Consider the following 57671-nt stretch of genomic DNA (forward strand, 5'->3'; position numbering starts at 1 on the left):
GTACCTAAGTTTCCTTCTGAAGATGCTCTTGTGACGATAATACCAGCAGCCGTTGAAATCAGTAGTGCTGGAATTTGGGAGACGAGTCCATCTCCAATCGTTAGAATCGAAAAGGTTTGAAGGGCTTCGGAGAAATCCATGCCTTTCATCGTCATCCCAATGATAAAGCCACCAATCAAATTGATGACCAAAATAACAATACCAGCAATAGCATCCCCTTTTACGAATTTGCTGGCACCATCCATGGCCCCGTAGAAATCTGCTTCTCGCTCAATCTTCTGTCTTCGTTCGCGTGCTTGAACCTCATTTATCAATCCGGCATTCAGATCCGCATCGATACTCATTTGTTTACCCGGCATCGCATCGAGCGTAAATCTAGCTGCAACCTCGGCAACGCGCTCAGAACCTTTGGTAATTACGATGAATTGAACTAAGACAAGGATAAGGAATACGACAAATCCTACGACGATATTTCCTTGCGCTACGAAAGAACCAAAAGTTCTGACCACGTCGCCTGCTTCTGCATGAGACAAAATATTTCGTGTTGTCGACACGTTTAGCGCTAACCGAAACAACGTAGTGATCAAGAGTAGAGACGGGAAGATAGAAAATTGCAAGGCTTCTTGCGTGTTCATGGCAACCAAAATAATCATTAAAGCAATAGAGATATTAATTATTAGAAGAAAATCCAACAAAGGGATTGGAACTGGTACAATCATCATTAAAACAATACCGATAATGCCTATAAGAACGAACAAATCCTTGACTCTCATTAGATTGTACCCCCCTTCTTATTAATTCGTCTTGCCCTTCATTTTATATACATACGCCAACACTTCTGCGACAGCTTGGAACAGCTCAGCCGGAATTGAGTCTCCTATTTCCACCTGTGCAAAGATCGCACGAGCAAGCGGTTTGTTTTCCATTGTAATAATACCGTTGTTCTTGGCAACTTCTTTGATTTTCAAAGCAACGTAATCGGCGCCTTTTGCAATAACGGTAGGGGCTTGCATATTGGTGGAATCATATTTAAGAGCAACTGCAAAGTGAGTTGGATTCGTAATAATGACATCCGCTTTAGGAACTTCCTGCATCATTCGCTGCATCGCCATCTGGCGCTGCTTCGCACGAATCTTTCCTTTAATGAAGGGATCTCCCTCACTTTTCTTATACTCATCTTTGATGTCCTGCTTGGACATTCTAAGACTTTTCTCATGTTCATATTTTTGATAAATGTAGTCAAAAATGGCAAGTACGATGAGAATTGCGCCAATCTTTATACCTAATTTTAAGGTAATCGAAGCGATAAACGAGAATGTGCTTTCTAGTGGAGCATGTCCCAACCCCAACAATCTAGCCTTTTCTCCCATTAATGTCGTGTAAACAACATAACCGATAATTGTCAATTTCAATGTAGACTTCAAAAATTCCATCACTGTTCGTAAAGAAAAGATCCGTTTAAATCCTTCTAATGGATTAATCTTATTGAATTTCATCATCAAGGGGTCACCGATAAACATGAACCCGATTTGCGCATAATTCGCAATAAAAGCGATAATCACAGCCAGCAGAAAGATAGGACCTAAGATAAAAAATCCTTGCTTGACCAAATCGGCGAAAAGCGCTTGAACATTGCTAGCCGTAATATCCATCGTCAGTTCATTCTCATATACATTGCGAAAAATGTTAATTATCTTCTCTTTCATGTATCTACCAAACATTAGAAACGACAAGAAAGAAAAGAGCAAAATAAGTGCCGCGGGTAAGTCCATACTTTTCGCAACTTGCCCTTTCTTGCGTGCATCCTGCCTTTTCCTCGCCGTAGCTGGCTCCGTCTTTTCCCCAGCAAACCATTGTAAATCAAGCTGCAAACGACGTTGTTGGGACACGGCTTTCCTCCTGCCTAGGGAGATGGTTGCTGTGTTCCACTGATGAGCCCAAGCAGCTTCTCCATGATTTCGAAAATAGTTGAGAACAAAGATTGGAATTGTGAAATTAATTCCGGGAATAAAACAACAAGTAAGAAAAAGCCTAGAATCATTTTAAGCGGCGCACCGATAACAAAAATGTTAAATTGCGGAGCAACCCTCGTTAACAGCCCTAAACCTAAATCGGTTAGAAAAAGAGCGGCAATAATCGGTGCAGCAAGTTGAAACGAAAGATAAAACATTTTGGTCAAAGAATGAAACAAAAAGTCAGATATCTCACCGCTGTACATCCGAGCAAACAACTGGTTGTCCAACGGAACCCACTTATAACTATCCATAATCGCTCTAAGTAGGTAATGATGACCGTCAAATGAAAGGAATAACAGCACGGCAATCATATACTTGAGGTTACCTAACATTGGCGTTGAAGCCCCTGTTAGCGGGTCTATTACGCTTGCCATACTGAAACCAATTTGCATGTCCATCAGAGAACCGGCGGTTTGAATAACCGAAAAAAAGAGATAGGCAAGAAAACCAAGCAAAATGCCGATCAGCATTTCACGAATAATCAAAAGAACATATTCACCATCCATCGGAATGGGCTTATCCAACCCCATACTCGCAAAAATAAGAAATGAGATGAATACGGATAGACCGATCTTGAACATCATGGGCACGTTTCTAGAAGATAGAATCGGCACCACGACAAAGAATGATGTAATTCGACAAAAGATAAGCAAAAAAATAGGGATTGCCTGAAAAACTAATGTCATCGCGCTCACAACCTATCCAACGAATTTGTAAAGGTTGTTGAGTAAATTGAACGTAAAATCAACCAGTGTGTTCATGATCCACGGACCAAAGATGAGGATTGACAGCAGCACAGCGACGATTTTGGGAACAAAAGCTAGCGTTTGCTCTTGAATCTGTGTTGTCGCCTGAAAAATACTTATAATCAGACCTACGACAAGCCCAATGACAAGCATGGGAGCACTTGCTTTAAGCACCGTGTAAACAGCTTCACCAGCAATTCTTATTACAAATTCCGACCCCATTTAAGAAACCTCCGATATCTTGATCCTCAACTATAGCTTAGGAGTAATGATCTCACCACAAGATACCAGCCATCTACCAAGATAAAAAGTAGAATCTTAAACGGTAATGAAATCATAACAGGCGGCAGCATCATCATCCCCATTGCCATCAAGGTGCTGGAAACGACCATATCAATGACCAGGAACGGAATGAATATCATGAATCCCATTTGGAAAGCAGATTTCAACTCACTAATCGCATAAGCAGGAACTAATGAAGTTAGCGGAATATCTTCCACACCTGTAGGTGCCTTTGCCTTGGTGTAATCTAAAAATAACTTTAAATCCTTCTGACGCGTATGCTTGAACATAAACTTTTTCATAGGCAATGAAGCCTTCTCGAAAGCCTGGGTTTGATTGATTTCACCCTTCATATAAGGTTGAAGAGCTACTTGATTCACTTCTCCTAAAGTTGGAGACATGATAAAGAAGGTTAAAAACAGAGCGAGTCCGATTAGAACCTGGTTAGGTGGCATCTGCTGGGTCCCTAGTGAAGTACGGACGAAACCGAGCACAATGACTATTCTTGTAAAACTAGTCATTAGAATGAGAAAAGATGGTGCAAGACTCAAAACGGTTAACAGCAGCAATAGTGTTACTGTGTTAGATGACCCTCCGGCTGTCCCTCCAGTCCCAATGTTTACGTTTAAACCTGGAATCGGATTGTTAGGATCGGTCTCCGCAGCTGATGCTGTCAAAGAGAGTAGAAACACAGAAATCAACACAATGAGAAGTGTAAAAACAATTTTATTTCGTTTCATTCATCATTCAACCGATCTTTTTGTTTTTGATCAGAAAGCCATTCTTCTACATTTCGATTACGATTAGTTACACGCTGTAGCTTATCATGAAATACTTGCTGAAAGGCAGAGTTAATTTCTACTTCTTCTTCGATGTCTTTTTTTCTAATTGGCAGTTTACTGATCCACTTGCTAACAGATCCGAATCCCATTCGATCATCCTGAGAAGAAATCAGAAGTTCAGTGATGTATGCTACTTCATCGGCGTCATTGATTTTATCCAACAGCTGGATGTTATCTCCGACGCCAACTACGAAGAGCGAATGTCCAATTTCAACGATTTGAATGGATTTATTTTGGCCTAGGGGAACTCCACCTAAAGATCGAATTGAGTTCCCAAACATTGTTCCTTTATTTTTCTTCGCTACGTACCTAATTAGCACATAGAAAAGGAGAATAATTAAAATCAAGAAGAATATGACCTTAAAAATCATCCCAAACGTCCCCGTTGGATCGGTACTCGGATAATCCGTTGTTGGAAGTCCTTGCCCGGGTTCAGTTTCAGCAAAACCGACGGACCTTGTATACAACATTGCGGTTAAACCGAGTATGCCTGTTAGCAGTCTTTTCGAGCAGAGTCTTCTCATATCCACAATCCTTTCGGTGTATGTAAGACTCGACCGAACGAAGACGGCTTAACCTAGAGTCTTTTTAATAGCTTCAATAACACGGTCTGCTTGGAAAGGCTTCACGATAAAGTCCTTCGCACCAGCTTGAATGGCGTCAATTACCATTGCTTGTTGTCCCATCGCTGAGCACATGATTACTTTAGCGCTAGGTTCAATTTTCTTAATTTCCTTCAAAGCTTGAATACCATCCATCTCTGGCATTGTGATATCCATTGTAATCAGATCCGGTTTCAACTCTTTGTATTTTTCGATAGCTTGTGCACCATCATTCGCTTCTCCACAAACCTCGTAACCATTTTTTGTCAAAATATCACGAATCATCATTCTCATGAAAGCAGCATCATCTACAATTAGAATACGGTTAGCCATGAATAAAGTCCCCCTAAGATTAAATTATTGTAACTTTTGAATTCGTTCCCACTGGTTCACAATGTCGGTTACACGAACTCCGAAGTTTTCATCGATGACAACGACTTCGCCCTTGGCAATCAGCTTATTGTTAACTAAGATGTCTACCGGTTCACCTGCCAGTTTATCCAATTCGATAATCGATCCCTGGGAGAGTTCCAAGATGTCTTTAATCACCTTGTGTGTTCTGCCTAACTCTACTGTTACCTTAAGCGGTATATCCAGTAGTAAATTCAGGTTCGTATCATCCGTATGCCCTAATCCACCTGATTGTAAATTTCCAAACTGAACAGGTTGGACATTGACATTGCGATTTGGCATCCCTCCGTAAGAAGCAGGTGGCTGCTGGTACATAGGTTGCTGCGGCGGATACATCGGCTGCCCCATTGGCGGCTGCATTGGTGGTTGCATAGGCTGTTGGTACATAGGTTGTTCATACACTGGCTGCTGTTGTTGATACATAGGTTGCTCATACATAGGTTGAGCAGCTGCAGGGGGCGGTGTATGTACTTCCTGCATAGGCGAAGGCGCCGGCGCTTGTGCAGCAGGTGCAGCTTCCATTGAAGACTCAGAATCGCCACCCATGAGGATCGATACCATTTCTTTGGCAAAAGGAACAGGTAATAATTGCATGATATTAGAATCAATAAGGTCGCCAATGATAAGTCGGAACGATATCTTTATAAATACGTCCTCGTCGGGTAGTTTTCCTTCTCCTTTCGACAAATTTAATATGTCGATTCCTGGAGGTGAGATATTGACAAATCGATTAAATATGGTAGACATGGATGTTGCTGAAGATCCCATCATTTGATTCATCGCTTCTTGCACGGCACTAATATGAATTTCGCTTAGATGTTCATCTCCGCCAGTACCGTCTCCACCCATCATTAAGTCAGCAATGACTTGGGCATCGCGCGTTTTGATCACTAACAAGTTAATGCCATCGAAGCCATCCACATAGTTTACATGTACAGCCACATGTGGTTTCGGAAATTGCTCTTGCAATTCATCTTTACTGATAATCGATACCTTTGGCGTCGTGATGTCGACTTTTTTACCAAGCAAGGTAGAAAGAGCTGTAGCTGCACTGCCAAATGTGATGTTACCAATTTCACCTAGTGCGTCTTGCTCTAAGGAAGATAAAAAATCTTCAACTTGAGGAGACCCATGAAAAGAAGAGGCTGAACTATCGTCCGAAGACTGTCTCAACAAAGCATCGATCTCTTCCTGGGACAAATAATCTCTATTATTCGTCATAATCTTCTTCTCCTTCATTTACGATATCTGTAATTTGAACAGCCATCTTTCCTTTTAAGGTACCAGGGCTACCGAGATATTTCAGCTTCTCGCCCACTTTGACTTGAAGCGATTCTTCGACGGATTTTTGCAGCGGGATCACATCGCCGACCGTTAAGCCTAAGAAATCTCGAATTGAAATTTCGGACGAACCCAATTCTGCAATAAGGGGTAGCTTGGTTTTTTCCAAGCGGGATTGAAGTGCTTCCACTTCTTCAGGTGCTCTCGTCTTCTTCTGTGAAACAAACCAGTGATGCACAGAAAGTCGAGGCATGATCGGTTCGATGACCACATGCGGTATGCATAAATTAATCATCCCTGTCGTATCACCAATTTTGGTACTCAATGAGATCAATGCGATCGTTTCATTGGGAGAAACAATCTGCATAAACTGTGGATTTGTTTCAAGTGCCTCTAATCTAGGCTGAATATCAATAACAGTTTTCCATGCCTCTTGCAGGCTGTCGAAAGCCCGGCTAAAAATACGTTCCATTACAATGGTTTCAATCTCAGTTAAAGCATTAATCTTCGTAGGAGTTGTACCTGCACCACCTAGCAAACGATCTAACATCGCAAACGCAACATTGGGATGCACTTCAAGTACCATCCGACCCTCTAAAGGCTCCGCTTCAAAGATGTTCAAAATGGTCATTTTCGGGATCGAACGAATAAATTCATCGTAAGGCAATTGTTCAACCTGAACCACACTAATTTGTACAAATGTACGTAGCTGCGCTGAGAAATAAGTGGTTAGGAACCGCGCAAAGTTTTCGTGAATTCGAGTCAAACTTCGAATATGGTCCTTGGAGAAGCGCACAGCTCTTTTAAAATCATAAGCCCTTACTTTCTTCTGCGTCTCTTCTTTTTTGAGTTCATCCGCATCCATTTCGCCAGAGGACAATGCCGCCAACAAGGCATCGATCTCATTTTGCGACAAAACATCAACCATTAGAGTCACCTCCTTTTAGCAAAATCAATAGCAGATTTATTGAAGCACTTTATCAGTTATCCAAATTTGCTTTATTTTACCTTCGTGCAGCAGTGGGTTTAATTTGTTCATCAACGTAGCCGTTAAACTATCCGACCCTTTGCTTCCTTCGATTTGATCCTTTGTTAAATCTCCCAGGGTTTGAACGATCGTCCCTTTCACAGCAGAATCCAACAAACTGTCAAATTCCGTTTTGCCTTTAGAGTTTTCCAACTCGAACGCGAAACTAATTTTAATGAAATTTTGGCTGCCTGATAAATTGGTCAAAATATCTTTGATGATTGCCGTGTTCGCCTTAACCGCTTCAGCAGAAGGTGCTTTTGTCGGTTTCACACTTGCTACAGCATCTTGTGCTTGGACCGCAGGATCTTTGGATTGATTACTCTTTTCCATAAAATTCCACAAAACGAATGCAGCGGTCAAAATTAATGTGATAGCAATTAAAATCGATACGATCAGTATGAAAATTTTATTCTTAAACAATTACGAACCCTCCGCATCCCTTGACATAATCGTCGCTCGTACTGAGCCAATTTCCTGCATGTAGGTCCGCACTAAGCTTACCACGACCTCTGCCTTTTCAAGAACTGTGATCTTCTTCCCTGTCGTCAAAGTAATCATGGTGTCTGGCGTCTCTTCAATCAATTCAATCAAAATAGCATTAAGGATGATGGCTTTACCGTTTAAACGAGTGAGAGAAATCATGCTTCTCCTCCTGCATCAGGATAAGGGGAGACTAGCTCCCCTCTGTCATTTCAATGAAAATTAACGTTTAAGATTTACGACCTCTTGAAGCACTTCATCCGAAGTTGTGATAATACGGGAGTTTGCTTGGAATCCACGTTGAGCGATAATCATCTCAGTGAACTCCCCAGTCAAATCAACGTTGGACATTTCTAGTTGCCCAGAAATCAGTGTTCCTGTTCCCGTTTCTGTGTTACCAGGAGCCCCAACCTCAATCGCACCTTCTGGATTAGCATTCGCTGTCATACGATACAGATTGCCGCCAATTTTCTCAAGACCAGATGGGTTAACAACTTTGATGACGCCAATTTTTTGGCCAGTTGCAACCGTTGCACCTGTCGTGTCAACACCGATAATATCGCCGTTTTGAGAGATTGAGAACGATACGATATTATCCGGAATCACGATCGGACCAGCGCCATCAGCTCCCATGACATGAAGGCCCTCAGCATTCACCAAGTTTCTAGTTGGGTCTAATGTAAAGTTGCCGGATCTCGTCAAATATGGAGCATCTGTTTGATCTGTAGTCCCTACTGCAAAAAATCCATCGCCATTAATGCGTAAATCTGTAGGAACGTTCGTTGTCATGGCACTGCCAGGTGTATGTACGGTGTCTATTGAAGCCACGCTTACACCTAATCCAACTTGCTGAGCATTCACGCCGCCACGGTTCTCATCAGCAGCACTAACGCCAGAAATAGTTTGGCTAAGAATGTCTTTAAACATAACACGGCTTCCTTTAAATCCGATGGTGTTTACATTTGCGATATTATTACCGATAACATCTAATTTCGTTTGAAAACCACGCATACCTGAAACACCAGAGTATAAAGATCTTAACATCTTACTAGCCTCCTAATCGGATTAAAATAACGTGAATCATGAGCTGCTTCCTTCGCTCCACAGCTCCAGGCTTCCTGCGCGGTCGAGCCCGTTTATGTAGATATAATAATTGCACTGTCTATCTGTGTAAAAACATGTTCATTCATCGCGTTCCCGTCAAGCGCCGTAACAACAGTTCGGTTAGGAACATTGACAATCAATGCATTTCCGCCTAAAACCATCAGTGCATCCTTAGCGCCTTTTGCTGCTACCTTATCAATCGCTTTGCTAAGACTATCCAGTTGCTCCGGCTTCAGTTGAATGCCTCGCTCTTTCAGTCTAACTTCTGCATGATGACTGAAACGAACAAATTGCTCCTGAAGTAGTTTTTGAAATGTAGGATTCCCGGATGCAGATGTGGATACCGGTTGCTGTAAAGTTGTTCGTCTCGTAGACGCAGGAGAAACCGCATTAGGATAAAGCTGCCCTATGGATATTCTCTCTGTCATTTGGTTTCTCCGGTATCCTCAATTTTCTTGAGTTTATCCAGAGAAATTTCCACTCCCTTCACATTGGCAAATTGATTGCCGTCCTTGAACGTGATGGAATCAACAACGCCCGACTTTTCAACAGTCGCTCCGGTGGAGTCCGTATCATCCCAAGTGATCGATTTCCCAATCAACCCAGAAACAAAACCTAATGATTGACGCATCAGTTTCATCTCACCAGCCATATTGGTCAATTGCTCAACGGAAGTGAACTGTGCCATCTGGGCAATGAACTCTTTATCTTGTAATGGTTGTGTTGGGTCTTGATTCTGAAGTTGGGTAATTAAGATTTTAAGAAAATCGTCTTTACCTAACGTGTTGTTATCTTTTTCTTTCGTTTTCGCATTTTTCCCAGTATTGATTAAATCTGTAACGTTGCCTACGACGGGGTTTGTATCCATACTTTCACCTCCAACTGCATTAAATGGACTCACATTTAGGCAGTTACATCAAAGGAATTACCATGTATTGCCGGTTTAACTTGCACGTTAGCATCAATCTCTTGCTCAAAATCAAGGGATTCAACCTCAAAACCGCCAGAATTGTTCTTATTTTGACGTTGAGATTGGCCAAAAGCTTGCTGCTGACGATGTTCCTGGAACATGCTGGATTGCATATTTGGGCTTTGCGTAACTTCAAGCTTTTCTACTTGCAAACCTTGCGTTAGAAGAGCTTGTCTCAACTGCGGCAGCTGATTTTCCAGCATCTGCTTAGCTGCTGCGGATTCCGCAGCAAACTGTGCAATTAGCTGGCCATCATGCATCGATATTTTCACATCAATGTGCCCCAGATTTTTTGGAAACAACGATAACTTAGCTTCGGAGAAACCGTCTGCGAGTGTTATTTTCATGTTCTTAAGAACATGCTCCGTCATTTCTTCAGCGAAATTAGCCGCATTCATCGTTGGAACTACGGTCTTGTCAACAATGGTCTGTGACTGTTGCGTTCTCTGCAAATCACCGATCGTAACCACTGAGCTAGTAGTCGTTTCAGGTTCAGTTGGCAGATCTACGAGATTAGGCAGCGTATCTCCCGATGTAGAAGATGCATCCACCTGCGCGGTTAAGAAACCACTTTTCAGAGCAAGAAGCTCTAATTTTGACTTTGCTGGTTGTGCAATCGTCACCGAGTTTGTCATATCAACGTTCTGATCTGATGTTTTCTTGCTACTAAACTTGTGATGATTTGGCTTATCAGTAGAAGTGACTTCCTTCTTACCTGGATGCAACAAACCTTCCATTGCTTCAGCAGCGTTCTCTGTACTAGCAGCCTCTGAAGTTTGTCCCTTCAAGTTCGCCACCAATTCTGGTAATAGTGGTTGAATGACGTTTTGTAGATCTTGATTCAGAAACTTCACAACCGGATTGTCAGGCTGCTGCTTTGACAGGGAAGCTAATGCTAGCAGCGTATTTTGAGCTTGCAGGCTTGAAACTTCAGTTGCTTGAAGCTTTAGCGTACTTGGAAGAGTAACCAATGGAGTTGATTGAGCTCCACTTAGCGTTTGTAGAAGTTGCTCAGCTTCTTCAAACCATTGCTGAACCTTTGGATCCTGCAATAATTGCTCAGCAAGCGCTGGATTACTGTTCATAGCCTCCAAAACGACTTCAGAAAGTGGCTGATCTTCTGTTTTTGCATCCTGCACAGCAGTCCCTTGCAGAGGTGCTACCAGACTCTGAAGCATTTGCAACAGCATGTTCAGAGAAAGTGCTGTGTCAGTTGGGTTCGCCTCAGTCTTTGCCGTGCTATCTTGAGACAATTGACCGTCCAAAACTTGATTAAAACCGTCCTTAGAAGTAGTCCCTGTTGCTCCAGCCTTATTCGTCGAAGTTGAAGCAGAGTTTGCAGTAGGTGTTGTCTGTATTTGTACATCCATCTTATTTATTCACCTCCCTCCTAAGTTCAACGTCGGTTACTGAACAAGCTTAGCTGAAATTGCAGCAGCGATTTCTTTATTCGCATCGGACAACGCCGACATCACTTTGGAACGGGAAGCATTATCCATGCCACTCAGGATGGCCAATACTTTGTCGGGATTTGATTTATTCATTTCAATTAGCACGTTTGAAGCACTTTTGGGAGTCATGTTAGCAAATGTCTGACCTAAATCCGACTTGCTGACAGATGTCGTCGCTTTTGCTGTGCTTGCTCCATTCGTTGCTAATCTTTCTTGTAAAGCGGCAATCTCTTTATCCCTTACAGGTGTAACGTCTTTAAGTCCCATGGAAGCTTCTGCTGCTTTCGTTGCATCCATTTTCTCCAGGATCGCTCCGCGGCTGTCCGCTTTCATCATGGAGAAGATCAGCACCATTTCTTTAGGTGTAAGTGCTTCAATGATTGGAGCCGCCTTGCTCGGTGTCATTTTTGCATACATATTGGCAAGCTGTGTGATTTGATTCGTGTACTCTTCTTCTGTTTGCGTCTTGTCTTTCAGCTTTTCTTCCAGTTCCGTTATCTTTGCGCTTGCATCTTTGAGTGATTGATCCTTCGTCTCCGTTGTTGATTCAGCTTTCTGCAAAGCGGACTGAAGTTCCGCCAATTTGGCATTCAACTTCGTAATCTCATCATCCTTGGTTTTGATGCTTTGTTCAGGAGTTGTCTCTTTACCAGTTCCGCTTACAACACTTTTTTCTTTGGGCGCAGGAACAATTGCTCCAATCACCGGAGTGTTATGCAACGCTTTCTGAATACTGCTCTTGATATCATAATCAAAGATCGACAGTAATACGAAAAGCAAGACAGCCGTAAACACAAAGGGGATGACAAACCATATCAGAAACCGCTCCAGCGCACTATAAGATGCACCTTCCATGCTTGTATCGGCCATCTCCTTGTTCCTCCTTTACCTTCCTCAATACGAGAGTCGTTTGAACCGGTTTGTAGCCATTTCATCCAGAGCGTCCTGCTCTTTTTTGGCAACAAAGGATTGAAATTGGCCGAATGCCTTTTCCCTAGCTTTCGACCACACCTTCTCATCGATCATTCTTTCCGATAGATGTTCCTGCTTTTTGAGTACGACACGCTTAGCTTGTTGAACATCCTGATGTTTACGCGCAATTTGCTGATCAACATGGTTCATATAAGATTGGAGCATGAGCATCTTTGAAATAGATACTGAATTGCAAGAGGCTTTCACCATTTCCTGATGCAAGTTCTCTTTTTCTTCAAATAATCCATGTAAATTCGTTTCTTCGTTCCGTAATTGGCCCATTGCCTCAGATAAAATCCATTCCGCCTGTGTTCGTTCATTGTTTTTTAAATCGACAATTTGCTGGAAAGAATAACGAAATTGCATTTAGGACCCTCATCCCTTATAAAATTCGTGAATCAATCGTTCTTGAGCTTCTTCATAGGTCAGTTTTTCACTCGTTTTTTGCTTGATGAAATCCCATATGGCTTCAATATGATCCATGGCAACATCAATATTTAGATTAGAACCTTTTTGGTACGCCCCGATATTGATTAGGTCTTCCGAATCTTTATATATAGAGAGAAGTCGCTTTAAGTGATCAGCAGCTTCCATATGTTCAGAAGGCACGATTTCTTTCATTACACGGCTTACGCTGGACAGAACGTCAATAGCAGGGTAATGACCCTTATTGGCAATGCTGCGGTTTAGAACAATATGACCGTCGAGGATCCCTCGGACCGCATCAGCAATTGGCTCGTTCATATCATCACCGTCTACTAGCACTGTATAAAAGGCAGTAATGGATCCTTTCGGCCCGGTACCAGATCGCTCAAGTAACCGTGGCAGCATCGCAAAAACCGAAGGCGTATAGCCTCGCGTTGCCGGAGGTTCCCCTACAGCAAGGCCAACTTCACGCTGTGCCATTGCAAAGCGAGTGACGGAGTCCATCATCATCATGACATTTAGACCGCGATCACGAAAATACTCAGCGATGCTTGTTGCTATCATTGCTCCTTTGATACGTATAAGCGCAGGCTGATCAGATGTTGCAACGATAACGACTGATCTTGCTAGCCCTTCGGGACCTAGATCTCTTTCGATAAAATCCAAGACCTCTCTGCCCCGCTCACCGATAAGTGCAATGACGTTAACATCTGCAGCTGTATTACGGGCAATCATTCCCATCAGCGTACTTTTACCAACACCAGACCCTGCAAAAATACCAACGCGCTGACCTTTGCCAATAGTCAATAATCCATCAATGCATCGAACTCCTACAGATATTGGATTCAACACTCTCGGCCTCGTTAGCGGGTTGCCCGGCGCATTATTCGTAGAATATTGAGCCATTCTTGAAGGCAAGAACGAACCATCCAATGGTTGTCCTAATCCGTCCAGCACTTTACCAAGAAGTTCATGGCCTACTTGAACAGTAAGTGGTTTTCCTGTACCAACAACATCGCAACCAGGTCCAATAGAGTCCAAATCGCCTAGTGGCATCAACACGACTTTATTGCTGCGAAAACCAACGACTTCCGCCTTCAATGGCTTATTGGATTTATGCGGGTAAATATAGCAGAGGTCGCCAATGCTCACATCCGGACCTTCCGACTCAACCGTCAATCCAATCACTTGTGTTACTTTTCCATTAACACGAATAGGGTCGATGGCATGCAAATGTTCTTTGTATTTATCTACTTTTGGTAGCGCGCTGCTCATGATCCTGTACCCTCACTTTGAGTGGCCAACTGTTGCAGAGCTGATTTAATTTCTTTCAGCTGCGTATCGATGCGTGCATCAATACTTCCAAATGAAGAACGAATCACACATCCACGATCTTGCACCGTAGAGTCAGGTATAATTTGCAATTCAGCCTGTGAATCAATAGAAGTTAGCAACTCTTCACGCGCATCCTGAATGTAAGCGAATTGTGAAGGAGATACGCATAAAGCAATGATCCCTTTTTCGCGTCTGCGCGACAGAACGGTTTGAATTAACTCAACAACCCATTCCGGATTTAAGGTTAACTGTTTGCCAATGATTTTCTCTGCTATGGATGTGCTTAGTTCGATTAGGAATGGCTCAGATTCCTGAATGATCTGCTGTTTAAGTTTGTAGGATTGCTCCAGAATACTTTGTGCTTCCGTTAGCATTTCACTGTATTCCTGTCTAAGCGCTTCTTCAGCTTGAGCAATTCCTTGTTGGTAGCCTTCTTCAAAACCAGCCTGCCTGGATAAAGTGACATGCTCTTCATCTTCTGCACGACGTGTTTGCCACCAAGCATTAATTTCTTCTTGCGTTTGTTCACGGAGCGCTGTGCATTCCTGCATAGCCTGGTGAATCTGCTCATTGGCAAAAGCTTCAGCATCTTGAAGAATTTGATCTTTCAAATTCGTCGCTTCCGTTATTTCCTGCTGTTGTTCGGGAGTTAGCTGATTACCCGCATCAAGATCTCCATTCAAGTGAAATGGCGAGATCGTTTCAACCAATTTCTTATCATCTACAGCATAATAAGCAAATGATTTAATGATATTAGACAATAATATCGTCTCCTCCACCACGTGCAATGATGATTTCACCCGATTCCTCTAGGCGGCGGATTGTAGCAACAATTCTCGTTTGTGCTTCTTCAACGTCACGCAAACGAACAGGACCCATAAATTCCATTTCTTCTTTAAACGTCTCTGCCATCCGTTTGGACATGTTTTTGAATAGAACATCACGCACTTCTTCACTCGCAACTTTGAGCGCAAGTTGTAAATCAGCATTTTCAATATCACGAATAATTCGCTGTATAGAGCGATTATCAATATTAACGATATCTTCGAAGACAAACATCCGTTTCTTGATTTCTTCGGCCAGTTCAGGATCTTGAATTTCCAGAGAATCAAGGATGGTACGCTCCGTCCCCCTATCAACACCATTCAAAATCTGAACGATAGATGCAATGCCTCCAGCATTTGTGTAATCCTGTGTAACAGTAGACGAAAGTTTTTGTTCCAGTACACGCTCTACCTGACTGATCACTTCTGGAGAAGTGCTGTCCATCAAGGCAATACGTTTTGCAACATCGGCTTGTTTTTCTTGCGGCAACGAGGACAAGATGATAGACGCTTGATCCGCTTGCAAATAGGACAAAACTAGCGCAATGGTTTGTGAATTTTCATTTTGAATAAAGTTAAGAATTTGAGCAGGATCCGCTTTTCTGGCAAAGTCAAAAGGTCTCACCTGTAAGGTGGCTGTCAGACGGTTAATGATATCGAGTGCTTTCTGAGAACCAAGCGCTTTCTCCAAGATATCCTTAGCGTAAGCAATACCTCCTTGTGAAATGAATTCTTGGGCAAGACAGATCTGATGAAACTCAGAGAGAATCGCTTCTTTTTCAAAAGAATCTACTTTCCTTACATTTGCAATTTCCAGTGTTAGCTGCTCAATCTCTTCTTCTCGTAAATGTTTAAATATTTGAGCAGACACCTCAGGGCCTAAACTGATCAAAAGAATGGCTGCCTTTTGTCGTCCGGTTAACCCGTTTACAGCAGCTTTGGCCATACAAGTGCACCTCTATTCGTCTACTAACCAAGTCCGAAGCAGATTGACAAAGTCTTCTGGCCGCTTTTTCGCAAGAGTTTCTAACTGCTTACGCACTTGATTGTCATTAGTTACATTTTCAATATCAATCGTTGGAAGTTCCGCTTTATTCGCTGCAATGTTCAGATCTTGTTCCATTAATTGTTGTGCAGCTTTTCTACGTTTTCTAATTGCAAAACCAGCAATCGCACCAATCGCTAGCGCCGCTAGAGCCAATCCAGCATAAGTTAAGTACGTTGTTGTTTTCGAAGCAAATGTATCTGCTGGCCGTGCAAAAGTATGAGCAAGAACTGTAACTTTTTTCTGCAATTCATCGTCAGTATATGTAACCTTATTATCTGCCAGTGCAGTCCTCACAATATTTACCAAAGCGGTTTGCACAGCAGTTTTAGTCTCTGCAGTCAAAGAAGTCGGATCATCTTTAACCGGCGGTTCAATTCCGACATTAATGCTCAAATCTTTCACTACATACGGTGTAGCCACGATGTCATTCGTAATCCGATTCACTTCGTAATTTACAGTCTTCGAGTTTTTCTCGCTGTTCGATTTACCGGAATTTGATGCCCCTGGGTAACCGGGCACATCCGTCGTACCAGTACCAGGAACACCGCCTGTATCTGCACCGTTATTTTGATAAGACTCGGTTGCTTCTTGCAGGGAAATTTCCAGTCCTTTTTGATCCACTTGATTTGGTGCAGAGACGAGCTGTTCTTTACTCTTCTTCTGATCAAAGTTCATGGTAGAGAAAACACTGACATTTACTTTATCGCGACCAAACATCGTTCCTAGCATGTTCATAATATTTTTCTGCAGATCTTTTTGAAACTTATCGTTAATATCGGACTGGCTTGTCACTAAGCTCGAGGAGGACTGGCCACCTGATTTGGAAGAAACTAAGCTTTGCCCATACTGATCTGAGATCGTGATATTCTCAACAGGAAGATTTTTGATACTGTGTGAAACCAAGTTATAGATCGTATCGATTTTGCCTTGATCTAGTGTGTAACCTTGTTTCATTTGAAGAACAACTGATGCTGTTGCTTTCTCTTCCTGCTGTTGCAAGAAAGGTCCATCCTCAGGAAGTGAAATAAGAACCTTCGAACCCGATATGGCTTGATTCGAGTTAATAAGCTGCTGCAACTCACCTTGAATCGCATTTAAGTATTTCACTTTAAACTCGTTATCTGTGATACCAAATGAACTACTGTTGCTAAAAGCACCGAATCCTAGAGAACCATTTTTGTTTAAACCTTGTGACTCTACACCGAGTTTCACATTCGCTACTTCATTTGTAGGTACTTCGATGCTTTTACCATCAGCACTAAGTTTGTATGGAATTTTAGCTGTATCTAGGTAACCTTTGATCGCAGCCGCGTCGCTTGGCTGAAGTTCGGTAAATGCTAAGGAATATTCCGTCTTAGATAAATTAACACTGATAATTGCGGCCGTAAGAATCAAAAGGGCAACCGTTGCGATAAATGTTATTTTTGTTGTTCTACTATATCGATTCCAATACTGTTTTACTTTTTCCCAGTACTGGAGGAGATTCTCGTTCACTCCGTCACCCCATCGAACCAAAGTTTTAGCAGCATTTGGTTAATTACAGCTGCATTCTCATCATTTCTTGGTAAGCTTCAAGGACTTTATTTCTAACTTGCACCGTAAGTTCCAGACCTAACGATGCTTTCTCGGAAGCAATCGTGAGCTGATGAACGTCTGAAAGCTCTCCTTTAATGAAACTTTGATTCAACTGATCAACTTGTTGTTGTTGGGCATTTAAATTCGTCATCGCATCATTCAGAAATGAGCCGAATTGTTTCCCAAGGTCAGCAGCACCTTCACCAGAGTTGTCTTTGGGTTGAACCGAGCTCATAATATTTATTGGACTATAGCTGATTTTGTCAATCATGCTGCAACCTCCCGATTAATTATCTACCGATCTCTAATGCCTTTGTAATCATTGATTTACTTGCATTAAGCGCGGTAACGTTAGCTTCATAAGATCTTGTGGCTGAAATCATATCAACCATCTCTTTAAGCACATCAACATTGGGCATGTAAACAAATCCATTTGCATCTGCATCAGGATGTGTAGGGTTATATACTTGTTTGAGCGGCGACTGATCCTCGAAGATTTTGTTAACTCGTACTCCTTCGCCTGTTCCATCTGCCATAGCCGATTGCAAAGACTGTGCGAAGCTCGGTTGTGATTTTGTTTCAAATGCAACTAACTTTCTCGTGTAGGGTACCCATTTCCCGTCTACAAACTTAGCACGTGTTGTATCCGCATTAGCAATATTTGATGAGACGACATCCATTCTCAAACGTTGCGCAGTCAGTGCTGATGAGCTGATGTCAAATCCGCTAGTAAGCCTCATTTGTTATTACTTCCCCCCTAATACTGTGCGCATTTTTTTAAACTCACTGTTCATTTGCTGAATCATTGTATTGTATTTCAGTTGGTTTTTAGCCATTAAAGACATTTCATAGTCCATATCGACATTGTTCATGTTGTTGTTAATCGCTGTCGATTCATCGGTTTTAATTTCTGAATTCGGTAAATTTGTCGATTTGCCTATAAAGAAATGCTTAGGGTTTGTCCGATAACCTTCTATAGAGGGCGTTGATGAATTCATTTCACCTTGCAATAACTCTTCAAACAATACGTCTGAACGCTTAAAGTAAGGTGTGTCCACATTGGCAACGTTGTTCGCTACCACTTTTTGTCTGAGAGTCGAAGCATCAAGCGAACGCTCCATCAAGTTCCAACTGGGTTTGTCCAACAAAGACATGCACGTTACCCCCTTTCAATAGAGTATTCGACACTATACTTCCACACAGAAAGTATGTATTCCTTCTTATTTCGACATTATTTTCACAAAATAATTAGAAAAAGTTTCCTGTTGTAGAATTTTGTAAGTTTATTACCTTCCTAATCATCTAAGATATTCGCTTAAGTTACAATAAGAAAAAAGCCCTATCTTTTTTAGCAGACAGGGCTTTTCAATCGTGCCAAGCTATAGTTTTGTTTTTATCTGTTCGATGCTTTGTATTAATTGTTCATTTAAGATTCGGATATAAGTGCCCTTCATACCAAGCGAGCGTGTCTCTATAACTCCGGCACTTTCCAGCTTACGAAGTGCATTCACGATAACAGAACGCGTAATTCCAACGCGATCAGCGATTTTACTCGCGACCAAAAGCCCTTCTTTGCCATCCAATTCCTCGAAAATATGCTCTACAGCTTCCATTTCGCTAAAGGATAAAGAGCCTATTGCCACTTGAACGACAGCTTTACTTCTTGCTTCTTCTTCGATCTCTTCCGCTCTTTCTCTCAATATCTCCATAGCGATTACTGTCGAACCATATTCAGCTAATATTAAGTCATCATCAATAAACAGGCTTTCATTACGACTTAAGATTAATGTCCCTAATCGATCACCACCACCGATAATAGGAACCAGCGTCGTGTGTGTATAAGGGAACATGTCTTTCATTTGTTCTGTGTAGTAATAGTACGGGCTGCTTGGTTCAGACGTCGACGTCGTTTCCTCTATCTTCAATAGAAGATTATTGGATTCAGACGGAAATCTGCGTTCCAACAAAATCGCCTGATTCATTTCAGATGAAACAGGATCATTGGTCGTAGCATAACCTAGAATCTTCCCTTTACGACTGACGACATATATATTCGCAATAACAATATCACGAAGAACTTCAGCCATATCCATAAAGCTAACCGCATTCCCTGCTTCCTTTTGCAGCAATCGATTTAGCCTTCTTGTTTTGTTTAATAAACTCATGTAACTGCCTCCTACTTACGTAACCCTGCAATCGCTCATTATAAAATGTATTGACTCAAATCTCTATTCTGAACAATACCGCTCAGCTTTTCGCGCACATATTCCGGATTGATGATGAAAGATTCCAATGTAAGCTCAGGGGCTTCAAAGGAAAGATCCTCAAGCAATTTTTCCAAGATTGTATGCAAGCGACGTGCTCCGATATTTTCCGTATTCTGATTGACCTCGACCGCAATTCGAGCAATTTCATGAATAGCTTCCTCAGCAAATTCAACTGTTATACCTTCTGTTTGCAACAACGCCGTGTACTGTTTCGTCAGCGCATTTTTGGGCTCTTGTAGAATAGAAACAAAGTCTTCAAGCGTTAAATCACTCAGTTCTACCCGAATCGGAAAACGCCCTTGAAGCTCTGGGATCAAATCCGAAGGTTTTGCAATATGGAAAGCTCCAGCACCAATAAATAAAACATAATCGGTTTTCACAGGTCCATATTTGGTTACAACGGTAGAACCTTCTACGATCGGGAGAATATCGCGCTGTACGCCTTCGCGTGAAATATCCGGACCACTTCCGCCGCGGGAGCTGCTTGCTACTTTGTCGATTTCATCAATAAATATGATACCCGACTGCTCAGCGCGGTGAATGGATTCTTGAATAACATCGTCCATGTCAATCAATTTCTGTGCTTCCTCTTGAGTCAGAACTTTTCTTGCTTCCTTCACTGGAAGCTTGCGTTTCTTCATCTTTTTCGGCATCAGGCTACCAAACATTTCCTGCATATTCATGCCGGCTTGCTCGTTTCCTTGCCCTGCTAACATATCCAGCATGGAAGGTGAAGAGTCTTCGACTTCGATCTCTACAATCTCGTTCTCTAATTTACCACTAGTCAATTGTTCGGCGATTTGAGCCCTTTTCGATGAGAGATTTGGATCCGGCGCACTCTCTTCCTGTTCGGGTTGATTTTGGCCCCCAAACAACATTTCAAACGGATTACGCTGCGTTTTGGTGCGCGAAGGACTTGGAGCCAGCAAAGAAACAATTCGCTCATTCGCTAATTTCTCTGCGCGGTCTTTGACTGCTTCCATGCGTTCCGATTTAACCATACGAATAGAGGTTTCAATTAAATCCCTTACCATCGATTCGACGTCACGGCCAACGTAACCTACCTCTGTAAATTTGGTTGCCTCCACTTTAATAAAAGGGGCTCCAACCAATTTTGCCAGTCTGCGTGCAATCTCAGTTTTACCTACACCTGTTGGTCCAATCATCAGAATATTTTTGGGAACAATCTCATCCCGCATGGCTTCATCCACCAGATTTCTCCGATAACGATTCCGCAAAGCAATAGCAACCGATTTCTTCGCTTTCTTCTGACCTACAATGTATCGATCTAATTCCTGTACAATTTGTTTAGGTGTTAGGGAGCTGTTTGCCATTCGGGTACCCTCCTAAAAAAGTGCGTAATCAATTCTGATTTACTCGATTTCTTCGACAATAATATTATGATTCGTGAACACGCAAATTTCAGCAGCTGTTGTAAGAGCAGCATGTGCAATCTCTTTGGCACTTAGCGATGGTGCATGACGATGTAGTGCCCTACCAGCCGCCAATGCGAAACTTCCGCCAGAACCAATCGCCAGAATGCCATCATCCGGTTCAATAATCTCCCCATTGCCTGAGAGAAGCAATAAGCCGGTAGCATCCATAACAATCATCATTGCTTCTAATCGACGTAATACGCGGTCTTGACGCCAATCCTTCGTGAGTTCGACTGCAGCACGTTGTAAATTGCCATGATGTTCTTCGAGCTTGCCTTCAAACTTCTCAAAAAGGGTAATCGCATCAGCTACTGATCCTGCAAAACCTGCGATCACTTTCCCTCTATGTAAACGCCTCACCTTTTTGGCACTGCTCTTCATAATCATACTGTTGCCAAATGTAACCTGGCCATCTCCGGCAATTGCACCTTTACCTTGATGACGAATGGCAAAAATAGTTGTCGCATGGAATTGCGCCTGACTGGCATCCATCTCTTCTCACCCCTCTAATGGAATCATACACCGGAAAAACAAAATCTTGACTTGGTTTCGACCTAATAAAAAGAGATAAACCTCTAGCGAGGTCAATTTCACAATTAAGACCGCATCTAGAGGTAAATGTATGAGAAAACGAATGAATAATAATTCAAAACATAATTATAGTAACACAGTGAATAGTGTGATTACAACCTATTCAGTAATTGTTTTCGAAAAATTCTGAATACTCTCAATTGCTCGGTTAGCCAACTTCTCGTACTTTTCTTTTTTGTTCCGAATCCGTTCCGGAAGTTGTGGAAGTAATCCGAAATTGGCATTCATCGGTTGAAAATGTTTAAAGTCAGCTGTCGTAATGTAATGAGCCATGCTGCCTAATGTTGTTTCTTCTGGAAGCACCAAGCATGGTTGCCCCTTTGCCAATCGACCGGCATTAAGCCCAGCGATTAACCCGGACGCAGCAGATTCCACATAACCTTCAACGCCTGTCATTTGTCCTGCAAAAAACAGATTCTCACGACACTTGTATTGGTACGTCGGTTCAAGAAGCTTCGGCGAATTAATAAATGTGTTACGATGCATCACGCCATAACGGACGAATTCCGCTTCTTCCAAACCAGGAATCAAAGACAGAACTCGTTTTTGCTCGCCCCACTTCAAATGGGTTTGGAATCCAACCAAATTGTACAAGGTTCCCGCGGCATTATCTTGGCGAAGCTGTACGACGGCGTGCGGCAGTTTTCCGGTGTGCGGGTTAATCAATCCAACCGGCTTCATTGGCCCGAATAACACTGTCTGTTTACCACGCTTAGCCATGACCTCTAACGGCATACATCCTTCGAAGTAGATCTCTTTTTCAAATTCCTTAAGCTCTGCTACCTCAGCCGTAATTAAGGCTTCATAGAAAACATTAAATTCCTCTTCCGTCATCGGACAATTGAGGTAAGCTGCCTCGCCTTTGTCGTAACGAGAAGCCAAGTAAACTTTATTCATATCAATGGAATCTTTCTCTACAATCGGTGCTGCCGCATCGTAGAAGTACAAGTATTCCTCACCCATTAGTTCCTTCAGTTGGGCAGATAAATCTGGGGAAGTTAACGGACCAGAGGCTACTACAGTGATGCCTTCCGGCAAAACCTGCACTTCCTCGTTGATAACTTCAATGAGCGGATGGTTCCGTAACGTTTGGGTAACGGCTTGGGAGAACCCATCACGGTCAACGGCTAAGGCTCCACCTGCCGGTACCGCGTGCTTGTCGGCGCAGGAGAGAATCAAGGAGTCCATTCGTCTCATCTCTTCTTTCAGTACGCCAACTGCATTCGTTAAGCCATTGGATCTAAGGGAGTTGCTGCACACCAGTTCAGCGAATTGATCTGTAATGTGAGCTGGTGTTTTACGGACATTACGCATTTCGTATAAAGTAACAGGCACACCTTGACGTGCAATCTGCCAAGCTGCTTCACTTCCAGCGAGTCCTGCACCGATGACTGTTACTCTTGGGTATTCTGGCAAAATCGGACACCTCTAATCTTTCATATCTTCGTTCTGATCTTCATTTACTTCTTCTTTATGGTCGCAATTCGTACATTGAATACTAAGGCCGTTCTTGCTTCTTTTCTCGATCATCATTGAGCTGCAAACCGGACAAGGCTTGTTAACCGGCTTATCCCATGAGACAAAATCACATGTTGGATATTGATCACAGCCATAGAAAACTCTGCCCTTCTTACTTCTGCGCTCTACTATCTTGCCTGCGTGGCAGCTTGGGCATGTGACACCGATATCTTTGATGATCGGCTTCGTATTCCGGCATTCCGGGAATCCGGAACAAGCCAGGAATTTGCCGAAGCGTCCCATTTTATAGACAAGGTGTCTGCCGCATTTCTCGCAAATCTCATCAGACACTTCATCCTGAATCTCAATTTCCTTCATTTCTTCTTCGGCAAATTCAAGCCGTTTCTCAAAGGAAGTATAGAAAGTATCCAGGACTCTTACCCAATCCTCTTTGCCTTCTTCTACAAAATCAAGTTCCTCTTCCATATGCGCTGTGAACTCAATATCGAGAATTTCAGGAAAGAACTCTTGCATCAATTGGATAACTAGTTCGCCTAACTCGGTAGGAACGAATTTTTTTTCTTCGATCGCAACGTAACCGCGCTTCTGAATCGTCTCCAGCGTCGGTGCGTACGTACTTGGTCGACCAATGCCCATTTCCTCTAGGGCTCTCACTAAACGGGCTTCCGTATACCGTGGAGGCGGTTGAGTAAAGTGTTGTTTGGGGTCAATGCTTTGTTTCTCCAAAACATCGCCTTTCGATAATGGCGGAAGCAATTTATCCTCTTCCGTCGTCCCATCATCATTGCTTTCAACATAAACCTTCATAAAACCCGCAAACTTCATTTTGGAGCCGTTCGCCCGGAATACCGTGTCACCTGCGGTCAAATCGATGGTCATCGTATCCAAGATGGCGGATGACATTTGACTGGCAACAAAACGATCCCATACGAGTTTGTATAGACGATATTGATCTCTGCTTAGGAATTCTTTCAATTGTTCAGGTTCGCGGAGCACTGAGGTAGGCCTGATTCCTTCATGCGCGTCTTGTGCATTTGCATTTTTTTTCGTGTAAACACGCGGTGTTTCCGGATAAAACGCTGCACCATATTTGGTTAAAATAAACTCTCTGGCTTCTTCTTGGGCGACAGGTGAAATCCTTGTTGAATCCGTACGCATGTACGTGATTAAACCGACTGTACCTTCTTTCCCCAAGTCTATTCCTTCATATAATTGCTGCGCGACAGACATCGTCTTAGACGCCCGGAAGTTTAATTTACGTGCCGCTTCTTGCTGCATGGAGCTTGTAATGAAAGGTGGAGACGGGTTACGCCCGCGCTCTTTCTCTTTCACTTCTTTCACGGTAAACTTCCCGTTGCCCATTGCGGCCAGAATTTCGTTAACATCCTCTTGCGAATGCAGTTCCTTTTTCTCGCCGTTTATGCTGTGGTACTTCGCTTCGAATCCTGTTTTTCCCGCATCCAACAGCGCTGTAATGGACCAGTACTCTTCAGGCTCGAAGGCTTTGATCTCATTCTCTCGATCTTGAATCAGTTTAACCGCTACGGACTGTACTCGGCCTGCCGATAAACCTTTCTTCACTTTTTTCCAAAGTAAAGGGCTTATTTTATAACCTACAAGTCGATCCAATATTCGTCTGGCCTGTTGAGCATTAACAAGATCCTGATTGATGCGGCGAGGCGTTTTGAAAGCATCCTTCACAGCATCCTTCGTAATCTCATTAAATACAACTCGGCAAAGCTCATCTGAACCAACATCCAAATAATGCGCTAAATGCCAGGCAATCGCTTCACCCTCACGATCCGGGTCAGCCGCCAGATATATTTTTTTCACTTTTTTACTAGCATCTTTTAATTCTTTTAATATAGAACCTTTACCACGGATAGTTATGTATTTAGGCTCAAAGTTACGATCTACTTCTACGCCAATTTGGCTTTTCGGAAGGTCGCGAATATGACCCATCGAGGCTTTTACGATAAATTTGCTGCCTAAATACTTGCCGATGGTTTTGGCTTTAGCTGGTGACTCAACAATGACTAATGAATCTGCCATGATCGTCCTTCCTCCCCTCTTAATTTCAAGGTTAAGTCTATTGGCGAGAAGAAAAACTTCTTGAATAGCCTATGCTTGGATGTAGGTAGAACCTGGAAGCTGTTTAATCGCCTTTTTCAATAGTAAAGATAACAGAACTGCATGCAAATGTCCAAACGTAAATTGTCCGTCCTCCATTAGGGCATCAATTGAAATGGGTTCATTCGACAACTTACGGAATATTTCGCCTTCCTCTTCCGAAAGTGAAAATAATGTCAACGGCTTATTTAGAGCACGTTTTTCATCTGAACTTATCATATAGTTGTAATCGTCTACAATCTCTTCCACACGTGTAACTAACTTAGCGCCATCCTTTAAAAGCCTATGAACACCGCTGCTTACACGCGAATGAATGGGTCCCGGAATAGCGAACACATCCCGCGACTCGTCGAGAGCAAACTCTACCGTTATCAACGATCCGCTGTCCTCAGCTGCTTCAACAACCGTAACGCCAAGCGACAATCCCGCAATAATGCGGTTTCGCTGCGGAAACATACCAGGCTTCATCCCTGTACCAATAGGGTATTCAGAAATGATAACTCCTTCTTGCTCAATATTTCGAAATAGTAAAGCATTCTCACGCGGATAGATCTGATTGATAGCGCAACCAAGAACTGCTACCGTCTTTGACTTTCCTTGTAAGGCGCCGATATGCGCTTTACTGTCAATTCCTCTAGCCAGCCCGCTCACAATACCGAATCCAGCACGTGAAAGTGCCGCTGCCCATTCCTCTGCAATCTTTTTCCCATACAGCGTGGGTGTACGGGTACCAACCATTCCCAAGAGTCGTCCATTCAGTATGGCTGATTTACCTTTCACATATAAAACCCAAGGGGGCTGCGCAATTTCTTTCAATATCTGAGGGTACTCCTCATCCAGTATCGTTAGGATCTGAATGGATTGCTTCATATATAATTGAAGTCTTTCCTCAATGAAGGCATGAGTAAATCGGGAGGAAATTCGCTCAGCTACAGAAGCACGAATACCTTGAGCCGAGATTTCCGCTGCGGAGAGCTCAAACAAAACTTGCAGGTCTGGAAACCGGTTAACGAGCTGAAGCATGGTTTTCCAGCCGACCCCTTCAAGTTCATGAAGGCCAAATAAAATGATTCGATTATCCATTAGTATATACACTCCTTACTCGAATGACAAATCTTTGCAAAGCTAGAAAAACAAAAAACCTTCCAAATCCCTGTTTAAGGGAGATGGAAGGTTGCTTACCTTCAAAAAAACGAGGCTATTTTTTTGTGATAACTTTGTCAAGCATTCCTTTTTCTTCAAGCACGCTAACTAGCGTTGAACCCATTTCAGATGGCGTAGCCGCTACGCGGATTCCGCATCTTTCCATTGTTGCAACTTTCTCAGCTGCCGTACCTTTACCGCCGGAAATAATCGCACCGGCATGGCCCATACGTTTTCCTGGAGGCGCAGTTTTACCACCGATGAAACCGACTACCGGTTTCGTCATGTTGGCAGCAACCCACTCAGCCGCTTCTTCTTCTGCTGTTCCACCGATCTCACCGATCATGATAACAGCATAAGTGTCAGGATCTTCATTGAAACGTTTGAGGATATCGATAAACTCGGAACCTTTAACAGGGTCTCCACCGATACCAACAGCGGAAGATTGTCCAATACCGCGAGTTGTCAATTGGTGAACCGCTTCGTAAGTTAGTGTTCCGGAACGGGAAACAACACCTACGTGACCTGGCGTGTGGATATAACCAGGCATGATACCGATTTTGCACTCGCCTGGCGTGATAACGCCTGGGCAGTTTGGTCCAATTAGAACGGTTCTCTTGCCTTCCATGTAACGTTTCACGTTAACCATGTCAAGAACAGGAATACCTTCTGTGATACAGATAACGAGATCAAGATCAGCGTCAACCGCTTCGATAATGGATTCTGCTGCAAAAGCAGGTGGTACATAAATAACGGATGCTGTTGCACCAGTTGCATTTTTAGCTTCGATTACTGTGTTAAAAACCGGAAGTTGAACAAGCTCACCGTTTTCCAGTGTGATGTCTACTTTTGTTCCGCCTTTACCTGGGGTTACGCCACCAACCATTTGTGTGCCGTATTCAAGACCGCCTTTGGTATGAAACAAACCCGTAGCGCCGGTAATCCCTTGAGTAATGACTTTTGTATGTTTATTGACCAAAATACTCATGATCTTTTGTTCACATCCCCTATATTATTTAAAACCGCACGGGTTTAATTTATTTCACAAGTGCAACGATTTTTTGAGCGCCGTCTGCCATGGAGTCAGCGGCAACAATGTTCAGGCCGGATTCGTTAAGAATCTTTTTACCAAGTTCCACGTTTGTTCCTTCAAGACGAACAACAAGCGGACGGGAAAGACCAAGTTCTCTAGCAGCAGCAACAACGCCGTCAGCGATTACGTCACAACGCATGATACCGCCGAAGATGTTAACGAAAATCCCTTTAACTTGCTCATCGGACAAGATGATTTTGAATGCTTCTGTAACTTTCTCTTTCGTAGCACCGCCCCCTACGTCAAGGAAGTTAGCAGGGTCTCCGCCGTAGTGCTTGATGATGTCCATAGTAGCCATCGCAAGTCCTGCGCCGTTAACCATACAACCGATATTACCGTCAAGAGCAATGTAGCTCAAATCATATTTGGAAGCTTGAATTTCTTTCGCATCTTCCTCTTCAAGGTCACGAAGATCAACGATATCTTTGTGACGGAAAAGAGCGTTAGAATCGAAGTTCAATTTAGCGTCAAGAGCCATAACGTCGCCGGAACCCGTAACAACCAATGGGTTGATTTCAGCGATGGAGCAATCTTTTTCTACGAACGCTTTGTAAAGCGCAAGCATGAATTTAACTGCTTTGTTAACCAGTTCGTTAGGAATGTTGATGGAGTATGCAAGTCTACGAGCTTGGAAAGCTTGAAGACCGATCGCAGGATCTACAACTTCTTTGAAAATTTTCTCAGGAGAATGCTCAGCAACCTCCTCAATTTCCGTTCCGCCTTCTTCAGAAGCCATCAAAACGACGCTACCTGTCGCACGGTCAACAACAACACCAACATAATATTCTTTTTTAATGTCACAACCTTCTTCGATCAAAAGGCGTTTAACTTCTTTACCTTCAGGACCTGTTTGGTGAGTGACAAGCACTTTGCCAAGAATTTCGCTAGCATATGTACGAACTTCGTCGAGGTTTTTAGCTACCTTAACGCCGCCTGCTTTACCGCGACCTCCGGCATGAATTTGCGCCTTAACTACGACGACGGATGTTCCGAGTTCTTTTGCAGCTGCAACAGCTTCATCTACGGTGAAAGCAACTTTCCCGTTAGGAACGCTGACTCCGTACTGTCTCAGGACTTCTTTGCCTTGGTACTCATGGATATTCATTTCCTAAAATCCTCCTATCAGTATGGACTTTCTATACGTGCTATACAGGGGAAAAAGTGTAATTTCCTATGTTTGTTGTGCACGAAATAAATCTTGCTGCCGGAATTAGTATCACACTTCTTCACAAGCCCTAACCATTGTATCACTAATTTTCGACAGTTTCCTTATTTTTTTCGTTAATCCATTCAAATTTTCCTTTCACTCTGAAAAACTTTAGCTATCACTTGCGACCATCAAGCGCCCACATCTGTGTTTAAATGACAAAAATGTTCATAAAAAAGACGTATTTCTCAAAACTTGAAAAATACGTCTACCTCTTTATTTGTCAATAATGGGGCGTTGTCGGAGTATTCATTCGCGGTTCGCGCTCCGCTTGTTTGATAAATCTCATCTCATTACCGGTAAAGCTGCAAACAAGACATTGAATCATCGGTTCTTCCTCAGGAATCGCATCAGGATCATTGAATTCCGTTATGTTACCGGATAGAGCATCTTTCAGAAACGGCTGCGCATAGCTGGTAATTACACTGAATTTAATACGATTAGAACGGCAGTTTGGACAAAAATATGGCTTCTCCTGCATATCATCACCTCATCTTCCAGTATGTGCATATAGACATTATTTAAAACGCTTTAAAAGCATTTATGGATTGCGTAATTTTTCCATTTTATATACAATAGAGGAAATTAAACGGATCAATAAGGAAGCACCTTTTATCCTCATGAACAGTAGTTAACCTGCTGCTCTACTAAGGAGAGGAAGGTGTTTATTGTATGTACGGCAAAGTTTGGAGTGCTTGTTTGCAAGGGATTGAAGGAAAAACAATCGAGGTAGAGGTTGATATCTCCAGTGGGTTACCTCAGATGAACTTAGTGGGACTTCCGGATTCCGCCATCCGTGAATCTGTGGAAAGAGTTCGTACGTCTATCAAAAATTGCGGATTCACGTTCCCGATGGATCGAATCACGGTGAATCTAGCGCCAGCAGACTTGCGCAAAGAGGGCTCCTCTTTCGATTTGGCTATTGCAGTTGCTATTTTACTAACGACAGGTCAGGTCAGTAGTGAATTTTTACACAAGACCTTATTTTTAGGCGAATTAGCCTTGGATGGCTCACTCCGGCCTGTTCCGGGCGTGTTATCCATGACGCATGCAGCAAAAAAGCTAGGCATCAACCGAGTCTGCGTCCCTCTCTCCAATGCTTCTGAAGCTGCACTAATTGACGGCATGGATGTTTGTGGAATAATAAATCTCTCAGATTTTAGAAATTGGAATCGGCAATCTCATCAAGAGTATTTATTTAATAGTAATACGAGCATTCAGAATGGATTTTCGAGAATTTCCTCAATAACCCATCATGATGTCGAAGATTACGCCGATGTCAACGGGCAGCACCAAGTCAAACGAGCAATGATGATAGCTGCTGCAGGCATGCATAATATCCTATTAATCGGCCCTCCTGGAACCGGAAAAACGATGTTGGTAAAGCGCATGCCTTCCATTTTACCCCCCATGTCGGATCATGAAGCACTGGAAGTCACCAAAATTTACAGCGCCTCAGGCAAGCTCATAGATCGCTCCTCGCTAATGCGCAGTCGATCATTTCGAGCTCCACACCACACCATATCGGCCGCAGGGCTGGTTGGAGGTGGAACGATACCGAAACCAGGCGAAGTCAGTTTAGCTCACCGTGGAATTCTGTTTCTGGACGAGCTGCCGGAGTTTACACGAAATGCACTGGAAGTTCTTAGACAACCACTGGAAGAGCGCTCTGTTACAATAGCTAGAGCACGAGCCGTGTATACATTTCCTTCGCAATTTATATTAGCTGCTGCTATGAATCCTTGCCCCTGCGGTTATTACGGAGCAGAAAATGAAGCAAATGCCTGTATTTGCTCGCACGCAAAAATCGTTCAATACCGTTCCAAAATATCCGGCCCTCTCCTGGATCGCATCGATCTCCATGTGGAGGTGCCTAAACCGAGTTATGCTCAGCTGAAGGAGCACACAATCAATAATCCTTTATCATCCACGGAAATGTTGGCGAGAGTATTAATTGCCCACCAGCGACAGCAAGAGCGCTATGCAGGCACTGGCATTCAGCATAATAATGAATTAAGCGGAACTCGGATGAGACAAATTTGCCATCTGACAGCTGAGGGAGAGCAGCTGCTGAGCGCATCCTTTGAGGCTCTTGGACTAAGCGCTAGAGCCCATGACCGCATTCTTCGCTTAGCTTTAACGATTGCAGACTTAGAGGAGAGTGATCGTATTCTGTCCCATCACTTGGCTGAGGCCATTCAATACCGGAATCTCGATAAGCAGCAAAAAGAGCAAGAAGGATGACACAAATAAGAGCCTTTTGAGCCCGTTCGTCTTATCTGCGAATCAGGCTCAAAAGGCTCCTTGAATATGTTCAATTTGAGTCGTTGCTCCGTCCAAGTATATTTCGACGGCAATGACATCAAAGCGAACGGAATTCTCATATTTTTGGAAGCGGTGCAAGTAAAATTGCGCCGTTTCTTTCACTTTCATTTGCTTACGGGTATCAACGGATTCTTTGGCAGTTCCAAAGCGGCCGGTAGAACGTCGTGTTCTGACCTCAATAAACACAATCGTACCTGCTTGCTCTGCAATGATATCCAGTTCTCCCGTACGACAGCGCCAGTTCCGCTCCAGGATCCGATAATCCTTGCTGCTCAAAAATGCCTCCGCTGCATCTTCGCCAAGCTTGCCAAGCTGCTTCCTGTTATCTTTCCCTTGTTCCTTCATTATCTGTCCCTCTGGGTTCGCATTCGGTTATCCGATCGATAGATAAAGCTTAGCACTTCAGCCACCAACTGATAGAGCTCAGGAGGAATTTCCTGATCCAGGTCCAGCTTGGATAATACTTCAACTAATGAGGAATCTTCTTGAACAGGAATACCGTTATCCTTGGCTTTTTGTAAGATAGCTTCCGCCACATGACCTTTACCTTTGGCAATCAGGGTTGGAGCCTTCTGCGCTTCAGGGGAGTAGCGAAGCGCTACGGCTTTCTTGATCGGCGTAGGTTCTGGTGTTCCCGCTGGATTCTTTTGCCTGGTCATGCCCGAAAATCCACCCCCTTGTACGTTTTGGGGAGGTAGAGCGAGCGAAGGTCTGCTCGACCATCTGTAACACCCTTCACTTTCCCCTCATCCTCGTTGCTTGCAGGCTGTGGATAGGGGGAACATTTCAACGAAATGAACTGATACCCCGCTTTGTTCATCGCCGATGTTATTTCTTCCTTGGACTCCTCCATCATAGGAGCTAAGGCTGGATGATCATTATGGATCGTCAATGAGACGATCTTATTAACAACTTGTACGTCCACTAAGGTATTCCCCATGACTTTCATTTGTAGATCGAATAACAAGCGACAGTTGCTTGCATCTACTTCACCGCGTTTGCCTTTGCGGGATTGAATATGAACGGCTGCAGATTGCTGACCTGTTCCATCCATAAATGGAACAAATAAGGTCATATGCGCAAACATGGCGGTTTTGTCACCAGTCAACATCAGTTGTTGACCCGTGATTTGCCCGACTGCTTGCTGCGCCGCCTCTCTGAGCGGCGCTGGCGTATCATCCGAAGCCGTGAGCTGCAAAAGCAAGCTCTTCAGTGTCTCAGCAGCTGCAGGCTTGGCCGTATCGTCCTGCTGAGAAGTCATGGTGATCAGGTTCGACAGCTGATCGTCCTTAGGGAGCCGGCCGCGCTGCATGACCTCTCCGCGCTCCTCCAGCTTCGCTGCCAGATGAGCCTCATGCTCCACGCCGACGGCTTTGAGCATCCTGCTGATCCAGTTAGGCTCTGGATCAGCCTCGGGCTCCGGAGGCGCACTGCTGCGCGCCTCTTGCGATTCCGCCGCCTTCTGCTTCGCAGGCGGCTCTTGCACAGGCGAACCCGCCACCGGCGGTTCGCCTTCAGGCGCAGGCACAGCGCTTCGCGCCTGTGCCTCCGGCATGGCCGCCCTCGCGGTGCGGGCGGCCTGCGGTTCCGCCGCCGGCTGCGCCGTTGCGGCGGGCGGGGCTGTTACGGCAGCGGCCGCAGGCGCGCTGCCGACACGCGGCGGCGGCTCTGCGGGAGCCGCCGTGCCGCTGGCGCCAGCCTGCGCAGCAGCTGGCGGAGCCGCGGCCGCGGCCGGCACCTCCGGCGGCCGCGCGGGCCACGCAGCTGCGGCGGAAGCCCGCAGCTCTCTAAGCAGCGCGACGACCTGCTTCGCAGTGTCAGCTGCGGGATGCTCCGGCTCCTGCTCAAGCAATTTCGCAGCCTGCTGCTCCACCTGCTCCAGCACCCTCCCTACTGGAGGGCCAGAAGTAACCTGTCTTAAGGCCCCAACTGTTTCTTGTGTAAGGGGCAAACCCTTTTTGTGGGCTAGTACAGCAGCTTGCGCCCATTCTTCCTTATTCACACCCTCAGGTAGGTTACTCATCAAAGTTTCAAAAGCTTTTACCGTTTCCTTGGATACAGGAACGCCTTCCTGCTGCATCAGCTGAACCATTTGCCGATTGCCTGCCGTATCCTTAACCGAGAAGGCTTTAAGGAGATCACCGAGAGAATCTTCTGTAATCTGTACATCCGATGCTGTCAACGGCTTCATCATAATTTGTCCGCCGCTTGATTCCGGTTGAACCTGCAGGTAAGTCACATCTCCTTGCTTAAGAGGAGTTTCCAGTTTGGCTCTGACTTGTACGCCACCTATATTAAGTAATGCTTCTTGATCGCTAAGCAGTTGAAGAACGACACCTTTCACTACTTGTCCTACTTTTAGTTCAAGCACCTTGCTATCCGAAGCGGTTAAATCACCCACCAAGCTGCGAATTAATCCACTTATGTTCATCCCGTTCACCTCAAGTCTTTCTATTGCTTATGTATATTATCGGCTGCTTCTCGGCATTTCTGAATAAGATGAAGTCAGATAAAGTCCAGTTCCAATTGTTCAGACTGCGGCTGCGTTTCTTTCTCTTCCAGCTGCGCCATCACTTTGCGTATAAATAATTTACGGTGGAGCGCCGTCGGACCATAGCGCAATAGCATCTCTCTATGGTGCTTTGTAGCATAACCCTTATGTACCGCGAGTCCGTATTTGGGATATTGTTCATCCCAATCAGCGCACATTCGATCTCTCGTCACCTTGGCGATAATCGATGCTGCTGCAATGGATTGACTTAATGCATCTCCATGTATAATAGCCGTTTGTGGAATTTCCAAATCTACCTTCTCTGCGTCCACAAGTAGATAATCTGGAACTTGGCTTAACTGCTCGACAGCCTGCTTCATGGCTAATCTAGCTGCTTGTTTAATATTCATCGCTTCTATTTTATCTACATCAACAATGCCAACTCCTACAGCTAGAGCTTCACTCATAATTTGTTCATAGAGGGCATCCCGTTTTTTCTCGGAGAGTTTCTTGGAGTCATTTACCCCTTCCAACACATACCCTTGTGGAAGAATGACAGCTGCCGCAACGACATCCCCGAATAAACATCCTCTTCCTACCTCATCAATCCCGGCAACAAGGCTGAATCCTTGCTCCCATACTTCTTTTTCATACTCCAGCAATGGCTTTCGCCCCTTTCCATCTCATCATTATAAGGGATTGCCGCTTCGCCAAGCTATACCAATTTTTTTCAACAAAAAAGCCACTTCCGACCCGCCTTAACAGCTCGGTCCGAAAGTGGCTACTTATGTTTCCTGTATTACTGAGGCTTTTCCAAGGAAATACGCCCCATTTTACCTGCTCGAAGATCACGGATGATAATTAAGGAAGCTTTATCCAAATCCACTTTACCACCGCTCACAATGGCTCCGCGCTTCCGACCGATTGCCTCCATCACCTTAACCACTTCGTGCACATTCTCCATATCCTCCGGAAGGTCGGTTACTCCGAATCGCTCTTGAAGAGCTGCACCATAATGTTCAACCATATAGCGAACAACAAAAAGCGCAATTTCATCTAAGTGCAACAATTCTTCTTTAATCGCACCAGTCGCTGCAAGACGCTGACCAACCAATTGATCCTCGAATTTCGGCCATAAAATACCCGGCGTATCCAGCAAGTCCATTTCCGTTCCGACTTTAATCCACTGTTGCCCTTTGGTAACACCCGGTTTATCGCCGGTTGCTGCGATTTTTTTACCCGCCAACTGATTGATAAGCGTTGATTTCCCAACGTTCGGAATGCCGACAATGAGCGCCCTTACAGCACGAGGATTAATCCCTTTGCTAAGTTGACGTTCAATCTTATGTGCCCACAGCTGTTTCACACGGGGTAAAATTTCTTTGGTCGCCGTTCCAGTGGCTGCATCAATTGGCAAAGCAGGCAGTCCTTGTTCTGCAAAATATTTCACCCACTGCGCTGTCACCTGGGGATCCGCCAAATCGTTTTTATTCAAAAGGACCAAACGGGGTTTGCCCTTCAAAATTTCATCCACCATCGGGTTCCGGCTGGAGAGCGGTACGCGGGCATCCAAGAGCTCAATGACGACATCAATCAGCTTTAGCTTATCTTCAATCTGCCTTCGAGCTTTGGTCATGTGACCGGGAAACCATTGAATGGTCATTCTATTTCACCTCAAAAATGTATAAAACTAATTTTGTTCAGCGGCCAGAAAATAACTTCCGCACGTCCAACGATTTTTTCGAATGGAACGAAGCCCACACTTTTAGCACGGCTATCTTTCGAGTTCGGACGATTATCCCCCATTGCAAACAGCTCCCCATCCGGCACTTTTGTTTCCGGGAAATCTGACAATGTGTTATAAGCATGTCCTTCTTTATTTGCTTGTTCGATAGCTTCCTTAATGAATGGCTGATCGATTTCTTGGCCATTAATAAACACTTTATCGCCTGTTACTTTAACGGTTTCGCCTGGGAGTGCAATTACACGCTTAATGTAATCTTTCCCCTCCGGCGCATGGAAAACGATCACTTCTCCCCGTTTCGGTGCGCGAATATCATAGACAATTTTATTGACAATGAGTCGCTCGCCGGTAGAAAAATTCGGACGCATGGAATCACCATCGACGATGAAAGGTGAGAACAGGAACCAGCGAATAATAATAACGAGCACTCCCGCGATTACCAATGCTTTAATCCATTCCCAAGTTTCGCTTTTTGCTGTTTTTACAGGTTTTGCTGCTACAGCTTCCGCAGTCGTAACTGAGCTTACTCTAGGCTGATCTTGCTCATTCTGTTCCATCACTGATTGCCTCTTTTCCAGTTTTGGTTTTATGTATATAGTTTGCCCTGTAAAAATGAAAAGGAGACTTGCCTAAACAAGCCCCCCGTTTTCTTATCGAATTTCTTTGATTCTTGCTGCTTTACCACGAAGACCACGCAGATAATAAAGTTTCGCACGACGAACTTTACCACGGCGAGCCACTTCAATCTTCTCAATCTTCGGAGAATGGAATGGGAAAGTTCTTTCCACACCCACACCGTAAGAAATTTTACGAACTGTAAACGTTTCGCTGATTCCACCGCCGTGGCGTTTAATAACAACACCTTCGAACAGCTGAATACGCTCACGTGTACCCTCGATAACTTTTACGTGTACTTTAAGTGTGTCTCCTGGACGGAAATTAGGAATATCCGTACGGAGTTGCTCTTTCGTAATCTCTTGAATAAGATTCATAGTTGACTCCCTCCTTCCACACAGGTGTTCATTCCGCTTATCTACATAGTATGTCTTAGCTGTTATGCGTAGAGGACCACCAGACTCGAACTGTTGAAAAATTCACAACAGAATATATATTATCATAGACAGAAAAGAAATTCAATAGAGAAGTTTTTGGGGGCTACTTCATTTGTTTTTCTCTTGCCATTCCATGATCCAAACCTTTTCTTCTTTGGTCAGCTCTCTACCTTCAAGCAAATCAGGACGGCGCTCAAGAGTGCGAAGGATGGATTCCTTACGGCGCCAACGCTTTACGTTCTCATGATGTCCTGATAAAAGCATTTCGGGTACTTCCCACTCTCTGAACTTCGCCGGCCTTGTATAGTGCGGGTACTCCAGCAGGCCTGTGGAGAACGAATCGGTCACCGCTGACATCTCATTGCCCAGCACACCAGGCAACAGCCTCACTACGCTGTCTATAACGACCATAGCAGGCAATTCTCCGCCAGTTAATACATAATCACCTATGGACAGCTCATCGGTCACCAGATACTGCCTAATGCGTTCATCGTAGCCCTCATAGTGACCGCAAATAAATACAAGATGCTCTTCGCTTGAGAGCTCTTCAGCAATTTTCTGCGAAAACGGCTTACCCTGCGGACACATGAGAATAACGCGCGGCTGAGTAGGTACTTCCTCTGCCTCTTGATGTTTGGGCAAAGCTTCAACTGCGGCAAAGATCGGCTCTGGCTTTAGGACCATTCCACCGCCGCCACCGTAGGGATAATCATCTACCGTATTGTGTTTGTTATTGGAGTACTCACGAAAATTCACGGTATTTAGACTAACAATTCCCTTGTCACGAGCTTTCCCCAAAATGCTCGACGAAAATACCCCGTCAAACATTTCCGGAAACAAGGTCAATACATCGATTCTCATTCCATTAGTCCTTCCATCAAATGAATCCGGATTGTTTTGGCAGCAACATCCACATCCAGGATCACATCATCGATCACAGGAAGCAGCAGCTGTTTGCCTTTTGGCAAGTCCACAACCCAAACGTCATTTGCGCCAGGCGTCAACACCTCAGAAACTAGCCCTAATTCTTGGCCTTCTTCCGTTATGACTTTGCAGCCAATAATTTCGTGGTAATAGTATTCTCCCTCTTCCAAGGGCTGTTGATTCTTAGCTTCGATTTTTAGCAATGAACCTTTGAATTTCTCAACCTCATTAATATTGCTGAACTGCGCAAATTGGACGATAAAAACATTTTTATGTAAGCGGGAGGTTTGAACCGTCACCGGCGTTTGCTTATTTTGAGGGTCAACAATAATCAATGCATTTCCTTTGTCAAAGCGTTCTGGAAAATCCGTTTCCGGCACTATTTTCAATTCCCCACGAATCCCGTGGGTATTTGCGATTTTACCAACAGTTATGAGTTTCTCGGTCATTTGCGCTTGCCCAACCTCCACTATAATTTACCTTCAAGACCATATAAGAAAAAGGTTAGGAACTGAATCCTAACCTGGTTTCTTATGAAACGATTTCAACGGCTACCCGCTTCGTTTCTTTCACTGCTGCTGACGTGACGACTGTGCGGAGCGATTTCGCAATCTTGCCCTGCTTCCCGATCACTTTACCGACATCGTCGGGGTGAACAGACAGCCTGTACTCAATTTTGTCATCCTTCTCCACGACAGCGACTCGTACTTCTTCCGGATGATCTACAAGAGCCTTAGCAATAACGGTGATAAGATCCTTCATGAACCCACCCTCCGAAAGTTAACAGATTACTTCTGTAATTTCAGCTCGTGAAACTTAGTCATCAAACCTGCTTTGGAGAACAGGCTGCGAACTGTATCGGACGGTTGAGCGCCAGTTTGAAGCCATTTCAGCGCTTTTTCCTCATCAAGGTTTACAGCTGCTGGTTCTGCAATCGGGTTATAAGTTCCGATTTCTTCGATAAAACGACCATCACGCGGGGAACGGGAATCCGAAACCACCACACGGTAGAAAGGAGCTTTATGAGCGCCTACACGTTTAAGACGAATACGTACTGCCATGAAAAATCACCTCCTACTTAGAATAAAAAACATTATTTAAAAGGGAAATTTAAATCCCTTGCCTAACTTCTTCATGCCTTTGGCGCCCTTCGGCCCCATCATGCCTGAAAATTGCTTCATCATTTTGCGCATATCATCGAACTGCTTAATGAAACGGTTGACCTCTTGTACCGAGTTCCCGCTTCCTAGTGCAATCCGCTTGCGGCGGTTTGCATTTAGCAGTTCAGGCTTGCGTTTCTCTTCCTTGGTCATCGACTTCACAATCGCTTCAACACGCGCCATCTGTTTGTCGTCGACTTTCATATCTTTCATGCCTTTGATCTTGTTCGCGCCTGGCAGCATCTCCAGGATCTGATCAAGCGGCCCCATCTTCTTCACTTGCTCCATTTGATCAAGGAAATCCTCGAAAGTGAATTCGGCGTTGCGCATTTTGCGCTCCATTTCTTTCGCCTTGTCCATATCGATACCAGCTTGCGCTTTCTCAATCAAAGTAAGCATATCGCCCATGCCAAGAATTCTTGATGCCATACGATCCGGGAAAAATGGTTCTAACGCGTCCATCTTTTCGCCGCTTGCTACGAATTTAATCGGGCAACCTGTAACCGCCTTGACAGATAAAGCTGCGCCACCGCGGGTATCGCCATCCAACTTGGTAAGTACGACACCTGTCAGTTCCAACTGCTGATGGAAACTCTCCGCGACATTAACAGCATCCTGACCCGTCATCGCATCAACAACTAGCAAGATTTCATCAGGATCAACGACGGAACGAACATTTTTCAGCTCATCCATCAAGTGCTCATCAATATGCAGACGACCCGCAGTATCAATGATCACATAATCATTGCCATTATCTTTGGCGTGTTGCAGACCAGCTTTTGCAATTTCAACAGGATTTACTTGATCTCCTAGTGAAAATACAGGAACTTTTAACTGATCGCCGAGTACTTCCAACTGCTTGATTGCCGCAGGACGATAAATGTCACACGCAACCAACAGCGGTCTATGGTTCTGCTTAAGGAGCATCTTAGCCAGTTTACCTGACGTCGTTGTTTTACCTGCCCCTTGCAAGCCTGCCATCATAATGACAGTCGGCGGTCGATTGGATCGAGCCAGCTTGCTTTGTGTGCCACCCATCAATGCCGTGAGCTCTTTGTTAACAATATCGATAACGACCATGCCCGGTGTAAAGGACTTCAGCACTTCTTGTCCGATAGCTTGTTCCTTCACCTTAGCAATAAAGTCTTTCACCACTTTAAAGTTAACGTCCGCTTCAAGCAGAGCGAGTCTGACCTCGCGAAGCGCTTCGCCTACATCTTCTTCCGTCAGCTTACCTTTGCTTCTCAGCTTGCCGAATACGTTCTGTAATCGGTTTGCTAATCCTTCAAATGCCATGCGCTTCACCTCCTGCTTACACTTTTTAATCGATCCCTATTATTGTATCAAAAAGCTCCGCTGTTTTCCTCTTTAGCTCAGGTTCACAACCATCCAGCATGTGATCCAGCTCTGTGCGCAGCTTCATGCGTTGTTCATGCTTATGTAACAGATGCAGTTTAGCTTCATATTCCTGTAAAGTTAACTCTGCTCGTTTTATATGTTCATATACCGCTTGACGGCTTATTTCGAAATTCTCGGCAATCTCTCCAAGTGAGTAATCATCATGAAAATACAATTGAAGGAAAGTTCTCTGCTTCTCGGTTAAAAGTGGTTCATAGAAATCAAATAACAGATTAATGCGATTGGTTTTCGCAAGCATTTGATCGACAGTCATGAACCCACCTCCGTAAAGGTTGCACCCTTGACACCAGCACAACAGAACCTATCATACTGAATTCCAAGATGAATGTCAAGCGTTTTACCTTGTCAGTTCGCAAACAAAAAAACCCCCTCTAACCGACTGCCGGCAGAGGAGAATTTTTTACGACTATTCTTCTTTTTGCTCGCCGATCCATTTGCCAAATAAAGCATGCACGAACTGCTCGGAATCGAATGGCTGAAGATCATCCATTTTTTCACCGAGACCGACAAACTTCACAGGCAGCGACAATTCCTGACGGATCGCCACCACGATACCACCCTTGGCCGTCCCGTCAAGCTTGGAGAGCACTAGTCCGGTCAGCCCGGTTTTGTCACCGAACAGCTTAGCCTGGCTCAGCGCATTTTGGCCTGTTGTCGCATCAAGCACAAGAATGACCTCATGAGGAGCATCCGGTACTTCACGCTGGATAACGCGGTAAATTTTGTTCAGCTCTTCCATCAGGTTCACTTTATTCTGCAGGCGTCCTGCCGTGTCGCAGAGCAAAATATCCACGCCGCGGGTTTTGGCTGCTTGCACAGCATCATACATAACCGCAGCAGGGTCAGCTCCGGATTGCTGCTTAATGACGTCAACGCCGACACGCTGCCCCCAAGTCTCCAACTGTTCAATCGCTCCGGCACGGAACGTATCACCGGCAGCCATGAGCACTTTTTTCCCTTGGGATTTAAACATGTGCGCCATTTTACCAATCGTTGTCGTCTTCCCTACACCATTGACTCCTACGAACAAAATGATCGATAAACCGTTAGGATTTAAATTCAAACCTGCATCCGCGTCACCTTTCAGCAGTTCGATCAGTTTTTCCGAAAGAATAGGCTGCAGTTCTGCGGGATCTTCAATCTTGCGTTTTTTCACTTCAGTACGAAGCTGATCAATGAGCTTAAGAACCGTATTTACACCTACGTCTGCGCCAATCAGAATTTCTTCCAGCTCTTCATAGAAATCTTCATCAATCTTCTTACGGCGGCTAAATAAGTCATCGACACGCTCAACGAACACATCTCTCGTTTTGGTTAGTCCCTCTTTGAACTTATTCGTTACCGCTTCGGCCTTGCTCGAAATGCTCTCTTTTAACCGTTTAAAAAAACTCATAGTTCCTCCCAAGAATAAACAACTTCTCGTCCCAATGGGGCGAGCGTATTTGTCGAAATAAAAACTCTTTAAGAAGCTGACATTTCCGCTTCCTCATCTTCCAATCGAACAGAAACGAGCTTGGAAACGCCGCCCTCTTGCATAGTTACACCGTACAGCACATCAGCCTCTTCCATCGTCCCTTTGCGGTGCGTAACGACGATAAATTGCGTCATTTCCGAGAACTCGCGCAAATATTCCGCAAAACGGGATACGTTTGCTTCGTCCAAGGCAGCTTCTACTTCATCCAATACGCAGAAAGGAACCGGCTTGACCCGAATGATCGAGAACAACAGCGCAATTGCCGTAAGCGCGCGTTCTCCCCCTGATAAGAGTTGAAGATTTTGCAGCTTTTTGCCTGGCGGCTGGGCGACGATCTCAATTCCCGTATCCAGCATATTTTCTGGCTCCGACAGGATCAAATCTGCGCGTCCTCCACCGAACAATTTGGAGAAAACAACGCCAAAATGCGAACGAATGGCATCAAAAGTCGTCTTAAAGCGCTTGGACATCTCCTGATCCATCTCGCGAATGACCTGATAAAGCGTAGTTTTGGCTTCGATCAAATCATTTTTCTGCGCACTCAAAAACTCATAACGCTCAGAGATCCTCGCATATTCCTCGATCGCGCCGAGATTGACATCGCCAAGCGAAGTAATTTCGCGTTTGATCTCACGCACTTTGCTCTGCGTACCCTGGATATCTTCCGGAACCGGATAACGTTCTTTGGCTAGCTCATAGCTAAGCTCGTATTCTTCGCCAAGCTTTTTCAGCAAATTTTCCAGTTCAACATCCAGACGAGTTACACGCACTTCGGTTTGATGCAAGCTTTCTTCAACCTGCTTTAACTGTACGCGCTGTGCACGCGTTTCATTCTCTTCCTGCTCAAGCTTCTGCAGCCATTCGGTCCGCTCAGCACGTTTGAAATCAATACTCTCTGTGCACTGCTGCTTCTTCAGTTTGAGATCATTAAGTAATTCTACTTGAAGGACCGTTTCCTGTTCAAGTGCGCTCATATCCTGCTCCAGCTGCTGCAGAAGCCCTCGGTTCATCTCCATCTCTCGATCGGACTCGCTAAGATCCTGCTGCAACCGCCGCTGTTGATCCTGAAGAGACTGCTTCTCTTGGGAAATGGAAGCCACCTTCACCTTAAGATCCGTCAGCTGCCCTTGCAGCTCTTCTTTCTCGGATTCGCTGGCTTTTCGCGAATTTTCTGCATCACGAATTGCTTGCTGTAAGGAAGCTTCTTCTTCCTGCAGCTCCGCAAGCGCCGCTTCGGACTCTGTTTTCCTGCGTCCAAGATCAGCTTGCTCTTCAAGCAATGCCCCCCTGTCTTGGCTATCCAGGGAAAGCTGCTCCTCCACCGTGCGGTTTTCCGCTTCCAACGGATTTAATTCCGCTCGGATTTGCTGCTCTTCGATACGCTTTTGCTCTCCTAATTGGCGAAGCTGCTCCACAGCCATCATCTCATCCGTAATTTCACGCTTCATGACACTGGTTTGACCGCGCAAACCACTAAGCTGCTGTTCCGAATGTTTGATTTCATTATCCAGCTCTTCGATCTGACGCTGACGACCTAGCAGATTTGTCGACTTCTTCTGCAAACTCCCCCCCGTCATCGATCCTCCGGGATTGACCACATCGCCTTCTAGGGTCACAACCCGATAACGATATTGTGCTTTTGCAGCAATATGATTCGCATCTTCTAACGTTTGGGCTACAACCACATTGCCTAGAAGACTAGAAAAAATGTTTTGATAAGTAGAGTCAAACGATACTAGATCTACTGCGATACCAACAAAACCTTTTGCCGATCTGAGAGAGCTGATCTCATTATCCGAAATTGAACGCCCGCGGATAACATTCATTGGCAAGAACGTTGCCCGTCCCATTTGACGTCGCTTCAAGAACGAGATCGCTTCTCGCCCATCCGCTTCGGTTTCGACGACGATATTTTGTAAAGCCCCGCCTAAAGCGGTTTCAATCGCGATCTCCACATCGGCCGGCACTTTCACAAGTTCCGCAACAGCACCGCGAATTCCCCGCAAATCCTTGCGGCTTTTCGCTTTAAGCACCTCTTTAACACCTTGCATAAAGCCGTCGTAATCGTTGGCCATTTCCTTCATGGTGTCGCGGCGTGATGTCAGAGCATCCAACTTCTGTTCCCATTTGCGGACCATGCCCAAGGCATCATCAAGCAAGCCCTGCTTATTTTTCAAGCTTTGCGTCAGCTGGACATACTGCTGTCTAGTGTCTTCGATTTCCTTAACCGTTGTTTCCAGTTTTAACGTTAATTCTTGCTTGCGGACAGTGATTTTCTCGCGCTGCTCGGCCCATTTCTGCCGCTCATCATCAAGCCTTTCCAGCCTGCGCCCGATACTTTCCGTTTGCTGCTCCGCATAACGAATTTCGTTCCGGGCTTGTGCCATCCGGTTTAGCGTCTCTAAGAGTTCACCTTTCAATTGATCTTCCGGCGAAGAGCTAATTCCACCATTAACCCCAAGCAACCGTTGTTCTTCGGCCGTCAGCTTGGCTTGAAATTCAAAGAGCTGCGCGCCGATTTGAATGATTTTCTCACGCTGTTCGCTAATCTCAGCTTCCTTGTCTATTTTGCGCTGTTCCTGCAAGGCAATTGTGCTGCTAAGCTGTTGGTAATTGGCAGCGTAATTTTTTTTGCGCTCTTTGAGTACTTCACCGTGACCCTCGCATTTCTCGAATTCCTCGCTCAGAACAAGCAAACTTTCTTGAAGCTTCTCCAGCTCCTCTTCCAGCCTGCGGGTTTCCCACCGATGCTTCTCCAAATGCGCATCATGCTGATTCACAATGGTTGAAAGCTCTGTCTGCTCCTTCACGAGCTTCTCCAGCTTCTGCGAAGCTTCATTCCACAATAAATAGATTTGATCAATCTGGTGAACATACATGGCAATCTCACTGCTTTTGAGTGTTTCACGCAGCTCCTTGTAGCGAATCGCTTTCTCCGATTGCTCCCGGAGCGGTTCAATTTGATCCTCTAATTCTGAAACCAAATCATGGATCCTGAGCAGATTTTGCTCGGTGTCACTTAGCTTCTTCTCTGCTTCCTTTTTACGCGATTTATATTTAACTATCCCCGAGGCTTCTTCAAAAATACCACGACGATCCTCTGATTTCGTACTAAGAATTTCTTCAATACGTCCTTGTCCAATAATGGAATAGGCTTCTTTCCCGATTCCCGTATCCATGAACAATTCCGTTATATCTTTTAGGCGGCAGGGCTGCTTATTGATTAAATATTCGCTCTCTCCACTCCTATGTACTCGGCGAGTAACCGTTACTTCATTGAAATCGAGCGGAAGCGATTGTGAAGTGTTATCCAATGTCAGTGATACTTCGCCATAATTGACCGCCCGGCGCGCATCACTACCCGCAAAAATAACATCCTCCATTTTACCGCCACGCAAAGACTTCGCGCTTTGTTCCCCCAGTACCCATCGGATACCATCGGAAATATTACTTTTTCCGCTCCCATTCGGACCTACAACCGCGGTGATACCGCGCACAAATTCCAGCTCCGTCCGATCAGCGAAAGACTTAAACCCGGATAATTCAATCCGTTTTAAAAACATGGTCTCACCTCAGAAATTATTGTAACATATCCCTTCTAAAAATAAGAGAAAAAAACAAAAAAGGCAGCCGCAGCTGCCTCTTTATGCTATATGACTTACCGCTGAACGGTCACATTCAATTTCAACAAAGCTTGCGCAGCAGCCTGCTGCTCAGCTTCTTTCTTGGAACGTCCCGCTCCGGTTCCTAGAAGGTCGGCATCCATGTGTACTTCAGCTACAAACTCACGCTCATGCGCAGGTCCCCGCTCATTCACGATCCGGTATTCCAGAGAACCCATTCCATGATGCTGAGTATGCTCTTGCAGCTGAGTCTTGTAATCAATAACGAGCAACTTACCTTCACTGGAGATATTTGCAAATACATATTTCTTCAAAAAACTTTTTACAACATCTATGCCTTGATCCAAATATAAAGCACCAATGAAGGATTCAAAAACGTCGGCAAGAAGAGCCGGGCGGTTACGTCCGCCGGTCAACTCTTCGCCTTTACCAAGTAATACGAATGCGCCAAAATCCAAATCTTCAGCAAACGTAACGAGAGACGGCTCACAAACAATCGATGCTCGCAGCTTCGTCAACTCGCCCTCCGAACGCCCGGGATAAGAATCATATAAAAATTCCGAAACGGTTAATTCTAATACGGCATCTCCTAAAAATTCCAGACGCTCGTTATCTTTATGTCCGGCAATACGATGCTCATTCACATAAGAAGAATGGGTAAAAGCTTGCTTCAGCAGCTCTGATTTTCGAAATGTGATGCCAATCCGCTGCTGCAATTCCTTAACATTGCGGTTCATTGCTTAATTCACCACCCAGAGAGAATGCTATTTCGTTATCTTTCTTCGCAGGCAGGCAAATTATGCTTGGAACCTTTTCATAATAATCGTTGCATTGTGACCGCCAAAACCAAATGAATTGGACATCGCAATATCAACTTTTGCTTGTCGTGCTTGGTTCGGTACGTAATCCAAATCACATTCCGGATCTTGGTTCACCAGATTAATCGTAGGCGCAATCAAACTGTTAGCGATTGTCAGACCACAGATGACAGCTTCAACGCCTCCGGCAGCTCCAAGCAAGTGTCCTGTCATGGACTTTGTAGAACTAACCGCTACTTTGTACGCATGATCGCCAAGTGCTTTCTTGATCGCTGTTGTTTCCGACTTATCACCAACTGGTGTTGATGTTCCGTGAGCATTAATGTAAGTAATCTCATCTGGCGAAATGCCAGCATCCTTGATCGCTTTCACCATACAACGGGCTGCTCCGTCCGGATCCGGATCTGTCATGTGATAGGCGTCGCCGCTCATCCCATAGCCGATTACTTCGGCATAGATGCGTGCCCCACGCTGTTCCGCATGTTCAAGTGACTCCAGAATCAGAACGCCTGATCCTTCGCCCATAACGAAACCGTCACGGTCCGTATCAAACGGGCGGCTTGCCAAATGCGGCTCATCATTGCGAGTGGACATCGCGCGCAGCGCACAGAAACCAGCCACACCAATCGGCGTAATCGTCGCCTCTGCTCCGCCGCAGATCATAACGTCAGCGTCGCCGCGTTGAATCATTTTGAAGGAATCACCAATGGAATGCGTTCCTGTCGCACAAGCTGTCACCGCTGTCGAGTTCGGTCCTTTAGCCCCTGTAACCATCGAGATGTGACCCGAAGCCATATTCGCGATCATCATTGGGATAAAGAACGGAGAAACACGTTTTGGACCTTTTTCCAAAAGGATTCTATGCTGCTCTTCCCACGTATTCAAACCGCCGATTCCAGAGCCAACGGAAACCCCGACGCGTTCTGGATCTGTATCCTCTTTCAGGTTCAAATTCGCGTCCTTCAGAGCATTAAGAGCGCCTGCTACGGCAAACTGTACGAAACGGTCCATCCGGCGAGATTCTTTGCGATCCACATAATCTTCAATATTAAAATCTTTCACTTCTGCTGCAATGCGTGTTGGGTATTCGCTTACATCAAAATTCTCAATCAAGCTGACACCGGACTTGCCGGCCGTCAAATTGCCCCAAAACGTATCTAAATCTTGACCAAGGGCAGTAACTACGCCCATACCTGTAATTACAACTCTTTTCATCTGTACCACCTTCTATGTCGTGAATCTTCATTTTTTAATGGATGAGAATGGAGAGAAGTCCCGTCTTGATTAGAAACGGGACTCTGTAGACTATTACGTATGAGATTTTATGTAATTCGTAACTTCTCCTACTGTCGTAATCTTCTCAGCATCTTCATCTGAAATTTCTAAATCGAACTCATCTTCTAATTCCATCACTAATTCAACTACATCGAGAGAATCAGCACCAAGATCTTCTTTGAAAGATGCTTCGAGGGTGACTTCAGCTTCATCAACCCCTAGACGATCGACTACAATTCGTTTAACACGATCCAATACGTCGGACATCCGGTTCACCTCCTCTTTGGTATTATACGAGAATCTTTGACAGATTGCCAGTAGGCAATTTGGAGATTCTCTTTTTGGCGAATCTTACATGTACATGCCGCCATCCACGTGAAGTGTTTGGCCTGTCATGTAGGATGCATCGTCGGATGCCAGGAAGCGAACAACCTTTGCGATTTCCTCTGGTTGACCAAGGCGCTCCAACGGAATTTGCTTCAACATTTGCTCACGCATCTCGGCCGACAACTTGTCGGTCATATCGGTTTCGATAAAACCTGGCGCCACCGCATTCACGGTAATGCCCCGAGTGGAAAGCTCCTTCGCCGTAGCCTTGGTTAAACCAATCACGCCGGCTTTGGCTGCTACATAGTTAGCCTGACCCGGATTTCCGAGCACGCCGACTACAGAAGATATATTAATTATTCGACCGAATCTTTGCTTCATCATAGGACGAGTAACAGCTTTCACACAGTTAAATACACCCTTCAGATTCGTAGCAATGACTTGATCAAACTCTTCTTCCTTCATTCGCATGATTAGATTGTCTCTTGTGATACCTGCATTATTCACAAGAATATCAATCTTACCAAATTTTTCAATGGTTTGCTTAACTAATTCCTCAGACTCCTGGTAACTGCTTACGTCAGCACGGAGTTTGATGGCTTTGCGCCCCATCGCTTCAATGGCTGCTACTACTTCTTCAGCAGCGGCTTCACTTCCTGCATAATTTACAGCAACATCTGCGCCATGTTCAGCCAAATGCAAAGCAATCGCTCGGCCGATGCCTCGGGATGCCCCGGTTACCAGTGCTACTTTACCCGTTAGCATGTTATTGCACCTCCTGTAAATACTTCTCCAGAGCTTCGAGGCTGCCAATCGAAACGGTTTTGACCGTTTTATCGACCTTTTTGATCAGACCGGCAAGCACCGTTCCTGATCCCAGTTCAATAAAGGTATCAACATCTTCGCTGATCAAGTACGCAATCGTGTCCTCCCATAATACAGGGGAATAGACCTGCTCGACAAGCAAACCGCGGATATCGGCTGGAGACGTAACAGGACGTGCCGTAACGTTGGCCACAACGGGAACGGCTGCCTCGCTCATCTCGATGGATGCGAGCACTTCAGCGAGACGCTCTGAAGCGGGCTTCATCAGTGATGAGTGGAAAGGTCCGCTCACCTCGAGCGGGATGGCCCGCTTCGCACCGGCTTCTTTGCAGCGTTCGACAACCGCTTGCACGCCTTCTTTACTGCCCGAGACGACGATCTGTCCCGGGCAGTTCACATTGGCGAGCTCCACGACGGAGCCGCCGCTTGTGATGGCCTTGCACAGCTCCGCAAGCGCTTCGCGCTCGGCTCCGAGCACGGCCGCCATCGCGCCCAGGCCGCCAGGGACGGCCTGCTCCATGAACTCGCCGCGGGCCCGCACCGTGCGGACCGCGTCTTCAAAAGCGAGCACGCCGGCTGCGACGAGCGCGCTGTATTCACCCAGACTATGTCCAGCGACATAGTCTGGCGTAATGCCCGCAGCCTTAAATGCTTCCAGACAAGCGATGCTTGTTGTCAGTAAGGCAGGCTGCGTGTGGTAAGTGATCTTCAGCTGGTCCTCCGGACCTTGGAAGATCAGATCAGATAAGGAAAAGCCCAGCGCTTCATTTGCGCGGTCATAAAAAGCTTTGGCTGCCGGATGATTCGTGTATAAATCATGGCCCATCCCTACTGACTGTGAGCCTTGGCCAGGAAAAACAAACGCAATTTTACCCATACGAGAATAGGATCCCCTTTGGCAATAGATTTTAAATAAAATAAATGAATTTCATGTATAAAATGAACTGAACTACCACACCAGTGCGGTTGCGCCCCAAGTCAGACCTCCACCGAAACCAACCAGCACAAGACGATCGCCTTCTGTTAATCTGCCTTGCTCTGCAGCTTCTGCAAGCGCTACGGGAATGGAGGCTGCCGACATATTGCCGTATTTATCGAGATTAATCATACATTTATCTGCGGTCATTTCCAGTCGGTTTAATGAAGCTTGAATAATCCTCATGTTTGCTTGATGCGGGACTAGTAAATCAATATCTGATTTGTCCCAGCCTGCTTTGTTCAGAACTTCATCTGCTGCATTCCCCATAATCCGCACAGCGAATTTGAAAACTTCAGCACCAGCCATATAGATGTAATGCATACGTTGATCAATCGATGTTTGTGAAGCAGGATTGCGTGATCCCCCGCCTTCAATTTTCAACAGCGGCCCACCTGTGCCATCGGCACCAAGCTCAAAGGATTTGAATCCTCTTTCTTCAGGCACTTCGCCAATCACAACCGCTCCAGCACCATCACCGAACAGAATGCACGTATTCCGGTCTGTATAATCTGTAATCTTGGATAAACAATCTGCACCAATCACAAGGGCATATTTATAAGTTCCTGTTGCAATAAAGTTAGATGCATTAGCCAGTCCATATACGAAGCCTGAGCATGCCGCAGATAAATCAAATGCCGCAGCCTTTTTGGCCCCCAGCTTCTCTTGCAGGATGCAAGCCGTTGATGGGAATGACATATCCGGCGTAATGGTGGAAACGACAATCAGATCAAGTTGGTCTGCCGTAATGCCGGCATTGGCCAGTGCAATCAACGATGCTTCATAACAAAGATCGGACGTTGCTTGTCCTTCAGCTGCGATCCTTCTTTCACGGATGCCTGTTCTCGTTACGATCCACTCATCGTTCGTCTCAACCATCGTTTCCAATTCTTGATTCGTTAATATGCGATCAGGTACATATTTCCCTGTACCAAGCACCCCAACTGGTATTAGGTTCATGTTGTAATATCTCTCTTCCCATGGCTTATTTCGGCAGATATCGTGCCAACCAAATCATTTTGCAAAGCTATTCTAGCTTGGCGAACCGCATTTTTAATGGCATTTGCATCGGAGGAACCATGGCTCTTCAGAACCAATCCATCTATCCCTAAGAATGGCGCCGCTCCATGCTCGTTATAATCCAACTTTTTGCGGAATTGGGTAAGACCCGGTTTCAAAACAGCTGCTGCCAGCTTGGTAAATATCGATTTCGTAAATTCCTGTTTCAGTGCTGAGAAAATCGCGGATGCCGCACCCTCCAGCGATTTCAGCATAATATTTCCGGCAAACCCGTCACATACGATAACATCGCATTTGGCGCGGAGTACCTGAGACGATTCGACATTTCCTACAAAATGAATAGGCCCTTGTTCCATTAGAGGATATGCCGCTTTGGTTAATTCATTCCCTTTGGCAGCCTCTGTTCCTACGTTCAAAAGGCCTACGCGCGGCTTAGAAACGCCATGCACTTTGGAACGGTAAATGCTGCCCATGATTGCATACTGAAGCAATTGCTCCGGCGTAGCATCCATATTCGCACCCAAGTCGAGGGCAAGCACACCATTGCCATCCATTGTCGGGATCATCGGCGCCAGAGCCGGACGCTCAATGCCCGGGATTCTTCCCACCACGAGCAAGCCCGTCGTCATCAATGCACCTGTATTTCCAGCGGAAATCATAGCTTCCGCTTCTTTCTCCCGTACTAGTTTACCCGCCACAACCATGGAGGCGTCTTTTTTGCGCCGCACTGCTTTCACAGGCTCATCTTCCGCTTCAATGACTTCCTCCGCGTGACGGATACTTATATTTGCCGGTCTCTCTGTGAGATGGGCTTCAATTACAGCGCTATTGCCGACCAAAATGATATGTACGTCTTTCCATTCTTTGGCCGCTGCTAACGCACCCTCCACGACAATCTTCGGGGCATTATCGCCGCCCATGGCATCAATCGCGATCCGCATGCAGCTTGTCCTCCCTCTCTAGATGTTGCTCTTTCTTCGAATGAAAGATCACGAAATTACCTCGGAACACAGCCTCATCGCCAACGTAGGAAGACACTTCAACTCTTGCTTTCCCTTTGGAAACGGAACGCACATAGGCTTTGGCGATACATTTCTCTCCTAGCTTTACAGAACGTATAAACCGGATGTCTGCTGAGGCTGTCAAGGCGATCGGATCGTCGATAACGGCAACGGCGAGGGAGTTTGCTTGTGAGAATATATGATGTCCTCTTGCAATTTTGGTTCTTGAGAAAACATGATCTTCTTTAATTTCAAAAATCGAAATACCGCTTTGGTCAAGCTGTAAATCGATCACTTCACCAATGACTTCATCAATGGACAGTGAACGCACTTGATCGTACGTTTTGACAGCCATGTGTTTCATGCGTTCCCGCAGCTCAGGAATACCTAGTTCCAATCGGTCTAACCGGACGGTTTGGATGCTAACCTGAAACGTTCGCATCAGTTCCTCGTCAGTCATAAAAGGATTCGCTTCAATTGCTTGAAGCAATTGCTGCTGCCTTTGTCGTTTAGGAAGGCGTTCGATGGCTAGCACCACCTTATCTCGTGAGATCTCATCTTATTACCAGATACTAAACTGTAGTATATTAAATTTAGAACCAAAAAGAAAGCAAAAAAAATAGCACCTCACACTAGGATGAAGTACTATGCTTATTCTTATGCTTTTACGATCTCTCTACCTTTGTAAGTTCCGCAAGACTTGCACACACGGTGTGCCAGCTTCAGTTCTCCACATTGTTCACATTTCACCATGCCTGGAACTTCCAATTTAAAGTGAGTACGGCGCTTGTCGCGACGAGTTTTGGACGTTCTCCTTTGAGGTACTGCCATATTCAAAACACCTCCTTCATCGAATTTCGGGCGTTGCCTTATTCTTTGTTAAAAAAGTCCGCGAGACCTGCAAGCCTAGGATCGATTTTCTCCTGCTTACAGCCGCAATCCTTAAGATTGCGATTTTCTCCACACACAGGACAGAGACCTTTGCACGCTTCGTCACAAAGTGGTATGTACGGTAAACCGACCACTACATTTTCTACAACGTACGGCTCTAAATCGACTTTATCTCCAACGACCAAATGAATGTCCTCGTCAAGTTCCGGGTCTTCTTCCTCTGGCTTTTGCATGAAGACTTCCTCAAAAGGAAGTTCGATTGTTTGATTCGTGTGCGTTAAGCATCGTGAACAGCTTAACTCCAAGTCTAGCGTTAACGTTCCGTTAACTTTGGCTACTCCATCTTCATGCGATGCAAGAAGATCGACACGTACAGGACCATAGCGAAGGATATCTTGACGCCCTTCAAAAGGAGCCGTCAAATTCATCTCTTCCGTCATATGGACCGGGTGTCCTTTCAGAGAAAGCTCTCTAAAACGAATCTGCATGTTATATCACCCCAAACAAACAAAGATTATTATATCCAGTTTGATTGCCTTTTGTCAATTATAAATCTATTTACTTGCATTCCAAAGAGCTTACTTGGGAGGCAGCGCCGCTAGATATTTCAGGGCGTCATCCATCGTGCCGATCTCGACAATTTTCATCTTCGTCTTAATTTGATTCGCTCGTTGGACGGCATCGGAATAATTCGTAATTTTGGTCCCGTCTTTGTACGTCACATCTTTGGGAGCAAAGAAGAAATCCGCCTTTTCCCGATCCGCGGCAATAATCTTATGTTGAATGCCTCCGATCGGGCCCACAGTGCCATCTGTTTCAATGGTCCCTGTCCCTGCAATACGATAGCCCTTTGTGATATCCTCTGGAACCAGTTGATTAAAAATCTCTAACGAAAACATCAAACCAGCCGAAGGTCCTCCGATTTCTCCAGCCTTAATCGAGACCTGTTGATCTTCTTGGTCTGCTTTGACTGCTTGCATATCAGCCGGAACGACGCCAATACCAGCACGAGGTTCACCTGTCTCCCCTTGTTGTAGAGGAAGCGCTCCTAGTGCTAGTGTTGCCTGCTGTTGCACCTTATTCCTAGAGTAGGTAACCGTGATGGATTCTCCCGCTTTCTTCCCTTTTAATGCATCAAGTAAATCCTGAGCCACTTTCACATCTTTCTCTCCAGCCTTCAGCAGCACATCACCGGGTTTGAGCACCTTCTCTCCCGATAAACCAGGTAACGTCTGCAATACCATTACGCCCTCATGATTGATGTGAAAAGGAACCTTCGCATGTGTGTACGCTGCTTGAATGGCACTCGCTTGCGAGGTCAACATAACATATTCTTGGCGCTGTGTGTACTCTTGCTCGGACTCACCTTTGCGCAAAACACTCGTTTTGGGCTGAATTTCTTCATATGGGTGTACAAGACCAATTAGATAATTAATCATATTGGCATCGGCTACACGCACTGTCGTAAGCATCAACGTTCCCTTTTCCAAATCAGAGCCTCTTGGTATTGTCACCATCGGTTTAATTTCTTCCGCCGTTCCCGGCATGAAAATAAAGAATGGTAACCGTACAAAAAACAACAAATAAATAATGACAATTCCGACAAGCGCTGAAACTAAATAACGCCTCGTCGACGATCTTCTCGGATATCGATAGGAATCATTAGACCACGTGTGAATTCGATTCTCTTCTTCGTTTTCCATGCAGGTTCCCCTTCCTGATGCCTACTACAAGTCATGACTATCTTCCAATGGACAAGAATGAAAGCTTGGTCTAAACCTCTGTCTTTTCGCGTACAAATGAAGCATGTTAAAGGATGAGGTGAAACCATGCAGCCTTCAAAAGTAAGCTACACTCCCAAGCTGACAACGCTCGTACTGGGTTCTCTGACTGCCCTCGTAGTTGTGTCTATCATACTTTTCCCTGACAAAGCGTTTCAATCTTCGCTCGAGGGGCTTACGATTTGGTGGAAACTCGTCTTTCCTGCCCTGTTGCCTTTTCTCATTATGATCGAGCTGTTGATTGGTTTTGGCGTCATTCAAGGGACAGGCGTTCTGTTAGACCCATTAATGAGAGTGATATTCCGTTTGCCCGGAGTGGGTGGTTGGGCGCTAGCTTCAGGCCTGATTGTAGGATTTCCTAGCGGAGCCAAAATTACTGCCACCCTCAGCGAAAAAAAACTCATCTCGCGAGATGAGACTGAACGTCTAACAGCTTTATCCCACTTGTGCAGCCCTTTATTCTTAATCATGGTTGTGGGTATCGGCTTTCTGCACAGTGCGAAACTTGGTCTTATCCTGGCCATCGTTCATTATACGACCGCTATTGTCACCGGCTTCTTAATGCGATTGCCTAAAAGATCTCAAATGCCTCAGCAGCCTTCGGATGATCAAAAAAGCGCTGCTCCTAAATCGTCAGGCTCTATCTGGAAGATGGCCTTGTCAACGATGCGACAAGCCTATCTGCACGATGGCCGTGCGTTCGGCAAGCTCCTAGGCGATGCAGTGATTTCCTCTGTTCAAACGTTAATGCTCATCGGCGGATATATGATGATCTTTTCCGTATTGATTAACGTCATTACCATTACCCATCTCACAGAAGTCCTTAAGCCCCTCGTCTCCTTCTTCTTGCGCTTCTTGAATGTCCACACGGATACATCACCGCAATGGGTGATGGGTCTGATGGAGATTCATCTCGGAGCCTATTCCTGGAGCCAAGTTCAGGGCATCTCCTTACTACCACAAATGGCGCTCATTAGCGCATTTCTTGGTTGGGGCGGCTTGTCCGCACATGCGCAAGTTGCTGGCTTTCACCAAAAAACAGAAGCACGCTATGGCTTTTTCTTCCAGTCCCGTATCTTGCACGCCGTTCTTGCCTTTGTAGGTACCATTCTATTTTGGAAACCTGTACAGTTCCTTCTCATAGATACAGAACCAAGTTTTCTCTGGTTGGATCAAACAACAACAAACACGAACACACAATTCGCATCTCAGCTGAACGGCGGCTCGATATGGGCTTTTTGGGGAGTTAACCTCTTTCAGTTCCTTCTTTTGATCATCACTATGCTAATCGTCTCTTCTTTTATAAGTACTTTTCGAAAAAAAGCCCAATAGATGGCTGCTTTAAGCTTTTGGAAATTTATTTTGCAGCGCTATTTCCACTTCGGGAGGAACTAAATCAACAACAGGCCCATGAAAACGAGCAATTTCTTTGACGATACTGGAGCTCAAGTAGGAGTACGTGGGCTTCGAGGTCATAAAGAAAGTCTCCACATCCGAGTTGAGCTTGTGATTCGTAGACGCCATTTGAAGCTCGTATTCAAAATCAGAAACAGCCCGAAGACCGCGCACAATCAGTCGCACATTGCGGTGCTTCATATAATTCACCATTAAGTCCCTGAACCCATCCACCTCTACATTCGGCAGATCCTTCGTCACTGTTCGGATTAGCTCCATTCTTTCTTCCAACGTGAAAAGAGGGTTTTTGGATGTGTTATTCAGTACTGCAACAATGAGCTTATCAAACACCTTCGCTGCTCTATGTATAATATCAAGGTGGCCATATGTCACCGGGTCAAAACTTCCCGGATATACAGCTACAGTAATGCCATGTTCTTGTTTCATCATGCTGTCATCTCCTCTCAAAATCCTATTCATCCCCTAAAGATTGTTTGTAAATTGTAACAGCGGTATCTCCATAGTCCGCTCTTCTTTGTTGCTTGAATCCGCCTATAACGTCGTCTAGAACATCCTTCGCGTCATGCTCCACCACAATTGTGGTACTCGCCTCAACGATAGCTTGTGTTTCCATCGCGTTGATCAGATCCACGATCACTTTCATTTTATATGGCGGGTCTAGAAAAACCAATTGGAACTGCTGCTCCCTCTTTGCTAAAGCCTTCAATGCCCGAGCGGCATCTGTCCGGTAAATCTCGGCTTGGTCTTTGAGCCCGGCTACTTGCAGATTATGCTGGATCGTATCGATGCTCTTCTTCTCAATATCAATGAAGACCGCTTTATCCATCCCGCGGCTCAGAGCCTCGATGCCTAACCCGCCTGTGCCTGCGAACAAATCGAGGACCTGCCCTCCATCAAAATAAGGCCCGATCATACTGAAGATCGCTTCTTTCACTTTATCCGTTGTTGGCCGTGTGCTGATACCGGGTACCGCCTTTAACGACCTGCCTTTGGCAGTGCCTGAAATCACTCTCATCTTGCGCTTTTCCCCTTCTGACTGGTTCATTCTTTTGCTATCGTACCACAAGCCCTATTCTGACACAAAAATTTTGTGCCTGCCATGTATAAATTTCCTGTAAAACGGTCATCCTTGAACTATCGACATCAGAGAATGTCGTAGACAACCGCGGAGAAGACTTACGTTTCCCCATAAGCTCTTCGTCCGGTTTCTCCTCTCCCATGAGACGGCCCGTAAAAGGGCCGTCGTATTAATTTAAAAAACAGTTTTTCTGAAACCCTTATGATATAAGGGTTTCTTAGTGTATAACAGGGGTTAAAAATTAAATAGTATAGTTATAGATTTTTCTTGTTGGGGACGGTTTGGGGACGAAATTTAATTATATAGAATAAATAACCTCATGTAAGATCCGATAAACTACATATAGAATATACAAGTTAATTTACTTAACCTTGGCCGATAAAGCTCTGATTTGGCATATTTAACGGCTCATCTTCCCATCCTCGAATAATTTTAATGGTATCTGTACTCCAACTATCCCAAATAATAAAGTTTTGTTCCGCCAACTTAACAAGAACAAATCTAATCTCTTTTTCATATTTCCCAGTTTTTGTACTCAGTTCATTGAAGGATGGCATATATCCGTGATGTCTATGGGAATAGTTCCAAAGAATACGCAAAATCTTTCGTTCGATATCTCGAAGCAAAATGATCACCTCGCTGTTATTATATGCGAACAAAATGCGAACAACAATAAAAAGCCTAAGGAAATTCCCTCAAGCTGCATTTTATCATGACAATTTGGGCACAAGACGACTTAAGAGACCTACTCATACCTCCTTTATTTAACGGTTGTTCTGATTTTCAAAACTAACAAACTAAGTCCATGGGAATTTACCCTTGGGCCATTAATAAGAGAGTTAATAATATTATGATACCGTACTTCCTACTCACATTAACAATTTTGAAATGTCAGTAATGACTAAACAAGTATATATCCGATCGCTGCGTTCTGAAGTATCTGAATTCCTTTCACTATAATGATAAATAAACATCCGCCTGCAATTCAGAACGATGAAATCGCTCGCCGGGCATTTATTTTTATCCTTACGAGGAATAGCCGTATCAATTTATGCTTTTTGTTTATAATAATCTCGAGGACAAGCAAAAAAATACGACTACACGGACAACGGATCAGGTCAGTAAAAAAAGACACAAATAACTACGCCGAAAGTGGAATTTGGAACCTAAGGAGGGAAGCAAATGCTTAACGATTTGGATAGCAATTACGACTGCGCGAATGCGGGCAATGATTTGCATAATCTGATCCAAGAGCTTGAACAGTTCGAGGGTCCCGAAGAGCAGCGCAACCGGCTCGAGAATCAGATCCAT

At 44.8% G+C, this 57671-nt stretch carries 65 protein-coding genes (2 of these 65 cut by a window edge); 3 read left to right on the forward strand and 62 right to left on the reverse strand.

All coding sequences use genetic code 11. From position 1 onward, the window contains the following. From flhA to RQP52_RS09735, 33 genes are all read right to left on the reverse strand, one after another. Positions 1–773, reverse strand: partial view of a flagellar biosynthesis protein FlhA gene (gene flhA / locus RQP52_RS09575; RefSeq protein WP_315951076.1) — the 5' portion only. 1261 nt of this gene lie to the left of the window's left edge; the window shows 773 of its 2034 coding nt (coding positions 1–773); it begins with the start codon at positions 771–773; the stop codon falls past the left edge of the window. Between the two features lie 21 nt (positions 774–794). After that, entirely contained in the window at positions 795–1889 is a 1095-nt protein-coding gene (flhB, locus tag RQP52_RS09580; protein WP_315951077.1) for a flagellar biosynthesis protein FlhB, read from the reverse strand. A 14-nt stretch (positions 1890–1903) separates the two neighbouring features. Beyond that, the gene (fliR, locus tag RQP52_RS09585) at positions 1904–2701 is read right to left on the reverse strand and encodes a flagellar biosynthetic protein FliR (RefSeq protein WP_315951078.1); all 798 of its coding nucleotides are present in this window, start codon (positions 2699–2701) and stop codon (positions 1904–1906) included. 12 nt (positions 2702–2713) lie between these two features. Next, on the reverse strand, positions 2714–2983 hold the full coding sequence (gene fliQ / locus RQP52_RS09590; RefSeq protein WP_127451055.1) for a flagellar biosynthesis protein FliQ: 270 nt from the start codon (positions 2981–2983) through the stop codon (positions 2714–2716). Positions 2984–3009: 26 nt separating this feature from the next. Then, positions 3010–3783, reverse strand: coding sequence for a flagellar type III secretion system pore protein FliP (gene fliP, locus RQP52_RS09595; protein WP_315951079.1), 774 nt, complete (start codon positions 3781–3783; stop codon positions 3010–3012). Continuing rightward, complete coding sequence (locus RQP52_RS09600) at positions 3780–4232, reverse strand: flagellar biosynthetic protein FliO (protein WP_315951080.1); 453 nt, start codon at positions 4230–4232, stop codon at positions 3780–3782. The genes fliP and RQP52_RS09600 overlap by 4 nt, the downstream gene beginning before the upstream one ends. Positions 4233–4457: 225 nt before the next feature. Beyond that, positions 4458–4820: a response regulator gene (locus RQP52_RS09605; protein WP_127451060.1), complete on the reverse strand. Its 363-nt coding sequence runs from the start codon at positions 4818–4820 to the stop codon at positions 4458–4460. A gap of 24 nt (positions 4821–4844) precedes the next feature. After that, positions 4845–6119, reverse strand: coding sequence for a flagellar motor switch phosphatase FliY (gene fliY, locus RQP52_RS09610; RefSeq protein ID WP_315951083.1), 1275 nt, complete (start codon positions 6117–6119; stop codon positions 4845–4847). Continuing rightward, positions 6109–7107: a flagellar motor switch protein FliM gene (gene fliM, locus RQP52_RS09615; protein ID WP_127451064.1), complete on the reverse strand. Its 999-nt coding sequence runs from the start codon at positions 7105–7107 to the stop codon at positions 6109–6111. The genes fliY and fliM overlap by 11 nt, the downstream gene beginning before the upstream one ends. A gap of 36 nt (positions 7108–7143) precedes the next feature. Continuing rightward, positions 7144–7629: a flagellar basal body-associated FliL family protein gene (locus RQP52_RS09620; RefSeq protein ID WP_315951084.1), complete on the reverse strand. Its 486-nt coding sequence runs from the start codon at positions 7627–7629 to the stop codon at positions 7144–7146. Continuing rightward, complete coding sequence (locus tag RQP52_RS09625; RefSeq protein WP_127451068.1) at positions 7630–7851, reverse strand: flagellar FlbD family protein; 222 nt, start codon at positions 7849–7851, stop codon at positions 7630–7632. It lies immediately after the preceding gene. 60 nt (positions 7852–7911) lie between these two features. After that, positions 7912–8733 (reverse strand): flagellar basal body rod protein FlgG, encoded by an 822-nt coding sequence (flgG, locus tag RQP52_RS09630; RefSeq protein WP_315951085.1) that lies wholly within the window; start codon positions 8731–8733, stop codon positions 7912–7914. A gap of 92 nt (positions 8734–8825) precedes the next feature. After that, positions 8826–9221: a TIGR02530 family flagellar biosynthesis protein gene (locus RQP52_RS09635; protein ID WP_315951087.1), complete on the reverse strand. Its 396-nt coding sequence runs from the start codon at positions 9219–9221 to the stop codon at positions 8826–8828. Continuing rightward, a complete protein-coding gene (locus tag RQP52_RS09640) occupies positions 9218–9661 on the reverse strand; it encodes a flagellar hook capping FlgD N-terminal domain-containing protein (protein ID WP_315951089.1) in 444 nt (147 codons plus the stop codon). Before RQP52_RS09640 ends, RQP52_RS09635 begins: the two co-directional genes overlap by 4 nt. A gap of 35 nt (positions 9662–9696) precedes the next feature. Then, positions 9697–11133, reverse strand: coding sequence for a flagellar hook-length control protein FliK (locus tag RQP52_RS09645; RefSeq protein WP_315951091.1), 1437 nt, complete (start codon positions 11131–11133; stop codon positions 9697–9699). 36 nt (positions 11134–11169) lie between these two features. Continuing rightward, positions 11170–12084 (reverse strand): MotE family protein, encoded by a 915-nt coding sequence (locus RQP52_RS09650; protein ID WP_315951092.1) that lies wholly within the window; start codon positions 12082–12084, stop codon positions 11170–11172. A 24-nt stretch (positions 12085–12108) separates the two neighbouring features. Next, positions 12109–12552 carry a flagellar export protein FliJ gene (fliJ, locus tag RQP52_RS09655; RefSeq protein ID WP_315951093.1) on the reverse strand — a complete coding sequence of 148 codons (444 nt, stop codon included), beginning with the start codon at positions 12550–12552 and terminating at the stop codon, positions 12109–12111. 9 nt (positions 12553–12561) lie between these two features. After that, positions 12562–13887, reverse strand: coding sequence for a flagellar protein export ATPase FliI (fliI, locus tag RQP52_RS09660; RefSeq protein ID WP_315951094.1), 1326 nt, complete (start codon positions 13885–13887; stop codon positions 12562–12564). Next, positions 13884–14708, reverse strand: a complete 825-nt coding sequence (locus RQP52_RS09665) for a FliH/SctL family protein (protein WP_315951095.1) — start codon at positions 14706–14708, stop codon at positions 13884–13886. Before RQP52_RS09665 ends, fliI begins: the two co-directional genes overlap by 4 nt. After that, complete coding sequence (gene fliG / locus RQP52_RS09670; protein WP_127451086.1) at positions 14701–15717, reverse strand: flagellar motor switch protein FliG; 1017 nt, start codon at positions 15715–15717, stop codon at positions 14701–14703. Before fliG ends, RQP52_RS09665 begins: the two co-directional genes overlap by 8 nt. Positions 15718–15729: 12 nt before the next feature. Then, complete coding sequence (fliF, locus tag RQP52_RS09675) at positions 15730–17313, reverse strand: flagellar basal-body MS-ring/collar protein FliF (RefSeq protein WP_315951098.1); 1584 nt, start codon at positions 17311–17313, stop codon at positions 15730–15732. Between the two features lie 43 nt (positions 17314–17356). Continuing rightward, entirely contained in the window at positions 17357–17665 is a 309-nt protein-coding gene (fliE, locus tag RQP52_RS09680) for a flagellar hook-basal body complex protein FliE (protein ID WP_315951100.1), read from the reverse strand. A 19-nt stretch (positions 17666–17684) separates the two neighbouring features. Continuing rightward, complete coding sequence (gene flgC, locus RQP52_RS09685; protein WP_315951101.1) at positions 17685–18134, reverse strand: flagellar basal body rod protein FlgC; 450 nt, start codon at positions 18132–18134, stop codon at positions 17685–17687. A 6-nt stretch (positions 18135–18140) separates the two neighbouring features. Continuing rightward, entirely contained in the window at positions 18141–18548 is a 408-nt protein-coding gene (gene flgB, locus RQP52_RS09690; RefSeq protein ID WP_127451094.1) for a flagellar basal body rod protein FlgB, read from the reverse strand. 225 nt (positions 18549–18773) lie between these two features. Further along, positions 18774–19559, reverse strand: coding sequence for a GTP-sensing pleiotropic transcriptional regulator CodY (gene codY, locus RQP52_RS09695; RefSeq protein ID WP_127451096.1), 786 nt, complete (start codon positions 19557–19559; stop codon positions 18774–18776). 38 nt (positions 19560–19597) lie between these two features. Next, a complete protein-coding gene (gene hslU / locus RQP52_RS09700; RefSeq protein WP_315951104.1) occupies positions 19598–20995 on the reverse strand; it encodes an ATP-dependent protease ATPase subunit HslU in 1398 nt (465 codons plus the stop codon). Between the two features lie 39 nt (positions 20996–21034). After that, positions 21035–21589, reverse strand: a complete 555-nt coding sequence (gene hslV / locus RQP52_RS09705; protein WP_127451100.1) for an ATP-dependent protease subunit HslV — start codon at positions 21587–21589, stop codon at positions 21035–21037. A gap of 198 nt (positions 21590–21787) precedes the next feature. Beyond that, entirely contained in the window at positions 21788–23104 is a 1317-nt protein-coding gene (gene trmFO, locus RQP52_RS09710; RefSeq protein ID WP_315951106.1) for an FADH(2)-oxidizing methylenetetrahydrofolate--tRNA-(uracil(54)-C(5))-methyltransferase TrmFO, read from the reverse strand. 12 nt (positions 23105–23116) lie between these two features. Further along, positions 23117–25219: a type I DNA topoisomerase gene (topA, locus tag RQP52_RS09715; RefSeq protein WP_315951108.1), complete on the reverse strand. Its 2103-nt coding sequence runs from the start codon at positions 25217–25219 to the stop codon at positions 23117–23119. 69 nt (positions 25220–25288) lie between these two features. Next, positions 25289–26380, reverse strand: coding sequence for a DNA-processing protein DprA (gene dprA, locus RQP52_RS09720; protein ID WP_315951110.1), 1092 nt, complete (start codon positions 26378–26380; stop codon positions 25289–25291). 115 nt (positions 26381–26495) lie between these two features. Then, positions 26496–27428, reverse strand: coding sequence for a succinate--CoA ligase subunit alpha (gene sucD, locus RQP52_RS09725; RefSeq protein ID WP_127451108.1), 933 nt, complete (start codon positions 27426–27428; stop codon positions 26496–26498). Between the two features lie 49 nt (positions 27429–27477). Beyond that, positions 27478–28638, reverse strand: coding sequence for an ADP-forming succinate--CoA ligase subunit beta (gene sucC, locus RQP52_RS09730; RefSeq protein ID WP_315951113.1), 1161 nt, complete (start codon positions 28636–28638; stop codon positions 27478–27480). 325 nt (positions 28639–28963) lie between these two features. After that, positions 28964–29221 (reverse strand): hypothetical protein, encoded by a 258-nt coding sequence (locus RQP52_RS09735; protein WP_127451112.1) that lies wholly within the window; start codon positions 29219–29221, stop codon positions 28964–28966. 191 nt (positions 29222–29412) lie between these two features. On the opposite strand from RQP52_RS09735, the gene RQP52_RS09740 reads away from it, so the two are divergent. Further along, positions 29413–30984, forward strand: coding sequence for a YifB family Mg chelatase-like AAA ATPase (locus RQP52_RS09740; RefSeq protein ID WP_315951114.1), 1572 nt, complete (start codon positions 29413–29415; stop codon positions 30982–30984). A gap of 48 nt (positions 30985–31032) precedes the next feature. Here the strand turns inward: RQP52_RS09740 and RQP52_RS09745 are convergent, their stop codons facing one another. The 26 genes from RQP52_RS09745 to RQP52_RS09870 form a co-directional block, all read right to left on the reverse strand. Continuing rightward, positions 31033–31410 carry a YraN family protein gene (locus tag RQP52_RS09745; protein ID WP_315951116.1) on the reverse strand — a complete coding sequence of 126 codons (378 nt, stop codon included), beginning with the start codon at positions 31408–31410 and terminating at the stop codon, positions 31033–31035. Next, positions 31410–31724, reverse strand: a complete 315-nt coding sequence (locus RQP52_RS09750) for an EscU/YscU/HrcU family type III secretion system export apparatus switch protein (RefSeq protein ID WP_315951117.1) — start codon at positions 31722–31724, stop codon at positions 31410–31412. The genes RQP52_RS09745 and RQP52_RS09750 overlap by 1 nt, the downstream gene beginning before the upstream one ends. Next, the gene (locus RQP52_RS09755) at positions 31721–33496 is read right to left on the reverse strand and encodes a hypothetical protein (RefSeq protein ID WP_315951118.1); all 1776 of its coding nucleotides are present in this window, start codon (positions 33494–33496) and stop codon (positions 31721–31723) included. Before RQP52_RS09755 ends, RQP52_RS09750 begins: the two co-directional genes overlap by 4 nt. 74 nt (positions 33497–33570) lie before the next feature. Next, positions 33571–34218: a ribonuclease HII gene (locus tag RQP52_RS09760; protein WP_315951120.1), complete on the reverse strand. Its 648-nt coding sequence runs from the start codon at positions 34216–34218 to the stop codon at positions 33571–33573. A gap of 137 nt (positions 34219–34355) precedes the next feature. Continuing rightward, positions 34356–35219 (reverse strand): ribosome biogenesis GTPase YlqF, encoded by an 864-nt coding sequence (gene ylqF, locus RQP52_RS09765; RefSeq protein ID WP_315951122.1) that lies wholly within the window; start codon positions 35217–35219, stop codon positions 34356–34358. A gap of 11 nt (positions 35220–35230) precedes the next feature. Further along, positions 35231–35857, reverse strand: coding sequence for a signal peptidase I (gene lepB / locus RQP52_RS09770; protein WP_379171888.1), 627 nt, complete (start codon positions 35855–35857; stop codon positions 35231–35233). A gap of 93 nt (positions 35858–35950) precedes the next feature. Beyond that, the gene (gene rplS, locus RQP52_RS09775) at positions 35951–36292 is read right to left on the reverse strand and encodes a 50S ribosomal protein L19 (protein ID WP_127458434.1); all 342 of its coding nucleotides are present in this window, start codon (positions 36290–36292) and stop codon (positions 35951–35953) included. A 168-nt stretch (positions 36293–36460) separates the two neighbouring features. Then, the gene (gene trmD, locus RQP52_RS09780; RefSeq protein ID WP_315951124.1) at positions 36461–37213 is read right to left on the reverse strand and encodes a tRNA (guanosine(37)-N1)-methyltransferase TrmD; all 753 of its coding nucleotides are present in this window, start codon (positions 37211–37213) and stop codon (positions 36461–36463) included. Further along, positions 37210–37725 carry a ribosome maturation factor RimM gene (gene rimM, locus RQP52_RS09785; RefSeq protein ID WP_315951125.1) on the reverse strand — a complete coding sequence of 172 codons (516 nt, stop codon included), beginning with the start codon at positions 37723–37725 and terminating at the stop codon, positions 37210–37212. Before rimM ends, trmD begins: the two co-directional genes overlap by 4 nt. Positions 37726–37807: 82 nt before the next feature. Next, positions 37808–38038, reverse strand: coding sequence for a KH domain-containing protein (locus tag RQP52_RS09790; RefSeq protein ID WP_047672782.1), 231 nt, complete (start codon positions 38036–38038; stop codon positions 37808–37810). 26 nt (positions 38039–38064) lie between these two features. Beyond that, on the reverse strand, positions 38065–38337 hold the full coding sequence (rpsP, locus tag RQP52_RS09795; RefSeq protein WP_127458431.1) for a 30S ribosomal protein S16: 273 nt from the start codon (positions 38335–38337) through the stop codon (positions 38065–38067). A gap of 36 nt (positions 38338–38373) precedes the next feature. Beyond that, positions 38374–39732 carry a signal recognition particle protein gene (gene ffh, locus RQP52_RS09800; protein WP_315951129.1) on the reverse strand — a complete coding sequence of 453 codons (1359 nt, stop codon included), beginning with the start codon at positions 39730–39732 and terminating at the stop codon, positions 38374–38376. 25 nt (positions 39733–39757) lie between these two features. After that, positions 39758–40108, reverse strand: a complete 351-nt coding sequence (locus RQP52_RS09805; RefSeq protein WP_127458429.1) for a putative DNA-binding protein — start codon at positions 40106–40108, stop codon at positions 39758–39760. A 153-nt stretch (positions 40109–40261) separates the two neighbouring features. Next, on the reverse strand, positions 40262–41248 hold the full coding sequence (gene ftsY / locus RQP52_RS09810) for a signal recognition particle-docking protein FtsY (protein ID WP_315951132.1): 987 nt from the start codon (positions 41246–41248) through the stop codon (positions 40262–40264). A gap of 68 nt (positions 41249–41316) precedes the next feature. Next, positions 41317–44892, reverse strand: coding sequence for a chromosome segregation protein SMC (gene smc / locus RQP52_RS09815; protein WP_315951134.1), 3576 nt, complete (start codon positions 44890–44892; stop codon positions 41317–41319). 95 nt (positions 44893–44987) lie between these two features. Next, positions 44988–45689, reverse strand: a complete 702-nt coding sequence (gene rnc, locus RQP52_RS09820; RefSeq protein WP_315951136.1) for a ribonuclease III — start codon at positions 45687–45689, stop codon at positions 44988–44990. Between the two features lie 60 nt (positions 45690–45749). Next, positions 45750–46985 carry a beta-ketoacyl-ACP synthase II gene (fabF, locus tag RQP52_RS09825; RefSeq protein ID WP_315951138.1) on the reverse strand — a complete coding sequence of 412 codons (1236 nt, stop codon included), beginning with the start codon at positions 46983–46985 and terminating at the stop codon, positions 45750–45752. Between the two features lie 93 nt (positions 46986–47078). After that, on the reverse strand, positions 47079–47312 hold the full coding sequence (gene acpP, locus RQP52_RS09830; RefSeq protein WP_028558238.1) for an acyl carrier protein: 234 nt from the start codon (positions 47310–47312) through the stop codon (positions 47079–47081). Between the two features lie 84 nt (positions 47313–47396). After that, on the reverse strand, positions 47397–48137 hold the full coding sequence (gene fabG, locus RQP52_RS09835) for a 3-oxoacyl-[acyl-carrier-protein] reductase (RefSeq protein WP_315951141.1): 741 nt from the start codon (positions 48135–48137) through the stop codon (positions 47397–47399). A gap of 1 nt (position 48138) precedes the next feature. Next, positions 48139–49074 carry an ACP S-malonyltransferase gene (gene fabD, locus RQP52_RS09840; RefSeq protein WP_315951143.1) on the reverse strand — a complete coding sequence of 312 codons (936 nt, stop codon included), beginning with the start codon at positions 49072–49074 and terminating at the stop codon, positions 48139–48141. A 72-nt stretch (positions 49075–49146) separates the two neighbouring features. After that, positions 49147–50133, reverse strand: a complete 987-nt coding sequence (locus RQP52_RS09845) for a beta-ketoacyl-ACP synthase III (protein WP_315951144.1) — start codon at positions 50131–50133, stop codon at positions 49147–49149. Then, the gene (gene plsX, locus RQP52_RS09850; protein ID WP_315951146.1) at positions 50130–51134 is read right to left on the reverse strand and encodes a phosphate acyltransferase PlsX; all 1005 of its coding nucleotides are present in this window, start codon (positions 51132–51134) and stop codon (positions 50130–50132) included. The genes RQP52_RS09845 and plsX overlap by 4 nt, the downstream gene beginning before the upstream one ends. After that, positions 51118–51732 carry a transcription factor FapR gene (gene fapR / locus RQP52_RS09855; RefSeq protein ID WP_164819829.1) on the reverse strand — a complete coding sequence of 205 codons (615 nt, stop codon included), beginning with the start codon at positions 51730–51732 and terminating at the stop codon, positions 51118–51120. Before fapR ends, plsX begins: the two co-directional genes overlap by 17 nt. Before the next feature lie 119 nt (positions 51733–51851). Then, complete coding sequence (gene rpmF, locus RQP52_RS09860) at positions 51852–52025, reverse strand: 50S ribosomal protein L32 (protein WP_029195321.1); 174 nt, start codon at positions 52023–52025, stop codon at positions 51852–51854. Between the two features lie 38 nt (positions 52026–52063). After that, entirely contained in the window at positions 52064–52573 is a 510-nt protein-coding gene (locus tag RQP52_RS09865) for a YceD family protein (protein ID WP_315951150.1), read from the reverse strand. Positions 52574–52663: 90 nt separating this feature from the next. Continuing rightward, a complete protein-coding gene (locus RQP52_RS09870; protein ID WP_315951152.1) occupies positions 52664–53788 on the reverse strand; it encodes a SepM family pheromone-processing serine protease in 1125 nt (374 codons plus the stop codon). Between the two features lie 126 nt (positions 53789–53914). On the opposite strand from RQP52_RS09870, the gene RQP52_RS09875 reads away from it, so the two are divergent. After that, on the forward strand, positions 53915–55198 hold the full coding sequence (locus tag RQP52_RS09875) for a nucleoside recognition domain-containing protein (RefSeq protein ID WP_315951153.1): 1284 nt from the start codon (positions 53915–53917) through the stop codon (positions 55196–55198). Positions 55199–55207: 9 nt separating this feature from the next. Here RQP52_RS09875 and coaD read toward each other — a convergent pair whose 3' ends face one another. The 3 genes from coaD to RQP52_RS09890 all read right to left on the reverse strand — a co-directional run bounded on the left by coaD (position 55208) and on the right by RQP52_RS09890 (position 56986). Next, a complete protein-coding gene (coaD, locus tag RQP52_RS09880) occupies positions 55208–55711 on the reverse strand; it encodes a pantetheine-phosphate adenylyltransferase (RefSeq protein ID WP_315951154.1) in 504 nt (167 codons plus the stop codon). 22 nt (positions 55712–55733) lie between these two features. Beyond that, complete coding sequence (rsmD, locus tag RQP52_RS09885) at positions 55734–56297, reverse strand: 16S rRNA (guanine(966)-N(2))-methyltransferase RsmD (RefSeq protein WP_315951156.1); 564 nt, start codon at positions 56295–56297, stop codon at positions 55734–55736. Between the two features lie 428 nt (positions 56298–56725). Next, a complete protein-coding gene (locus RQP52_RS09890; RefSeq protein ID WP_315951158.1) occupies positions 56726–56986 on the reverse strand; it encodes a hypothetical protein in 261 nt (86 codons plus the stop codon). A 556-nt stretch (positions 56987–57542) separates the two neighbouring features. On the opposite strand from RQP52_RS09890, the gene RQP52_RS09895 reads away from it, so the two are divergent. Further along, positions 57543–57671, forward strand: partial view of a DUF2524 domain-containing protein gene (locus RQP52_RS09895; RefSeq protein ID WP_157321305.1) — the 5' portion only. Its footprint extends 51 nt past the window's final position; only the first 129 of its 180 coding nucleotides appear in the window; it begins with the start codon at positions 57543–57545; its stop codon lies off the right edge, out of view.

Source organism: Paenibacillus violae (assembly GCF_032461945.1).
In the GTDB taxonomy this organism is placed as follows: Bacteria; Bacillota; Bacilli; order Paenibacillales; family NBRC-103111; genus Paenibacillus_E; species Paenibacillus_E violae.

Coding starts and splice junctions, on each gene's coding strand:
- fliR (WP_315951078.1), bottom strand. CDS start 2,701: ATGACATTAGTTTTTCAGGCAATCCCTATTTTTTTGCTTATCTTTTGT.
- fliQ (WP_127451055.1), bottom strand. CDS start 2,983: ATGGGGTCGGAATTTGTAATAAGAATTGCTGGTGAAGCTGTTTACACG.
- fliP (WP_315951079.1), bottom strand. CDS start 3,783: ATGAAACGAAATAAAATTGTTTTTACACTTCTCATTGTGTTGATTTCT.
- RQP52_RS09605 (WP_127451060.1), bottom strand. CDS start 4,820: ATGGCTAACCGTATTCTAATTGTAGATGATGCTGCTTTCATGAGAATG.
- fliY (WP_315951083.1), bottom strand. CDS start 6,119: ATGACGAATAATAGAGATTATTTGTCCCAGGAAGAGATCGATGCTTTG.
- fliM (WP_127451064.1), bottom strand. CDS start 7,107: ATGGTTGATGTTTTGTCGCAAAATGAGATCGATGCCTTGTTGGCGGCA.
- RQP52_RS09625 (WP_127451068.1), bottom strand. CDS start 7,851: ATGATTTCTCTCACTCGTTTAAACGGTAAAGCCATCATCCTTAATGCT.
- flgG (WP_315951085.1), bottom strand. CDS start 8,733: ATGTTAAGATCTTTATACTCTGGTGTTTCAGGTATGCGTGGTTTTCAA.
- RQP52_RS09635 (WP_315951087.1), bottom strand. CDS start 9,221: ATGACAGAGAGAATATCCATAGGGCAGCTTTATCCTAATGCGGTTTCT.
- RQP52_RS09640 (WP_315951089.1), bottom strand. CDS start 9,661: ATGGATACAAACCCCGTCGTAGGCAACGTTACAGATTTAATCAATACT.
- RQP52_RS09645 (WP_315951091.1), bottom strand. CDS start 11,133: ATGGATGTACAAATACAGACAACACCTACTGCAAACTCTGCTTCAACT.
- RQP52_RS09650 (WP_315951092.1), bottom strand. CDS start 12,084: ATGGCCGATACAAGCATGGAAGGTGCATCTTATAGTGCGCTGGAGCGG.
- fliJ (WP_315951093.1), bottom strand. CDS start 12,552: ATGCAATTTCGTTATTCTTTCCAGCAAATTGTCGATTTAAAAAACAAT.
- fliI (WP_315951094.1), bottom strand. CDS start 13,887: ATGAGCAGCGCGCTACCAAAAGTAGATAAATACAAAGAACATTTGCAT.
- fliG (WP_127451086.1), bottom strand. CDS start 15,717: ATGGCCAAAGCTGCTGTAAACGGGTTAACCGGACGACAAAAGGCAGCC.
- fliE (WP_315951100.1), bottom strand. CDS start 17,665: ATGATTGACAAAATCAGCTATAGTCCAATAAATATTATGAGCTCGGTT.
- flgC (WP_315951101.1), bottom strand. CDS start 18,134: ATGAGGCTTACTAGCGGATTTGACATCAGCTCATCAGCACTGACTGCG.
- flgB (WP_127451094.1), bottom strand. CDS start 18,548: ATGTCTTTGTTGGACAAACCCAGTTGGAACTTGATGGAGCGTTCGCTT.
- codY (WP_127451096.1), bottom strand. CDS start 19,559: ATGAGTTTATTAAACAAAACAAGAAGGCTAAATCGATTGCTGCAAAAG.
- hslU (WP_315951104.1), bottom strand. CDS start 20,995: ATGGCAAACAGCTCCCTAACACCTAAACAAATTGTACAGGAATTAGAT.
- hslV (WP_127451100.1), bottom strand. CDS start 21,589: ATGGATGCCAGTCAGGCGCAATTCCATGCGACAACTATTTTTGCCATT.
- topA (WP_315951108.1), bottom strand. CDS start 25,219: ATGGCAGATTCATTAGTCATTGTTGAGTCACCAGCTAAAGCCAAAACC.
- dprA (WP_315951110.1), bottom strand. CDS start 26,380: ATGGATAATCGAATCATTTTATTTGGCCTTCATGAACTTGAAGGGGTC.
- sucD (WP_127451108.1), bottom strand. CDS start 27,428: ATGAGTATTTTGGTCAATAAACATACAAAAGTCATTACTCAAGGGATT.
- sucC (WP_315951113.1), bottom strand. CDS start 28,638: ATGAATATCCATGAGTACCAAGGCAAAGAAGTCCTGAGACAGTACGGA.
- RQP52_RS09735 (WP_127451112.1), bottom strand. CDS start 29,221: ATGCAGGAGAAGCCATATTTTTGTCCAAACTGCCGTTCTAATCGTATT.
- RQP52_RS09740 (WP_315951114.1), top strand. CDS start 29,413: ATGTACGGCAAAGTTTGGAGTGCTTGTTTGCAAGGGATTGAAGGAAAA.
- RQP52_RS09745 (WP_315951116.1), bottom strand. CDS start 31,410: ATGAAGGAACAAGGGAAAGATAACAGGAAGCAGCTTGGCAAGCTTGGC.
- RQP52_RS09750 (WP_315951117.1), bottom strand. CDS start 31,724: ATGACCAGGCAAAAGAATCCAGCGGGAACACCAGAACCTACGCCGATC.
- RQP52_RS09755 (WP_315951118.1), bottom strand. CDS start 33,496: ATGAACATAAGTGGATTAATTCGCAGCTTGGTGGGTGATTTAACCGCT.
- ylqF (WP_315951122.1), bottom strand. CDS start 35,219: ATGACCATTCAATGGTTTCCCGGTCACATGACCAAAGCTCGAAGGCAG.
- lepB (WP_379171888.1), bottom strand. CDS start 35,857: ATGGAACAGAATGAGCAAGATCAGCCTAGAGTAAGCTCAGTTACGACT.
- rplS (WP_127458434.1), bottom strand. CDS start 36,292: ATGAATCTTATTCAAGAGATTACGAAAGAGCAACTCCGTACGGATATT.
- trmD (WP_315951124.1), bottom strand. CDS start 37,213: ATGAGAATCGATGTATTGACCTTGTTTCCGGAAATGTTTGACGGGGTA.
- rimM (WP_315951125.1), bottom strand. CDS start 37,725: ATGACCGAGAAACTCATAACTGTTGGTAAAATCGCAAATACCCACGGG.
- RQP52_RS09790 (WP_047672782.1), bottom strand. CDS start 38,038: ATGAAGGATCTTATCACCGTTATTGCTAAGGCTCTTGTAGATCATCCG.
- rpsP (WP_127458431.1), bottom strand. CDS start 38,337: ATGGCAGTACGTATTCGTCTTAAACGTGTAGGCGCTCATAAAGCTCCT.
- ffh (WP_315951129.1), bottom strand. CDS start 39,732: ATGGCATTTGAAGGATTAGCAAACCGATTACAGAACGTATTCGGCAAG.
- RQP52_RS09805 (WP_127458429.1), bottom strand. CDS start 40,108: ATGACTGTCGATCAAATGCTTGCGAAAACCAATCGCATTAATCTGTTA.
- ftsY (WP_315951132.1), bottom strand. CDS start 41,248: ATGAGTTTTTTTAAACGGTTAAAAGAGAGCATTTCGAGCAAGGCCGAA.
- smc (WP_315951134.1), bottom strand. CDS start 44,892: ATGTTTTTAAAACGGATTGAATTATCCGGGTTTAAGTCTTTCGCTGAT.
- rnc (WP_315951136.1), bottom strand. CDS start 45,689: ATGAACCGCAATGTTAAGGAATTGCAGCAGCGGATTGGCATCACATTT.
- fabF (WP_315951138.1), bottom strand. CDS start 46,985: ATGAAAAGAGTTGTAATTACAGGTATGGGCGTAGTTACTGCCCTTGGT.
- acpP (WP_028558238.1), bottom strand. CDS start 47,312: ATGTCCGACGTATTGGATCGTGTTAAACGAATTGTAGTCGATCGTCTA.
- fabG (WP_315951141.1), bottom strand. CDS start 48,137: ATGCTAACGGGTAAAGTAGCACTGGTAACCGGGGCATCCCGAGGCATC.
- fabD (WP_315951143.1), bottom strand. CDS start 49,074: ATGGGTAAAATTGCGTTTGTTTTTCCTGGCCAAGGCTCACAGTCAGTA.
- RQP52_RS09845 (WP_315951144.1), bottom strand. CDS start 50,133: ATGAACCTAATACCAGTTGGGGTGCTTGGTACAGGGAAATATGTACCT.
- plsX (WP_315951146.1), bottom strand. CDS start 51,134: ATGCGGATCGCGATTGATGCCATGGGCGGCGATAATGCCCCGAAGATT.
- rpmF (WP_029195321.1), bottom strand. CDS start 52,025: ATGGCAGTACCTCAAAGGAGAACGTCCAAAACTCGTCGCGACAAGCGC.
- RQP52_RS09865 (WP_315951150.1), bottom strand. CDS start 52,573: ATGCAGATTCGTTTTAGAGAGCTTTCTCTGAAAGGACACCCGGTCCAT.
- RQP52_RS09870 (WP_315951152.1), bottom strand. CDS start 53,788: ATGGAAAACGAAGAAGAGAATCGAATTCACACGTGGTCTAATGATTCC.
- RQP52_RS09875 (WP_315951153.1), top strand. CDS start 53,915: ATGCAGCCTTCAAAAGTAAGCTACACTCCCAAGCTGACAACGCTCGTA.
- coaD (WP_315951154.1), bottom strand. CDS start 55,711: ATGATGAAACAAGAACATGGCATTACTGTAGCTGTATATCCGGGAAGT.
- rsmD (WP_315951156.1), bottom strand. CDS start 56,297: ATGAGAGTGATTTCAGGCACTGCCAAAGGCAGGTCGTTAAAGGCGGTA.